The sequence below is a fragment of the Paenibacillus sp. P4_E11 genome (assembly GCF_056401635.1).
The window spans coordinates 1-56579 of record NZ_JBFUIX010000010.1 but is presented as its reverse complement, the minus strand read 5'-3'; the positions used below and the strand labels follow the sequence as shown (position 1 = coordinate 56579).

At 50.9% G+C, this 56579-nt stretch carries 58 protein-coding genes, 2 tRNA genes, 1 pseudogene and 1 riboswitch; of the genes and pseudogenes, 24 read left to right on the top strand and 37 right to left on the bottom strand.

All coding sequences use genetic code 11. The annotated features are described in order from the left end of the window. The first annotated feature begins 53 nt into the window (after positions 1-53). The 6 genes from AC1DWB_RS06625 to AC1DWB_RS06600 all read left to right on the top strand — a co-directional run bounded on the left by AC1DWB_RS06625 (position 54) and on the right by AC1DWB_RS06600 (position 6135). Positions 54-1655, top strand: coding sequence for an ABC transporter substrate-binding protein (locus AC1DWB_RS06625; protein WP_477540248.1), 1602 nt, complete (start codon positions 54-56; stop codon positions 1653-1655). Positions 1656-1759: 104 nt separating this feature from the next. After that, a complete protein-coding gene (locus tag AC1DWB_RS06620; RefSeq protein ID WP_477540247.1) occupies positions 1760-2710 on the top strand; it encodes an ABC transporter permease in 951 nt (316 codons plus the stop codon). A 5-nt stretch (positions 2711-2715) separates the two neighbouring features. Beyond that, the gene (locus tag AC1DWB_RS06615) at positions 2716-3561 is read left to right on the top strand and encodes an ABC transporter permease (RefSeq protein WP_477540246.1); all 846 of its coding nucleotides are present in this window, start codon (positions 2716-2718) and stop codon (positions 3559-3561) included. 18 nt (positions 3562-3579) lie between these two features. Further along, entirely contained in the window at positions 3580-4581 is a 1002-nt protein-coding gene (locus AC1DWB_RS06610; RefSeq protein ID WP_477540245.1) for an ABC transporter ATP-binding protein, read from the top strand. Then, a complete protein-coding gene (locus AC1DWB_RS06605) occupies positions 4574-5590 on the top strand; it encodes an ABC transporter ATP-binding protein (protein WP_477540290.1) in 1017 nt (338 codons plus the stop codon). The genes AC1DWB_RS06610 and AC1DWB_RS06605 overlap by 8 nt, the downstream gene beginning before the upstream one ends. A gap of 62 nt (positions 5591-5652) precedes the next feature. Beyond that, the gene (locus AC1DWB_RS06600; protein ID WP_477540244.1) at positions 5653-6135 is read left to right on the top strand and encodes a hypothetical protein; all 483 of its coding nucleotides are present in this window, start codon (positions 5653-5655) and stop codon (positions 6133-6135) included. A 183-nt stretch (positions 6136-6318) separates the two neighbouring features. On the opposite strand, the gene AC1DWB_RS06595 is transcribed toward AC1DWB_RS06600, so the two are convergent. After that, positions 6319-6957, bottom strand: a complete 639-nt coding sequence (locus tag AC1DWB_RS06595; RefSeq protein ID WP_477540243.1) for an O-methyltransferase — start codon at positions 6955-6957, stop codon at positions 6319-6321. Between the two features lie 148 nt (positions 6958-7105). On the opposite strand from AC1DWB_RS06595, the gene AC1DWB_RS06590 reads away from it, so the two are divergent. Both AC1DWB_RS06590 and AC1DWB_RS06585 read left to right on the top strand, forming a co-directional pair. Beyond that, a complete protein-coding gene (locus AC1DWB_RS06590) occupies positions 7106-8266 on the top strand; it encodes a THUMP domain-containing class I SAM-dependent RNA methyltransferase (RefSeq protein WP_477540242.1) in 1161 nt (386 codons plus the stop codon). Positions 8267-8286: 20 nt separating this feature from the next. After that, positions 8287-8856 (top strand): NUDIX hydrolase, encoded by a 570-nt coding sequence (locus AC1DWB_RS06585; protein WP_477540241.1) that lies wholly within the window; start codon positions 8287-8289, stop codon positions 8854-8856. 386 nt (positions 8857-9242) lie between these two features. Here AC1DWB_RS06585 and AC1DWB_RS06580 read toward each other — a convergent pair whose 3' ends face one another. From AC1DWB_RS06580 to pdhA, 5 genes are all read right to left on the bottom strand, one after another. Continuing rightward, entirely contained in the window at positions 9243-10154 is a 912-nt protein-coding gene (locus tag AC1DWB_RS06580) for an exopolyphosphatase (RefSeq protein ID WP_477540240.1), read from the bottom strand. A gap of 155 nt (positions 10155-10309) precedes the next feature. Continuing rightward, complete coding sequence (gene lpdA, locus AC1DWB_RS06575; RefSeq protein WP_477540239.1) at positions 10310-11722, bottom strand: dihydrolipoyl dehydrogenase; 1413 nt, start codon at positions 11720-11722, stop codon at positions 10310-10312. A 3-nt stretch (positions 11723-11725) separates the two neighbouring features. Then, the gene (locus tag AC1DWB_RS06570; RefSeq protein WP_477540238.1) at positions 11726-13096 is read right to left on the bottom strand and encodes a dihydrolipoamide acetyltransferase family protein; all 1371 of its coding nucleotides are present in this window, start codon (positions 13094-13096) and stop codon (positions 11726-11728) included. Between the two features lie 98 nt (positions 13097-13194). Further along, positions 13195-14178 carry an alpha-ketoacid dehydrogenase subunit beta gene (locus AC1DWB_RS06565; protein ID WP_477540237.1) on the bottom strand — a complete coding sequence of 328 codons (984 nt, stop codon included), beginning with the start codon at positions 14176-14178 and terminating at the stop codon, positions 13195-13197. Positions 14179-14181: 3 nt separating this feature from the next. Continuing rightward, positions 14182-15270: a pyruvate dehydrogenase (acetyl-transferring) E1 component subunit alpha gene (gene pdhA / locus AC1DWB_RS06560; protein ID WP_477540236.1), complete on the bottom strand. Its 1089-nt coding sequence runs from the start codon at positions 15268-15270 to the stop codon at positions 14182-14184. Between the two features lie 323 nt (positions 15271-15593). On the opposite strand from pdhA, the gene AC1DWB_RS06555 reads away from it, so the two are divergent. Then, entirely contained in the window at positions 15594-16322 is a 729-nt protein-coding gene (locus AC1DWB_RS06555; RefSeq protein ID WP_477540235.1) for an alpha/beta hydrolase, read from the top strand. 265 nt (positions 16323-16587) lie between these two features. On the opposite strand, the gene AC1DWB_RS06550 is transcribed toward AC1DWB_RS06555, so the two are convergent. From AC1DWB_RS06550 to AC1DWB_RS06530, 5 genes are all read right to left on the bottom strand, one after another. Next, positions 16588-17571: a lipoate--protein ligase family protein gene (locus tag AC1DWB_RS06550; RefSeq protein ID WP_477540234.1), complete on the bottom strand. Its 984-nt coding sequence runs from the start codon at positions 17569-17571 to the stop codon at positions 16588-16590. 146 nt (positions 17572-17717) lie between these two features. Then, positions 17718-19073 (bottom strand): molybdopterin-dependent oxidoreductase, encoded by a 1356-nt coding sequence (locus AC1DWB_RS06545; RefSeq protein ID WP_477540233.1) that lies wholly within the window; start codon positions 19071-19073, stop codon positions 17718-17720. A gap of 282 nt (positions 19074-19355) precedes the next feature. Further along, positions 19356-19646 (bottom strand): hypothetical protein, encoded by a 291-nt coding sequence (locus tag AC1DWB_RS06540; RefSeq protein WP_477540232.1) that lies wholly within the window; start codon positions 19644-19646, stop codon positions 19356-19358. 75 nt (positions 19647-19721) lie between these two features. Then, positions 19722-19806, bottom strand: a riboswitch (cyclic di-GMP riboswitch). Positions 19807-19981: 175 nt separating this feature from the next. Beyond that, positions 19982-20101: a YjcZ family sporulation protein gene (locus tag AC1DWB_RS06535; RefSeq protein ID WP_477540231.1), complete on the bottom strand. Its 120-nt coding sequence runs from the start codon at positions 20099-20101 to the stop codon at positions 19982-19984. A gap of 164 nt (positions 20102-20265) precedes the next feature. After that, entirely contained in the window at positions 20266-21435 is a 1170-nt protein-coding gene (locus tag AC1DWB_RS06530) for a glycine-rich domain-containing protein (RefSeq protein WP_477540230.1), read from the bottom strand. A 133-nt stretch (positions 21436-21568) separates the two neighbouring features. Between AC1DWB_RS06530 and AC1DWB_RS06525 the strand changes: the two genes are divergently transcribed. Continuing rightward, on the top strand, positions 21569-21820 hold the full coding sequence (locus AC1DWB_RS06525) for a hypothetical protein (RefSeq protein ID WP_477540229.1): 252 nt from the start codon (positions 21569-21571) through the stop codon (positions 21818-21820). A 91-nt stretch (positions 21821-21911) separates the two neighbouring features. Here AC1DWB_RS06525 and AC1DWB_RS06520 read toward each other — a convergent pair whose 3' ends face one another. Both AC1DWB_RS06520 and AC1DWB_RS06515 read right to left on the bottom strand, forming a co-directional pair. Then, on the bottom strand, positions 21912-22136 hold the full coding sequence (locus AC1DWB_RS06520; protein ID WP_477540228.1) for a YuzB family protein: 225 nt from the start codon (positions 22134-22136) through the stop codon (positions 21912-21914). Positions 22137-22171: 35 nt separating this feature from the next. Continuing rightward, positions 22172-22471 (bottom strand): iron-sulfur cluster assembly accessory protein, encoded by a 300-nt coding sequence (locus tag AC1DWB_RS06515; RefSeq protein WP_477540227.1) that lies wholly within the window; start codon positions 22469-22471, stop codon positions 22172-22174. Positions 22472-22621: 150 nt separating this feature from the next. Between AC1DWB_RS06515 and ytvI the strand changes: the two genes are divergently transcribed. Beyond that, on the top strand, positions 22622-23704 hold the full coding sequence (gene ytvI / locus AC1DWB_RS06510; protein WP_477540226.1) for a sporulation integral membrane protein YtvI: 1083 nt from the start codon (positions 22622-22624) through the stop codon (positions 23702-23704). A gap of 3 nt (positions 23705-23707) precedes the next feature. On the opposite strand, the gene AC1DWB_RS06505 is transcribed toward ytvI, so the two are convergent. From AC1DWB_RS06505 to racE, 4 genes are all read right to left on the bottom strand, one after another. Continuing rightward, positions 23708-23950 (bottom strand): hypothetical protein, encoded by a 243-nt coding sequence (locus AC1DWB_RS06505; RefSeq protein ID WP_477540225.1) that lies wholly within the window; start codon positions 23948-23950, stop codon positions 23708-23710. 119 nt (positions 23951-24069) lie between these two features. Further along, positions 24070-24294 (bottom strand): hypothetical protein, encoded by a 225-nt coding sequence (locus tag AC1DWB_RS06500; RefSeq protein ID WP_477540224.1) that lies wholly within the window; start codon positions 24292-24294, stop codon positions 24070-24072. Between the two features lie 50 nt (positions 24295-24344). Next, on the bottom strand, positions 24345-25469 hold the full coding sequence (locus tag AC1DWB_RS06495; RefSeq protein WP_477540223.1) for a M14 family metallopeptidase: 1125 nt from the start codon (positions 25467-25469) through the stop codon (positions 24345-24347). 137 nt (positions 25470-25606) lie between these two features. Continuing rightward, positions 25607-26413, bottom strand: a complete 807-nt coding sequence (gene racE / locus AC1DWB_RS06490) for a glutamate racemase (RefSeq protein WP_477540222.1) — start codon at positions 26411-26413, stop codon at positions 25607-25609. A gap of 269 nt (positions 26414-26682) precedes the next feature. Here racE and AC1DWB_RS06485 point away from each other — a divergent pair, with 269 nt between their 5' ends. After that, positions 26683-27855: a serine hydrolase domain-containing protein gene (locus AC1DWB_RS06485; protein ID WP_477540221.1), complete on the top strand. Its 1173-nt coding sequence runs from the start codon at positions 26683-26685 to the stop codon at positions 27853-27855. A 54-nt stretch (positions 27856-27909) separates the two neighbouring features. Here the strand turns inward: AC1DWB_RS06485 and AC1DWB_RS06480 are convergent, their stop codons facing one another. After that, positions 27910-28884: a polysaccharide deacetylase family protein gene (locus tag AC1DWB_RS06480; protein ID WP_477540220.1), complete on the bottom strand. Its 975-nt coding sequence runs from the start codon at positions 28882-28884 to the stop codon at positions 27910-27912. A 94-nt stretch (positions 28885-28978) separates the two neighbouring features. After that, positions 28979-29416 carry a disulfide oxidoreductase gene (locus AC1DWB_RS06475; RefSeq protein ID WP_477540219.1) on the bottom strand — a complete coding sequence of 146 codons (438 nt, stop codon included), beginning with the start codon at positions 29414-29416 and terminating at the stop codon, positions 28979-28981. 106 nt (positions 29417-29522) lie between these two features. Between AC1DWB_RS06475 and AC1DWB_RS06470 the strand changes: the two genes are divergently transcribed. The 3 genes from AC1DWB_RS06470 (at position 29523) to AC1DWB_RS06460 (ending at position 33283) form a co-directional block, all read left to right on the top strand. Continuing rightward, the gene (locus tag AC1DWB_RS06470; RefSeq protein ID WP_477540218.1) at positions 29523-30107 is read left to right on the top strand and encodes a GNAT family N-acetyltransferase; all 585 of its coding nucleotides are present in this window, start codon (positions 29523-29525) and stop codon (positions 30105-30107) included. A 158-nt stretch (positions 30108-30265) separates the two neighbouring features. Continuing rightward, positions 30266-32071 (top strand): EAL domain-containing protein, encoded by a 1806-nt coding sequence (locus tag AC1DWB_RS06465; RefSeq protein ID WP_477540217.1) that lies wholly within the window; start codon positions 30266-30268, stop codon positions 32069-32071. A 93-nt stretch (positions 32072-32164) separates the two neighbouring features. Then, on the top strand, positions 32165-33283 hold the full coding sequence (locus AC1DWB_RS06460) for a phosphodiester glycosidase family protein (RefSeq protein ID WP_477540216.1): 1119 nt from the start codon (positions 32165-32167) through the stop codon (positions 33281-33283). Positions 33284-33435: 152 nt separating this feature from the next. Here the strand turns inward: AC1DWB_RS06460 and AC1DWB_RS06455 are convergent, their stop codons facing one another. The 5 genes from AC1DWB_RS06455 to AC1DWB_RS06435 form a co-directional block, all read right to left on the bottom strand. Next, the gene (locus AC1DWB_RS06455; protein ID WP_477540215.1) at positions 33436-33819 is read right to left on the bottom strand and encodes a YtxH domain-containing protein; all 384 of its coding nucleotides are present in this window, start codon (positions 33817-33819) and stop codon (positions 33436-33438) included. Next, positions 33806-34291, bottom strand: coding sequence for a DUF948 domain-containing protein (locus tag AC1DWB_RS06450; RefSeq protein ID WP_477540214.1), 486 nt, complete (start codon positions 34289-34291; stop codon positions 33806-33808). Before AC1DWB_RS06450 ends, AC1DWB_RS06455 begins: the two co-directional genes overlap by 14 nt. Before the next feature lie 193 nt (positions 34292-34484). Next, positions 34485-35528, bottom strand: a complete 1044-nt coding sequence (gene mnmH, locus AC1DWB_RS06445; RefSeq protein ID WP_477540289.1) for a tRNA 2-selenouridine(34) synthase MnmH — start codon at positions 35526-35528, stop codon at positions 34485-34487. Positions 35529-35625: 97 nt separating this feature from the next. Then, entirely contained in the window at positions 35626-36741 is a 1116-nt protein-coding gene (gene selD / locus AC1DWB_RS06440; RefSeq protein ID WP_477540288.1) for a selenide, water dikinase SelD, read from the bottom strand. After that, on the bottom strand, positions 36734-37603 hold the full coding sequence (locus AC1DWB_RS06435; protein ID WP_477540213.1) for a helix-turn-helix domain-containing protein: 870 nt from the start codon (positions 37601-37603) through the stop codon (positions 36734-36736). The genes selD and AC1DWB_RS06435 overlap by 8 nt, the downstream gene beginning before the upstream one ends. A gap of 170 nt (positions 37604-37773) precedes the next feature. Between AC1DWB_RS06435 and AC1DWB_RS06430 the strand changes: the two genes are divergently transcribed. Then, entirely contained in the window at positions 37774-38418 is a 645-nt protein-coding gene (locus AC1DWB_RS06430) for a bifunctional 4-hydroxy-2-oxoglutarate aldolase/2-dehydro-3-deoxy-phosphogluconate aldolase (RefSeq protein WP_477540212.1), read from the top strand. 88 nt (positions 38419-38506) lie between these two features. Here AC1DWB_RS06430 and AC1DWB_RS06425 read toward each other — a convergent pair whose 3' ends face one another. The 6 genes from AC1DWB_RS06425 to mobA form a co-directional block, all read right to left on the bottom strand. After that, positions 38507-39139, bottom strand: coding sequence for a helix-turn-helix transcriptional regulator (locus tag AC1DWB_RS06425; protein ID WP_477540211.1), 633 nt, complete (start codon positions 39137-39139; stop codon positions 38507-38509). A 46-nt stretch (positions 39140-39185) separates the two neighbouring features. Continuing rightward, on the bottom strand, positions 39186-39647 hold the full coding sequence (locus AC1DWB_RS06420) for a DUF86 domain-containing protein (protein WP_477540210.1): 462 nt from the start codon (positions 39645-39647) through the stop codon (positions 39186-39188). A gap of 12 nt (positions 39648-39659) precedes the next feature. Beyond that, complete coding sequence (locus tag AC1DWB_RS06415) at positions 39660-39809, bottom strand: hypothetical protein (protein ID WP_477540209.1); 150 nt, start codon at positions 39807-39809, stop codon at positions 39660-39662. Between the two features lie 231 nt (positions 39810-40040). Further along, positions 40041-40355 carry a hypothetical protein gene (locus tag AC1DWB_RS06410; protein WP_477540208.1) on the bottom strand — a complete coding sequence of 105 codons (315 nt, stop codon included), beginning with the start codon at positions 40353-40355 and terminating at the stop codon, positions 40041-40043. A 195-nt stretch (positions 40356-40550) separates the two neighbouring features. Beyond that, the gene (locus tag AC1DWB_RS06405) at positions 40551-40781 is read right to left on the bottom strand and encodes a hypothetical protein (protein ID WP_477540207.1); all 231 of its coding nucleotides are present in this window, start codon (positions 40779-40781) and stop codon (positions 40551-40553) included. A 169-nt stretch (positions 40782-40950) separates the two neighbouring features. Continuing rightward, entirely contained in the window at positions 40951-41559 is a 609-nt protein-coding gene (gene mobA / locus AC1DWB_RS06400) for a molybdenum cofactor guanylyltransferase (RefSeq protein WP_477540206.1), read from the bottom strand. Between the two features lie 192 nt (positions 41560-41751). Here mobA and ilvD point away from each other — a divergent pair, with 192 nt between their 5' ends. Next, the gene (gene ilvD / locus AC1DWB_RS06395) at positions 41752-43437 is read left to right on the top strand and encodes a dihydroxy-acid dehydratase (RefSeq protein WP_477540205.1); all 1686 of its coding nucleotides are present in this window, start codon (positions 41752-41754) and stop codon (positions 43435-43437) included. Between the two features lie 489 nt (positions 43438-43926). Beyond that, positions 43927-43999: transfer RNA gene (locus AC1DWB_RS06390), tRNA-Ala, on the top strand. A gap of 167 nt (positions 44000-44166) precedes the next feature. On the opposite strand, the gene AC1DWB_RS06385 is transcribed toward AC1DWB_RS06390, so the two are convergent. Both AC1DWB_RS06385 and AC1DWB_RS06380 read right to left on the bottom strand, forming a co-directional pair. After that, complete coding sequence (locus AC1DWB_RS06385; RefSeq protein ID WP_477540204.1) at positions 44167-44319, bottom strand: hypothetical protein; 153 nt, start codon at positions 44317-44319, stop codon at positions 44167-44169. Between the two features lie 455 nt (positions 44320-44774). Continuing rightward, complete coding sequence (locus AC1DWB_RS06380) at positions 44775-45353, bottom strand: TetR/AcrR family transcriptional regulator (RefSeq protein WP_477540203.1); 579 nt, start codon at positions 45351-45353, stop codon at positions 44775-44777. A 161-nt stretch (positions 45354-45514) separates the two neighbouring features. Between AC1DWB_RS06380 and AC1DWB_RS06375 the strand changes: the two genes are divergently transcribed. Beyond that, positions 45515-46747 carry an MFS transporter gene (locus tag AC1DWB_RS06375; protein WP_477540202.1) on the top strand — a complete coding sequence of 411 codons (1233 nt, stop codon included), beginning with the start codon at positions 45515-45517 and terminating at the stop codon, positions 46745-46747. Between the two features lie 77 nt (positions 46748-46824). Here AC1DWB_RS06375 and AC1DWB_RS06370 read toward each other — a convergent pair whose 3' ends face one another. Continuing rightward, positions 46825-46965: a hypothetical protein gene (locus AC1DWB_RS06370; protein ID WP_477540201.1), complete on the bottom strand. Its 141-nt coding sequence runs from the start codon at positions 46963-46965 to the stop codon at positions 46825-46827. A 263-nt stretch (positions 46966-47228) separates the two neighbouring features. On the opposite strand from AC1DWB_RS06370, the gene AC1DWB_RS06365 reads away from it, so the two are divergent. Next, a complete protein-coding gene (locus AC1DWB_RS06365; protein WP_477540200.1) occupies positions 47229-47825 on the top strand; it encodes a TetR/AcrR family transcriptional regulator in 597 nt (198 codons plus the stop codon). Between the two features lie 118 nt (positions 47826-47943). Here the strand turns inward: AC1DWB_RS06365 and AC1DWB_RS06360 are convergent, their stop codons facing one another. Genes AC1DWB_RS06360 through AC1DWB_RS06350 form a run of 3 tightly spaced genes read right to left on the bottom strand, consistent with a single transcriptional unit; the run spans position 47944 to position 49549 of the window. Beyond that, positions 47944-48489 carry a phage tail protein gene (locus tag AC1DWB_RS06360; protein ID WP_477540199.1) on the bottom strand — a complete coding sequence of 182 codons (546 nt, stop codon included), beginning with the start codon at positions 48487-48489 and terminating at the stop codon, positions 47944-47946. Positions 48490-48505: 16 nt separating this feature from the next. Further along, positions 48506-49000 (bottom strand): phage tail protein, encoded by a 495-nt coding sequence (locus AC1DWB_RS06355; RefSeq protein ID WP_477540198.1) that lies wholly within the window; start codon positions 48998-49000, stop codon positions 48506-48508. Between the two features lie 48 nt (positions 49001-49048). After that, positions 49049-49549, bottom strand: coding sequence for a phage tail protein (locus tag AC1DWB_RS06350; protein ID WP_477540197.1), 501 nt, complete (start codon positions 49547-49549; stop codon positions 49049-49051). 194 nt (positions 49550-49743) lie between these two features. Between AC1DWB_RS06350 and AC1DWB_RS06345 the strand changes: the two genes are divergently transcribed. From AC1DWB_RS06345 to AC1DWB_RS06330, 4 genes are all read left to right on the top strand, one after another. Next, positions 49744-54306 carry an S-layer homology domain-containing protein gene (locus AC1DWB_RS06345; RefSeq protein WP_477540196.1) on the top strand — a complete coding sequence of 1521 codons (4563 nt, stop codon included), beginning with the start codon at positions 49744-49746 and terminating at the stop codon, positions 54304-54306. Between the two features lie 41 nt (positions 54307-54347). Continuing rightward, positions 54348-54418: transfer RNA gene (locus AC1DWB_RS06340), tRNA-Ala, on the top strand. A gap of 186 nt (positions 54419-54604) precedes the next feature. After that, positions 54605-54802: a hypothetical protein gene (locus tag AC1DWB_RS06335; protein WP_477540195.1), complete on the top strand. Its 198-nt coding sequence runs from the start codon at positions 54605-54607 to the stop codon at positions 54800-54802. A 48-nt stretch (positions 54803-54850) separates the two neighbouring features. Next, positions 54851-56137, top strand: a complete 1287-nt coding sequence (locus AC1DWB_RS06330) for an IS4 family transposase (protein ID WP_477540287.1) — start codon at positions 54851-54853, stop codon at positions 56135-56137. Positions 56138-56380: 243 nt separating this feature from the next. Here AC1DWB_RS06330 and AC1DWB_RS06325 read toward each other — a convergent pair. Then, positions 56381-56579: pseudogene (locus tag AC1DWB_RS06325) on the bottom strand (IS5/IS1182 family transposase); the annotation flags it as partial.

Here is a 56579-nt window from a genome sequence, read left to right as displayed (position 1 = left end):
ATGGAAGTCAATGAAACAATATTCCATCTCAGAATACGGAGGAATGCACCACCATGAGTAAAAACAAAATTTTCTGGACCGCCACGGTACTCTCCCTGCTACTATTCGTTCTGGCAGCATGCGGCAAGACCGATACGACTCCTCCTCCAGCGGGCACGCCATCGTCCTCACCAGCGGCTGGCACCCCTAAGAGCGGCGGCAGCCTTATAATCGGCGTAGCCGACGATCCAAAAGCGCTGAACCCGATGTATGCCAGCGACCGTGTGACTTTAACAATAAATCAGTCACTCTATGCCCCACTGTTCTCTATCAACGATGGCAAGAAGACGTTCGTGCTCGCAGAGAGCCTGACTCCTTCGGCCGATTTCCTGAAATACACATTGAAACTTAAAAACAACCTGACGTGGCATGATGGTCAAAAGCTGACGGCCGACGATATCGTGTTCACGATCAATAACATTCTCGACGAGAAGCAGCACAGCTTCTTGCGTAGCCTCTTCGTTCTGGATGGCAAGCCGATCACGGTGAAGAAAGTAGACGACACCACCGTCGAATTCACCCTGCCGCAAGTGACCGCGGCGTTCGAAGGCGCGCTCGTGCAAGTGTTCCCGATTCCGAAGCACATCTACGAGGGGGAAGCCGACTTCGAGAAGAGCACGAAGAACAACAAGCCGATCGGCTCCGGTCCTTTCAAATTCAAAGAATACAAAGCTAGCGAATATGTGACGCTCGACCGGTTCGATGGTTTCTTCGCAGGAAAGTCCTACTTGGATTCTGTCACCTACCACATCGCCAAGGATACGAACGCAGCCAACCTGGCGCTTCAGAACGGCGAGATGCAAATGAAGTTCATCGACCCGCAGGACTTCAAGAAGTTTAACGACACCGGCAAGTTCAACATGATCTCGTTCAACGAAGGCCGTCTCGCCTACATGGCTTACAACATGAATATTGACGTGATGAAGAAGAAGGAAGTGCGCCAAGCGATCTCTTACGCGATCAATCGCGACGAGCTCATTACCGCTTCATACACATCGCTGGATTTTGCAGAACCCGCTTCTTCCGTGCTGACTCCGGATACGCTGTACCATACGAAGGACGTCAACTCGTACAAATTCGATGCGAACAAAGCAAAGGAATTGCTCAAAGCCGCTGGTGTGGACAAGCTGAAGCTCCGACTCGCCTATGTGAACTCGAACAAGGCCCAAACGAGCCAGGCTCTGTACATTCAGCAAAAACTTAAAGACATCGGCGTAGAAGTCGAGCTGATGGCGCTGGACCCGGCGGCTTACAGCCAGAAGGCGACCAACATGAAGAACACCGATTTCGAGCTATCGCTCGGAGGTTACATTATGGGCTATGAGCCCGATGCTTACAAATCGCTGTTCATGAGCACAGAAGCTTACAACTATTCGCATTATAGTAACAAAGACTTCGACGCCCTTTGGTCCAAAGCTGCGATCGAGACCGATACAGCGAAGCGTGGCGACCTGTATAAGAAGATTCAGCAGCAAATCGCGGATGAAAGCCTGTTCTACCCGATCGCGTACACGAAGTCGATCATTGCGATTGACAAGAAATATGAAGGCTTGAAAGAAGCGGTCACGAAGCCAGTCGTCATGTTCGAAAACCTGAACAAGCTGTATGTGAAGTAACTCGTTTTTTGCTTGTAGTCACGGCCATGCGAAAATAAGCTGATTGCGCATCAGCTTATTTTCGCTTCTTGAATCGTTTTCGCTACTCTGCTGGAGGGACGCTGATGAAATCGTTAATTGTTCGAAGACTGCTACAGGCTATCCCGATGCTATTCTTCATTTCCGTCTTAGCGTTCGCGCTAATAAAGCTGGCGCCGGGCGACCCGGTTCAGACGTTCGTCACTCCGAACATGAGTCCGGAGGATGTCGAACGGATTCGCCATAACCTCGGCCTCGACAAGCCGACTTATGTGCAATATTTCCTGTGGCTGGGCAATGCGCTCCAGGGAAATCTCGGCTATTCGCTGATCAACCACCGGCCTGTGTTGGATCAAGTGCTGGATCGGCTTCCGGCAACAGCCGGACTCACGGGAGCGGCGCTCCTCGTCTCCCTCGCACTCGCTATCCCGCTCGGGCTACTCTCGGGCGCTAATCCGAACCGCTGGCTGGACAAGCTGTTGAACTTCATATCTTATATCGGTATCTCGATCCCGAGCTTCTGGTTCGCCATGCTGCTCATCTACGTATTCGCCATCCACCTCCATCTGCTGCCCAGCATGGGCATGCGAACGATCGGGGTAAGCTCGGCCTGGGATATTATTAAGCATGGGATCTTGCCCTGTCTCGTGCTCAGCTTCTCGAACTTCGCCGTCTTCATGCGGTATATTCGCTCTAATACGATCGGTCAACTGCAGGAGGACTATGTGCAGCTGCAATATGCGTACGGCTCGTCCAAGCGGGAAGTGTTATTCCGGCATGTACTGAAAAACGTGCTGCTGCCCGTCATTACGATACTGGGGCTGTCGCTGCCGGAACTGGTGGCAGGGGCGATTATTACGGAGACGGTCTTCTCGTGGCCTGGAATGGGCTCATTCGGGGTGTCCGCTATGTTCGGCTTCGATTACCCGATCATTATGGTTATCACTTTGTTCACCTCGATCATGCTCGTGGCCGGCAACTTGATCGCGGACCTGCTCTACACGGTTGCCGATCCTCGAATTAAGGCAGGGAGGTGACGACGATGAATAGACGAATATGGGACAATCTGCTTCGCGAGCTGTTCGCTCGCAAGGTCGGTCTGGTCGCGCTCGTGCTGCTGGCACTATTCGCGATCACTTCGATCCTCGCCTTCTTAAGCCCTTACGACCCGAATCAGATCGTCGTCCAGGACCGGCTCCATGCGCCAAGTGCCAGCCACTGGTTCGGCACGGACGATTACGGACGGGATTATTTCACCCGAGCGTTGTACGGGGGACGCATCTCGCTCTCCGTCGCTTTCCTGGCCATGCTGATCGCCACGGTCGTCGGAACGGCCATCGGCACGATTAGCGGCTATGCTGGCGGTCGGATTGATGCGCTGCTCATGCGCTTCGTCGATATTTTCATGTCCGTGCCATCGTTCCTGATCATGCTGATCATCAGCGTATATTTCAAGCCCGGCATCCAGAACATCATCCTCATCATTGGGCTGCTTACATGGATGAACATCGCCCGGCTGGTCCGAGCGGAGACGCTGTCGATCAAGGAGCGCGAGTATGTGCTGTACGCCCGCGTGTCGGGGCAAAGCTCGTTCAAGACGGTAACGATGCACATTCTTCCGAACATGATCTCAACCATTATCGTAGCGGCTACGATTAATATTGCGACTGCGATCCTGATGGAATCGTCGCTCAGCTTCCTCGGGCTCGGCATTCAGCAGCCTAACTCGTCGTGGGGCAGCATGCTGAACAACGCCCAAGGCTACATCGGGGAAGCGCCTTATCTGGCGCTATTCCCAGGTATATTCATCCTGCTCACCGTGCTCTGCTTCAACGTGCTGGGCGACTTGCTCCGTATCGCGTTCGAGCCGAGGGTGAACCAGAGGTAGAAAGGAGTGCAGGCTTGCATGGCCAAACAGCTGCTCAATGTTCAAAATTTGAAAACTTCGTTCTTCACCCGTTCCGGAGAAGTGCAGTCTGTGCGAGGCGTCAGCTTCCAGATTGCGAAGGGCGAGGTGGTAGGCATCGTGGGCGAGTCCGGCAGCGGAAAAAGCATTACCGCCAAGTCCATCCTCTCCCTTATTCCATCGCCTGGCCGCGTGATAGACGGCACTGTTAACTTCGACGGCGAGGACTTGCTGGACCAGTCGGAGAAGGAGCTGCGCCGCATCCGCGGCAACCGGATCGCGATGATCTTCCAGGACCCGATGACGTCACTTAACCCGGTGCGCACGATCGGCGGTCAACTGACCGAGGTGCTCGTGCGCCATCGGAAGCTCACCCAACGGCAAGCGGAGGCGCGTGCGGCGGAGCTACTTCGACTCGTCGGCATCTCTTCGCCCGAGGAGCGTATGAAGCAGTATCCTCATGAGTTCAGCGGCGGGATGCGGCAGCGCGTCATCATCGCAATGGCTCTGTCGTGCGAGCCTGAGCTGCTCATCGCGGATGAGCCGACGACCGCGCTCGACGTGACGATCCAGGCGCAGATTCTGGAGCTAATGAAGGAGCTGCAGCAAAAGACGGAGACGGCGATTATGCTCATCACCCACGACCTCGGGGTCGTGGCCCAGATCTGCAGTCGGGTGATCGTCATGTACGGCGGGCTGGTCATGGAAGAAGCGCCGGTTGACGACATCTTCTACAACTCCCAGCATCCGTATACCCAAGGGCTGCTGCGTTCCCTGCCGCGTCTGCAGAATGGCCGGCGAGAGCGACTCGTGCCGATCGAGGGGACGCCTCCCGATCTGCTGCATCCGCCGGCGGGCTGCCCGTTCGCCGGGCGCTGTCCACACACGATGGATATCTGTGCGGAGCGCCCGCCCTACTATGAAGTCGGCCCGGGTCACCGGTCGATGTGTTGGCTGCTCGATTCCAGCGTGAAGGAGAAAGCGAGGGATGCGGATGCATAAGCCGTTCGAGACACTACATGATTCACCTGCACCTGCACCGCTCGTCAGCGTCAGGAACCTGAAGAAGTATTTCCCGGCGAAGAAGAGCTTTTTCGGCCGGACATTGCAAGTCGTCAAGGCGGTCGACGACGTGAGCTTCGATATTCGTCGCGGCGAGACGTTCGGCCTCGTCGGGGAGTCCGGCTGCGGCAAGTCAACAACTGGGCGCAGCGTCATCCGGCTGTACGATATTACAGGCGGCGAAGTACTCTATGACGGGCAGGACATGACCTACATGCCCGAGAAGGAGTTGAAGCCATACCGCCGCCGGATGCAGGCCATCTTCCAGGACCCATACTCCTCACTCAACCCGGGGCTGACTGTGATGGAGCTGATCGGCGAGCCGATTGATATTCATAAGGTTTATCCGGCACGGGAGCGCAGAGATGCCGTCTACGAGCTGCTCGAGAAGGTAGGCCTCAAGCGAGAGCACGCTGATCGATACCCCCATGAATTCAGCGGCGGGCAACGGCAGCGGATCAGCATTGCACGTTCGTTGTCAGTGAAGCCGGAGTTCGTCATGTGCGATGAGCCGATCTCGGCACTTGATGTGTCTGTGCAAGCGCAAGTGGTCAACATGCTGGAGGACTTGCAGGCCGAGCTCGGTTTGACCTACTTGTTCATCGCCCATGACTTGTCTATGGTGCGCCATATCTCCGACCGGATCGGCGTCATGTATCTTGGCAGCCTTACGGAGGTCGCGGAGAGCGACGAGCTGTACGAGCATCCGGCACATCCCTACACCCAGGCATTGCTAGCTGCAATCCCCGTGCCAGATCCGCGTGCGATCCGGCGCGAGCGCATCGTGATAAGCGGCGATGTGCCCAGCCCGCTCCACCCACCGACCGGCTGCAAGTACCGGACACGCTGTCCACATGCGATGACCCGTTGCGCTGAGGAGTCACCACGGATGATGGAGATTGCGCCTGGTCATCTGGTCGCATGCCACCTGTACGACAAGGACGAGTAGCGGCCGCTCAAAATCGTGAGCGACGCATCATGTCTCCATGACAAGGAGAAAGGAGATCAGTCATGCCAAACTCAGAATCATCATCACGAAACGATAACCCAAAAGTGAAAGTTTCGCAGAACACCGCTATCCTCATAGAAGCTGCGCGAGCATCCGGCCTGTCTGACGACGAGCTGCTTCGACTTGTGATTAACGGCGAGCTCGAACCGTTCCAGCACATCGCTGAAGGCGAGCTTGAATTCAGCAATCTGATCGGTTACGCGGCTGAGAATCCGGTTGGTCTGGAACAAGCTGTCCGACAAGGCTACCAGATTACGTTCAACACTATCAATGGCATGAAGTATTACATCGGCATCGTCTTCGGCAAGTTCCGCGAACAGGATTATCCGAATTTGCCCGATCGCATCGAAGGACTGACCTTGACGCAAGGAGAAGCCGTCAAGCTAAGAAGTTCCCTTTCTCCCTACTGGATCATCTCGGAGATCGGACGCAACGAACATGACGGCACAGTTAGTCTTAGCATTCATCTTCCCCAGGAAGGCTAGTGAGTGAGGCCTTTGAGCCAATAGTAAGATTGTGAATATGCATGAAAGGGACAAGGGCATCAACATGCTCTTGTCCCTCCTATTAATCCGATGTCTTGAAATGTGCGATGGATCCTCCCTATCAATCAAATGATCACCTTCTGTCGCACACCATCTAGCCTATATCGCAACATTACCGCCGTCTCACTTCACTCTGGCAATACACAACCCGTCATACGCCGGCAACAGTGTGCTCTCCAGCCTCGGATCTGAAGCAATCGCCTCATTGAACTGCCGCATCACCTGCACAGAATTCGATGTGACGCTCGGGTCCATGACACGACCATGCATCAGTGCATTGTCGCCAACGATGATCGCACCGGGATTCGCCAATCGGATTGCCCGCTCCAAGTAATTCACATAGTTGCCTTTGTCCGCATCGATGAAATACAGATCAAAGCGCGCTCCCTCCTGCTCCAGCACATCCAAGCTGTCTAGCGCCTCCCCAATCCGATACTCCACTTTGTCGCCAAGCCCGGCTTCCGTCACATGCTGACGCGCCACAGCCGCGAATTCCTCCTTCAGCTCCAACGACACCAGCTTGCCTAGCTCACCGAGCCCTCTGGCCAAACAAATCCCGCTATACCCGCCAAGCGCTCCGATCTCCAGCACCCGCTTCGCTCCGTTCATTCTAACGAGAAGCGTCAGCAATCGGCCATAACCAGGCGCTATGGAAATTTCCGGCATTCCCTTCGCACGAATACCTTCGACTACCCGCTGCAAATCCGCATCCCCTGCATACAAGCTTTCCGCATATTGTTCCGCTGTCAACGCTTCACTCATCGTCTCAACACCTCTTCCTCTATATTCAATCTCTGTCAATCTCAATCCTAGACACGACTTCATTTGTAACGTCATGCTGTTTCGCCTATACTTAATTGTATGATTTCCCTGAGTGGATGGCAAACCGAAAACGGAGTGAACGAACAAGATGGAACGATTGCAGTTAGTAGCTACGTGCCCGATGGGGCTTGAAGCGGTAGTGGCCCGTGAAGTACGGGATCTGGGTTATACAGATGTAAGTGTAGAGAATGGGAAAATAGCGTTTCGTGCGGACGCCTTGGGCATATGCCGAGCCAACTTGTGGCTGCGGACCGCGGACCGTATTGTCATTAAGCTGGGCGAGTTCCGAGCAACAACATTCGACGACTTATTCGAGGGTACGAAGGCTCTCCCTTGGCCGGACTGGATACCTGAGCATGCGGAATTCCCTGTGAACGGCCGCTCGCACAAGTCGCAGCTATCCAGCGTCCCCGCCTGTCAAGGCATAGTGAAGAAAGCAGTTGTAGAAAAAATGAAGCAACGTTACCAGACGGAGTGGTTTCCCGAGAACGGGCCGCGCTACGTCATCGAAGTGTCGCTTCTGAACGATATCGCTACGCTGACGCTGGATACGACGGGTTGGAGCTTGCATAAGCGCGGCTACCGCAAGAACGCCACCGAAGCACCGCTGAAGGAAACGATGGCCGCAGCTATGGTGCTACTCAGCCGGTGGCGGCCCGGCCGTCCCCTGCACGACCCGTTCTGCGGGTCGGGGACGATTCCGATCGAGGCCGCGATGATCGGCTGGAACTTGGCGCCGGGCCTCCGGCGCACATTCGACGCCGAGTCGTGGGACGCGCTGCCTCAGGCATTGTGGCAGCAAGCGCGTGAAGAGGCGTACGATCTCGTTCGTGACGACGAGCCGCTAGAGATCGTCGGCTCCGATATCGACCGCGAGGCGATCGAGGTCGCACTGACCAACGCCAAGGGCGCCGGCTTGGCCAAGGAGATCTCGTTCTACGAGACGCCAGTTGCCAAGTGGAAGCCAGATGGTGATTATGGCGTTGTGATTACGAATCCGCCTTACGGGGAACGGATCGGCTCTGCTGACGAAGTGGAGCAGGTGATCCGTCAGCTCGGCTCAATCTACAAACGGCTCGACACCTGGTCGGCTTTCGTCCTAAGCCCGAGCAAGCAGTTCGAGCATTACTTCGGCCGCCCGGCAGACAAGAAGCGCAAGCTGTTCAACGGCCGCATCGAATGCGCCCTGTTGCAATACATGGGACCGCTGCCACCGCGACGCAAGGACGAACCTGCCACAACCGAATAATCAGGATGGAGCGATCGCATATGTCTGATACGGTGAAGACTGCGGGAATATACCTGCGATATAACGGGGCGTACGCCTTTGCGTTCGGTCCGAACTCGGTTAGTGGCCAACTGGCTATCGTTCGCATCGGTGGTCATCTTGAGCGCGATGAGACGGCCGTTCAATGCGCGAGAAGAGAAGCTATGGAAGAGACGGATCTGAATGTGAAGCTGCACGATTCACCTGTCACGTTCCGTTGGGATCCGAATGGCGGCGACCCTGTCGTCATCCATAAGGAGGATCACCTCCACGAGATCAAACCGATACTCAAGATGGGCGGCAATGTGATGTTCTGGGCCGAGACGAACGAAGCGCCACAGATTGCAGCGGAAACGAAAGGGATTATATTGCTAACTGTGGAGGAAGTTGTGAAGCTCTGCACCACCCCTCAAGGCGTCACATATGCAGAGTTCAAGGCCGCTGGAGGCATCAGCTGGACACGTGAACCATACACGGAGCACCTCCGGTTAGAGCCGTTTGGCCAGCTGCGCTTCCTGGCTCATTTGCTCCAGAAGGATCCCGATATCCTTGCAGAGGTTTACGCAGGATGATTTTTATCATAAAAAAGCTCCTATCGGAGCAACTCGGTGAAGCGGGTTCGTCTTTAGCGGTAACTTTTTATGCCGAATCAGGATGTAACCTCTCGAAGTTTATACTTTCTGATTCTGTAAGAAAAAAGGAGCTTGGAGACGTTCTCCAGGCTCCTTCTATATTAAGTTAGCATGATCATTTAAAGTCGTCTTCGTGGGCGGGAAAACCATTTAATCCACAACTTACCTTCATCATCGCGAAAAATTTTGACCCCAATCAGCTTTAACGGTGTCCATATTTCCTGAAAAAAATAGTTCGGCATTGTTTCCCGCCCCTTTAGTGTGTTCCAACTTATTATCAATCTTGCTCTCCTAATGTAATGGGTCCACTTGTAAGTACCGCTTCTCTATGCCTTCTTCATCTTCGTCACCAATTCGCCCAGCACCTTGTCCGCATCATCAAACGGCACTTGGCACGTACCGGCCGCCTTATGACCGCCTCCACCATACTGAAGCATTAGGGCGCCGACATCTGTAGTAGAGCTACGGGTAATGATGCTATGTCCACAGGCGAATACGCAATTAATCTTACCCTTGCCTTCTACGATCCAGATCGAGATATTTTGCTCCGGAAACAGCGCGTATATCATAAATCGGTTGCCAGGATATATCGTCTCGACCCCTCGCAGATCCGTAATGATTACATTCCCTTCTGTACGCGAATACTGACGCAGCATGTCCTGATAAGGTCCATTCAGCTCATGGTAACGCACGACCCGCTCCTGCACGTCCGGCAAATTCAAGATTTCCTCGGAGCTCTTACTACCAATATAGTCGACCAGTTGCTCCATCAATTGATAGTTGCTTATCCGGTAGTCGTGAAACCGACCCAGGCCTGTACGCGAATCCATCAGGAAGGAGAGCAAGTCCCATCCTTGCGGATTCAATATATTGTCTGCACTGAATTGGGCGGAATCAGCCTTGTCCACCCCTGCCATGATGTCGTCGATATCACCAAAGCGTTCTTGTCCCCCGTAATAGTCGTACACGACTCTTGCCGCACTCGGAGCAATCCGGTTCTCTCCCTCAAAAGCTTCTGGTTCGCCAACTCGCTGAATCTCGCTCGAATGATGATCGAACCATAACCCGCATCCTGGAACATAAGGAACATTAGCCAATATATCATTAGATGTAACTTGCACTAAACCGTCCTGAACGTCCTTGGGGTGTACGAATTTCATTTCCTCCACCATACCAAGCTTCTTGAACAGCATCGCACAAACCAATCCATCAAAATCTGAACGTGTAATTAATCTCATCGGGAAATCTGCCTCCGCTTCATTTGGTTCTAAAGCACTATATATTCTCGATCACCCCTTCTTATTCCTGCATATTCCATAAAAAACATAAAAAAAAGAAGCATTTTCCGCTTGTATTCCCGGAAAATGCTTCTTCTTACTTAGATTCCATATCTTTATTTCACAATGGAATGGATCGGATGTCCTAAAGCGACTTCAGCCGCTTCCATCGCAATTTCCCCAAGTGTAGGATGGGCATGGATGGTGAGGGCGATATCTTCGATCGTCGCTCCCATCTCGATTCCTAGCCCCATCTCAGCAATGAGGTTCGACGCTTCGGGTCCCACGATTTGAGCTCCAAGCAGCAGCCCGGAGTCTTTGTCGCCAACCAGCTTGACGAAGCCATCACCCGCATTCATCGTTAGCGCCCGGCCGTTAACCGCATAGTTGAACTTGCCCGTCACCACATTGCGGCCCTCTGCCTTCGCTTCCGTCTCGCTCAAGCCGACGCTTGCGATCTCCGGATCCGAGAAGACAACAGCTGGAATCGCTTTGTAATCGATAACGCTTGGTTCACCTGCAATGACCTCAGCAGCTACTTTACCTTCATAAGAAGCCTTATGCGCAAGTGCAGGGCCAGCTACGATGTCGCCGATCGCGTATATGTTCGCCACGCTAGTCTTGCATTGCGCGTCGATCTCGATCAAGCCACGCTCGCTCACCTTGACGCCAATCGATTCCAGCCCAATATCTGCTGTATTCGGACGACGCCCCACTGTGACAAGTACATAATCGGCGGTCAACTCTTTCTCTTCACCCTTAGCTGTATAAGAAACCGTAACTTCTGTATCGGTTGTCTTGGATTCCTTGGCCAACGCCTCGGTCACGACCTCTACGCCAACCTTCTTCAGGTTGCGGCCCACGAAGCGGGACAGTTCCTTCTCGAAGCCAGGAAGGATCGAATCTGAACCTTCCAGTACAGTAACCTTCGTGCCTAACTTAGCGAACGTCTGCCCCAGCTCTATGCCGATGTAGCCACCGCCAATGACGATCAGGCTCTTCGGAATTTCTGGAAGGCTGAGCGCTTCTGTTGAAGACAGGATTCGCTTGCCGTACTTGAATGCCTTCAATTCAATCGGTGTAGAGCCAGTAGCGATGATACAGTGATTGAATTTGTATTGGGATGCATCGTTCTCGGTTGCGACACTTACGACATGGTCACTGACGAAGAATGCATCGCCTTGTATGACCTGTACCTTGTTACCTTTCAAAAGCTGGGCGACACCGCCTGTCAGCTTCTTCACGACACTGTTCTTCCATTCCTGCACCTTCGTGAAATCAATCTTTACGCCCTCGGCCGTAATTCCGATCTCGGAGGCGTGCGTCATATTCTCATATTGATGCGCCGCATTGATCAACGCTTTGGAAGGAATACAACCGCGATTCGAGCACACTCCACCTACTTCGGCGCGTTCTACAACGACGACCGATTTGCCAAGCTGAGCGGCCCGAATAGCAGCCACGTAACCACCTGGTCCAGAACCGATCACGAGCACGTCCACATCTGTAGTAAATGTTCCTACAACCATTAGTTACACCTCCATTACAAGCAACTGCGGATCTTCCAGCAGCGACTTGATATAGTTCATTGCGTTCTGCGCTGTAGCTCCATCGATCAGACGGTGGTCGAAGCTGAGTGACAAGGCCATAACTTTACCAATGACGATTTGTCCATTCTTGACCACAGGCTTCTCAGAAATCCGTCCTGTACCTAGTATAGCCACTTCCGGATAGTTAATGACCGGCGTGAAGAACATACCTCCTGCCGATCCGATATTCGTAATCGAGATCGTACTGCCCTTCAGCTCGTGCATGGCTAGCTTGCCGTCACGACCGCGAGTCGCCAGATCCTTGATCTCGTTGGCGATGGACCAGACGTTCTTGCGATCCGCGTCAGCGACTACAGGCACGATCAAGCCGTTATCGGTATCGGTTGCGATCCCGATGTTGTAATATTTCTTATAGATGATCTCGCTCTTCTCGTCATCAATAGAAGCGTTAAGCGATGGGAATTGTCGAACAGCTGCTACCAACGCCTTGACGATGAACGGCAAGTAAGTGAGCTTAACGCCCTTCTTCTCGGCTAATGGCTTCGCCTTCTCACGCAGCTCGACCAATCCCGTGACGTCGACTTCGTCCATGATCGTCACATGCGGAGCTGTATATACTGACTTGACCATCGCGTTCGCAATCGCTTTGCGAATGCCCTTCAGCGGTACGCGCTCCTCGACACGGTCGCCCGCAACCACGGTCACGCCTGCGCTCGGCACTGCTGCCGCTTGCGTCTCAGCTGCTGCTGGTGCAGCCGCTTCAGCCGCCTGGCCGCCGCCCGCCACGAAGGCTTGCACATCGTCCCGCGTGACCTGGCCGTTCCGGCCGGTTCCGTGCACTTGGCCGATGGCTACGCCTTGCTCGCGGGCGAACTTGCGCACGCTTGGCGTTGCCAGCACGTCGCCGCTCGGCGCTGGTGCCGTTGCGGCCGCGCTTGCACTAGGCGCTGCAGCGTTGCTTGCGCCTGCAGCGGTGTCCAGCTTCACGCTGGCCACCGCATCGGCAACGCCAACCGGCGTTGCCGATTGTGGCGCCGCTGGTGTTGGTTGCGGCGCTGGTGCAGCATGCGCCGTGTCGCCATGTCCGGCGTGTACGTCCGGAGGCAGCTCGCCCTCAACGTCGATCGTAGCTAAGATGTCGCCAACGACCGATACCGTACCTTCGCTTACCTTGATCTCAACGATCTTTCCGGTAACAGGAGACGGAACTTCAACAGTCGCTTTATCATTCTGTACATCCATAATCGTCTGGTCTTCTTGTATCGTGTCGCCCGGCTTGATGTGCCATTTGACGATTTCCCCTTCGTGCAAGCCTTCGCCCAGCTCTGGGAGTCTGAAATTATAGATCGCCACGTCCATTACCTCCACTATAAGAATCCCACTAGGCGTGTCGCACCAATGGATTGTACCTATCCGCCTGCGGGAATCTTGAGATTTGTTCAAGTAATAAGTTAATTAAAGTCCAGAACTTGATTCAAGCCGGCAATAATGCGAGCTGGGTTCGGCAACCAATCTTCCTCGATTTGTGGGAAGCCCATAACCGTATCTGGAGCCGTAATCCGCAGTACAGGAGCTTCCAGATGAAGAATCGCTTTCTCATTAATCTGGGCGATTACTTCTGCAGCTACACCAGCTGACTTCTGCGCTTCCTGTACGACAATAGCACGGTTTGTCTTCTTGATCGACTCTACCAATGTATCAATGTCAAGCGGGCTTAATGTACGCAGGTCAATGACTTCCACTTTCGCACCACGAGACTTCTCAATCTCTTCCGCTGCCTTGAGGGAAGTGTGCACCATTGCGCCATAAGTAATAATGGTTGCGTCCGTACCTTCGCGCACAACATTCGCTTTTCCGATCGGAATCGTGTATTCTCCTTCAGGAACTTCGCCGCGGAATGCACGGTACAACTTGAGGTGTTCCATGAAGAATACAGGATCGTTATCACGGATAGCTGAGATCAACAAACCTTTGGCATCGTAAGGGTTGGACGGACATACCACCTTAATCCCCGGAGTTTGAATCATTAAGCCTTCCAGGCTGTCGCAGTGAAGCTCAGGTGCCTTAACACCGCCACCGAATGGAGTACGGAACGTGATCGGGCTGTTGTACTTGCCGCCAGAACGGAAACGCATCCGTGCCGATTGTGCCACGATGGAGTCCATCATTTCGAACATGAACCCAATGAATTGAATTTCCGCAATTGGACGGAAGCCCATAACGCCAAGACCGATGGCCAACCCGCCAATACCGGACTCTGCGAGCGGCGTATCGAATACGCGTTCTTCGCCGAACTGCTTCTGCAAGCCTTCCGTAGCCCGGAACACCCCGCCGACGTTCCCTACGTCTTCTCCGAAAATCAATACGTTCGGATCACGCTCCAGCTCTACTCTCATCGCGTCCGTAATCGCTTGAATCATCGTCATCTGTGCCATGGCTTACTTTCCCCCCATTGCGGCGATATAGGCCGCCTTCTGCTCTTCCAACTGCTGTGTTGGTGTTTCGAACATGCTGTCAATCAAGCCAGGTATGGTCATCTTCTCCGTGGACTCTGCCTTCTTGATCTGTTCAGCAACGGTTTCTTTCGCTTCTTCCATGACTTTGTTCTCGTCTTCTTCTGTCCAAAGTCCCTTGCTTTCCATATATTTACGGAAACGGCCGATTGGATCTTTCTCCACCCATTCCGCTTCTTCTTCTTTCGTACGGTATTTAGTCGGATCATCTCCGGACATCGAGTGCGGGGAGAATCGGTAAGTAATAGCTTCAATTAGAGTAGGACCTTCGCCATTGCGTCCACGTTCAGCTGCTTCACTGACTGCTTTGTACACCGCGAGCACGTCCATGCCATCCACTTGTACGCTGCGAATTCCGGCGGCAAGACCTTTCTGTGCGATCGTCTTGGCTGCGGATTGCTTCTCGCGTGGAGTGGAGATCGCATAACCATTGTTCTGTACGACAAAAATAACCGGGAGGTTGAATGCACCTGCGAAGTTCATGCCTTCGTAGAAGTCCCCTTGCGATGAGCCGCCGTCTCCGGTATACGTAATCGCTACATTTTTCAACCCGCGCTTCTTGAAGCCCATTGCAATACCGGCAGCTTGAACGATCTGTGCACCGATAATGATTTGCGGCATAAGCACATTCACGTCATCCGGCACTTGCCCGCCATGCTGGTGGCCGCGGGAATACAGGAACGCCTGATACATAGGCAACCCGTGCCATACGATCTGCGGCATATCCCGGTAACCTGGACATACGAAATCTTCCTTCACTAATGCGAACTCGCTGCCGATCATCGCAGCTTCTTGCCCGGATACTGGTGCATAAAAGCCCAGTCGTCCTTGACGGTTCAAGCTTACGGCACGCTGATCCCATACACGGGTAAACACCATGCGGCGCATTAGCTCACGCAATTGTTCGTCGCTTAGTTGGGGAACGGCTTCTTGATCGATTACGGTTCCGTCAGCGGAAAGTATCGTCAACGGTTGAATGTCTTCCATCCTGACTTCGGATAAGGATTTGCTCATGGCGATCACCTCGAACTAGAATTGTTTGCTGCCTGAATTGAAAACTGTTATAGTATATTACATAACCTGTTCCACTAAACTGTGTAATACTGTACCTATGGAACGTGTATTTCTCGATAATATCAAGTATAACAGGGCATACTCATTATATAGTACAGTTTTCAAAAAAGCTAGTGACAACTTTCCCTGCTTGCTTCTTGATTGTTCCTTGATTCCATCCGTTTTCCTGATTTACTTCGGTTATTTTGTGCCAAAATCAACGAAATAACTCCAGGTTACTATTAATTCAGTCCCTAGGCTGGACTTCAGAAGGAGACTTCGCTATGGATCAATCCATTTATTATAAACGCACGATCGTTAAGGAACACATACCCTCTCTGCATCTTCATCAAACACGGGTTGTTCGAATTGCGCTCCCCCCGGGATATAACGAGCTGTTGACTTACCCCGTAATATACTGCCAAGACGGTGAAGATTTTATTAATTTTGGACGGATCGTGACTCAATTGACACGACTTGTGTTAGATGAGGGGTTGGAGCCTGCCATCATCGTCGCAGTAGACGTGGATAAGGCGGTGCGGACTGAAGAATATGCGCCTGAGGGTACGCGGTTCGAAGCCTATTGCCGATTCTTCGTGGAAGAGCTCGTCCCGTTCGTTGAAGACAAGTATCCCGCTCGACCTAACACGCAATCTCGTGTGCTGGCGGGAGACTCGCTCGGCGGGACGGTATCGCTGCACTTGGCGTTGGATTATCCGGCCCTGTTCTCCCGGGTACTTACGTTGTCCGGGGCGTTTCTTCCCAGCACGCAAGATCGGTTGCGCTTGGAAAGCGACTTGTCTTCGCTTGAACTGTACATGCTGATCGGATTGCAGGAGGAAAGTGTGGAGACGAACAGCGGGGTATTCGACTTCTTGGCCGCGAACCGAATCTCGAGACAGCTGTTGGAGGAGCGACATACACGATTGACGTATTTGGAGAAGGATGGCAAGCACATCTGGGGATTTTGGCAGACTGAGCTGCCGGAAGCTCTACATCATTTCTTGGGTTAATTGGGGTAGAGATAGACGGATTTTCCGTCTATCTCCGCGCTTTCCGCCTTGGCTTGGGCGAGTTAGACGCATTTTCCGTCTATCTCATCGTTTTCCGCCTTGGCTTGGGCGAGATGGACGGATTTTCCGTCTATCTCGTGGTTTTCCGCCTTGGCTTGGGTAGAGTTAGACGGGTTTTCCGTCTATCTCATCGTTTTCCGCCTTGGCTGGTGCGAGTTAGACGGGTTTTCCGTCTAACTCACACCAGTCACTGAGGGCAAACCCATCAACTGTCATACCTCAACTTCAAATCCGCCGCCTTCTGCTGAAGCTCGTCCATCGATGGTAGCTGCGGATGTCGAGTCGTCAAGCCCCCCCACTGCTGCAGCGTTTGCTGCAGAGCTAAGGCGAATGTGCGAATCGTGATCCCTTTACCGCTGGCAAGGTTGGCTAGGCTACCCATCGTTCCGGACTGAATTCTCGGGTAAGCCAACCCTGTGTCTGTACCGCCGTCTTCCCCAACCTGATCATACTCATTAGCTCCTGTTACTTCTTGCTTTGCTCCTGTACTAGCTCCTGTTGCTCTTGCCTCCGCTCCCGCATTTCCAGCAGCTCCTGCTCCGTCCTCGTCGATACCTTGAGGATTCTCCTCGCCGGTCGCCATCTCATAGAACATACGCACCATTTGCGCACGACGCTCCGCATGGCCCTCCACAACAACGAAAGCTTGCACGACATAAGCGTGTTGCTGTCTGCGTTGCGAGATGCCGCAGAACTTCCGCCCATCGATAGACAGATCGAAGTCGCCCGGACAATACGAACCTGCTACTTCACCCGCTTCGATATCTACACCGAACCGTTGAAGCGTTTCAGTAATAAGCTGGCGCATCCGCTCGAAGCCAGCCCGAAAGTTCGGCTTGCCCACCGCATTCGGTAAGATAAGCGAGACGTTCAGTACACCAGGATCCAGCGGAACCGCCGCCCCACCAGAGTTGCGAACCCCAACTTGATAGCCTTGAGCGCTAAGCCAGCGAATGCCCAGCTCCGCCATAGGCAGGCGACGGTCGCGCAAGCCCAGCACCAATGCCTTCTCATGACGCCAGACGTGGGCAACAGGAGCTGCGCCTTCACCGACCTTGCGGCACATGAGCTCGTCATAGGCGAACGGGATTAATATGTCACCGACAAGCGTCCTTGCGCTAGTGTCGTGGATATACAAACTATGTTCCTTGTTGTGTTGTTCGGTTTCATCTTCACTTCTGGATGCCATATGTAGTCGTACTCCTTTCTTAACTCCTCCATATTACGTGATTTCTATACAAAAAGAAATCAACTTGAATGAACGCAAAAAAACCTCGATACCCAATAGCTGTAAGGAATACAGCATCCGGTTCGAGATTTTCTAAATAAGGCGGTTTAGATGTTGCCCTGTTTGGGCTTCAAACCGGGGACCCATGCGTCAGTATCATACCCTCGCACTTCCCAGTAGCCAATATGTTCTTTGTCGATCAATTCAATGCTTTGCAACCACTTGACCGACTTATACGCATACATCTTCGGAACAATCAGTCTGACTGGCCCACCGAGATCTTGGGGAATTGGTTTACCATCCAACAATACTGCAACCATTACATCACTCAGTGCAGCCTGAGCCATCGTCAGCGTATCCGTGTACACGCCGTCGCCGGAATAAAATTTGACGAACTTCGCTCTTGACTGAACACCTGCCATCTCCAGCAGCTTAGCTAGCGGAATGCCTTCCCACGTGTTCTTATACACCGACCACCCGGTTACACAGTGAAAGTCGCTTACTTGTACACTGCGATTCAAATCGATGAACTGCTTCCAATCCCAGGATTGTGGTCGATCCACCAAGCCGGATATCGTGAACTTCCAATCATCCGAGGAGAACGCCGGAATCGGCGTTACACTATAGATGCGATATTCGCCTTGACTCCCTCCGCCAAGCGGCACCACGGAGTCAGGAAGAGGCTGCGGAGCCGGGAGCATCCGGTTGCCGTCTTGATTCGGATCGTACTTCGCCAGGTCGATCCCTCCACTACCTCCGCCGAATAGCCATCTGGCGAATTTGGGCCCGATAAGCAGCACCAGCAACCCCACGAAGCTCCAGCGAATGAACGTGCGGCGAGTATACATGACGTCGCGCAGCTTATCCGTGAGTGAGCGGGGAGAAGGTGACCATGTCTTGGCGCTGCCGCTGACATCCGATTCAGAGCTGGCCGAGATGGGCTGACGCGGAGTCTCCCGACGTGCGGCTCCATCTTGTCGATCACGCTGTAGCACTGCACCAGGACGCTTCATCTTCAACCATCTGCTGCGCGTCACGGAGTGGTATATGGCATACGGCACGCCAACCCAAGTGAACAAATCATGTACAACGAGCATCGTGTTCGTCCAAGTCGTTGGAAAATGGCGGAACTGCCACAGAACTATGCCAGATATAATCCACCCCGCGAGCAGCACTAGTACAACACCAAGGTTCCACTGCTGCTCAGGCTTGCCGCGCAGTTGTCGAATGTGCCGGATCATACGCGGCATGTACATGAGGATGATCAGAGCCGACAATACACCAAGCCAGATATGCGCTTGCTTCGTCCACACCCGTACGGCCCCTAGCTCGCCCCTGATTGAAGGAATGAACAGGATGATCCCGGTCACGGCGAGCAGCAGCACTAACCAGGCATTCCATGTGTGCAGCACCGATAGCTTCTTGCCATACGACTTCTTCCTCCACCAGTCCCATAACCTCATTAGACTCCGCTCCTTATCATCAATCGCCTGGTATTCGCCGTCCAACCTTGATATGTGCCGAGTTCAATTATTAATTCCATTGTATAGCAAATAAGAACGTGACGAAAGGCCGTCAAGCGGCAAAATAACCCCACAAAAGTGGAAAGTGACGTGAGGCCTTTGAAGCAAACTCCTATTACTTTGCGGGGGGCCCTAGATTTTACAGCACAAAAAAAGCACTACGCGTGTCCGTCGGCACAGACAAGAGTGGCGCTCTATGTAAGTGGCATTCCCTTCTGAGTCTTAAGCGAATCGACGTGCTGTCTTATTTTGCAGCAAGTGGAACAACGATAGGATCGATTCGTGATGCATGGAGCAGCGAAATGAAATCTTCACTTCCCCTTTCCAATAAAACGTGAACAGACTGTTTTTTTGCCCGATGACAAGTTCCACATCCCAGCAATTATCATTCAGCTTGTACTTGTCCCGGTTAAAAAATAACTTAGGTCCTTCAGACGTGTGATACATACCAAAAAAATCGCCGCCTACCTTGAAATAAAACCCTTGTTCGGCCACACTTGTCTCGCCGTACACAATCCATCATCTCCTTTATCCCTAATTCGTATCGCTAAGCCGTTCGAGGTATGAATAAAAAAACTCCAACCCTCTTTCGGTAGCTGGCTGGCTTGACCCGAAGGCTGTAGCCCCTGTAGCTTTGCGCCGCTGGCTTTCGCCAGGTTTGCCATTATCGAGAATGTTCGAAGTTTGTCGTAATTTCTATAGTTGCTTACCAAGCATAATCTATTGTGCGTCCTTGTACATCGTTCTTTATTCCTATTTTACTACTCAATATGTCACTATTCGTCTTCCATACAGGGAAAAAACCGGGCAGGGACCCGGTTTCCTCGGTGATCGTCCTTCAAGCCGTATTAAATAAAGCAAGAACGAAGGATAATTACCAACAGAATGAATAATACCAATACAATACCAACGCTTGAAAAAGGACTAACTACTCCACAACTTGCACCAACGCCTCCAACGAATCCCATATTCAGTCTCCTCTCTGCCTTACAATATCTGTGGCTGCACCACACTAACTACTGTATGAAGGTAGGGAGGGGAAGGATTGGATATATGCCTGTTTTCCCAAAACAATAAATGGTATTCACCATTCCATGACTTGTATATGTCCATGATAGTTGGTATGGCGTCGTCAGTCTGAGGAAGATCCTGACCCTTCGCTTCCGCCACCGTCTCCTCCGCCACCATCGTTGCTATCGTTGCCACCACTGCTCCCGCCGTCCGACCCGTAGCCGAACCATTCCCCGCTGCTATCTGAACCAGGATCGGATTCATTACCGCTGGCATCATGGCTTTGTTGATCACTAGAGTCGTTATCTATTTCAATGTTGCCTACTATATCGCTGTACGCCCCATCACCAGCCATTGTATCGGTAGATGATTCTGCCGCCCGCTTCTGTTCGTTCAGCATCTCGTTCATCTGCTTCGCGTAATCGGTCGGCTGGAGTACGGAGAACAAGAGCATCGCACCTGCAATCGAAGAGAAGTCCRTACCTCCGAATCCTTCGGTTCTCCCGCTGCTTCCTAATGATTGATTCTGCAGATTAGATTGTTTGTTAAGGTATGCTTGCTGGATTTGGCGTTTTGCTTCCCGGATCAACCAGTCGACGGTTAGCTCGACTTCGCGATGCATATCCACTGATCTTCCATTGAACAATGATTGTTTCAAGGCATCCGGTTGTAGCCGTTCCAACTCTTCAATATGATCTATGCCGAGCGGTCCCTGGAAAAACCCTTGCCATATACGCGAACTATAAGTCATCGGCACGAACAGCTGTGCATACACCCAGTCGAACCATGCTTTCTCCTCCGGCATTGGTGACGCTTTCAAATACGGAGCATGATGCACGGCGAAACCAATGAACTTATCGCAGAACTGCTGGTATTCTCGAGTGAACAAGAGCATTTCATGCCAGATATCATCCACCCGACTGCTGAACATAGGTACGTTCTTCAGCACCGCTACAATAAGGAAGTATCGCTTCAACTCCACCAAATGCCAGTCATATTCCGAAGATGTAATGCGCGAATGACGTTGCAGCACCCTGTATTTGATCCGTTCGGCGTATTCGCCTTCGGCAAATGCTTGTTCCAGACGATCTACGGCCGGCTGCAGTGGTACACCATAACGCAATCCAACTGAAGCAGGCGGCGAGCCATTGAACACCAGATTGTCCGAAACTTCTCCACGCTTAGCCCCTTTCCGGTTAGAACCACGATCGGATGAAAGTCGGGCGCTGCTGGTGAAGGTGAATACTGCTAGCACTCCAATGGCGATAACAATCAATACTGTAAAAGACATGTCGGACGTCACCTGCCTACCGGGTTGTTTTCCCTTTTTTTCCAGTATAACAGATTCGCCTCCATACGACACAAAAAAATGAATAGCCCTGCATCTATGGTATGATAGAGTAAACTTGACCTTGAGGTGGAAGATGACTCCGAATCGTAGATTATTGAAACTTCTGGCCCTTATTGAACTAGGCTTGGCGATCCTATTCGCGGCCGCTTGCCTGTATGTGTACCTGGTTCAACCCGATTCGCTGCAACTGCAATTCATGCTTGTCATAATCGGCTTAGCGGGAATTGTGAACGGCTTGATTCTATTCCGCAAAGTGAAGCAATCCAGGAAACCTACACGAAGAAGTCCGCAGCGAGGAACGGCTGGAAAACCCAAGAAACGCTGAACTACCCATACCTGGAAGCAGCACGAAGAGCATCCGCCCGATAGTCGGGCAGGATGCTCTTCATACGACAGGCGAGGCTCGCCTGCAAGCGTTAGGCTTTCAAATACTTCGATGCTTTCTCAATAACTTCATCTTCCGTAGGCGCGGTTATATAGCGCCCATTCACGAAGATGAACGCCGCACGAGAGCAGGGGCCGCAATAAGACTTGCAAGCTACCTTGATCTCGCTATCCGGAGCTAGTTTCTGCAGCTTGGATAGAGCAGTCTTCACTTTCATATGCTTGCATTTGTCACAAATTCGAATATCGTTGGCCATCGCCTGGGCGTTCCTTTCCCTGTTCCGGCAACAAACTAATTGCCGCCATTACCACTGCTAGGGTTGGTAATGAAGAACCCTTCATTCGGTACGTACAGATAGTCAATTTTCACACCGTCCAGAACTTCTTCGTTCCGATCCAGCAGCACTTCAATCMCTTTATCGGTCATTACGATTTCGTCATTGTCGTCCTGATCATCCAAGCCCAATTCATATTGGACAAGACCGGCATGCGTGAACTCCACTTTTACTCTGACTTTCAAGCCCTTGTTCTCTTCCAAAGCCAATTCTTTTAAAAGCACTTTGGCCGCGCTGCGCGTAATTTTGCAGTTCATGTCGATATTCCACTCCTTGTCCCTTAAGTCATCAAAATCATATCATGTTTTGGACGCATCGTCTAATCCTCCCGCACAATTGCCCTTAAACCTTATACCATGTAAAATAGTGGGAGAGCCCTCAAGGGTTAATTAAAACGAGGTGAACGCATGCTTTCCTTCTACAAAAAATATTACAAAACAGTATTCGACATCGGTCTCATGGTTTTGACCGTGTACTTGTTCATGCTGGCCTTCAGCTACTTGTACCGGATTGCCACACCTATCTTCCTGGCATTCCTTATCTTCGCGATCATTGAACCCCTGGCCAAGTTCCTGAACCGACGTGGGTTGAAGAAATCGATCGCAACTGCGATCTCCACTCTATTGTTCATCGTTATCATCCTGGGCGTCTTTATCGGGCTTGGTGCTGTATTCACAGCGCAAATCTACTCGTTGTCGCAGAAGATCCCCGACTATGCTCGCATTCTGCAAGAACAGATCGTGAATAATTCAGCGTATTTGCAATCGAAGCTGGAAGCACTCCCACCAGAGTTCGTCGATAAAACCAAGCAATACGCAGAAACGATAACAACGAAGGGCGCATTGCTCGCCAAAGATTTTCTGTTCTGGATCTTCACGAAGTTGACGACCTTCTCGTCGTTTATCGTGAACTTCTCGATCGGGATCATTCTGGCCTACTTCCTGAGTATCGAGATTGATACTTGGAAAAGACTCGCCACGGCTAAGACACCCCGTACGTTCAAGAACGCTTTCTTCTTCTTGAAGGAAAACGTCTTGAAGGGCATCGTCACCTACTTGAAAGCTCAGTTGAAGCTGATCTCGCTCACATTCCTGATCATCTTTTTGTCGCTACTGCTCCTTGGGGTGAAGAACGTATTGTCCATATCACTTCTTGCGGCTTTCTTTGATGTTCTGCCACTGCTCGGTGTATCAACCGTATTTATCCCATGGATCATCTATTTGTTCATCGTTGGCAAGACGACACTCGCCATATGGCTATCCGTCGTGTTGGGCGTCGTGATTCTTGTCCGACAAATCATGGAGCCTAAGATTACTGGTGATTCCTTGGGCGTATCCGCATTCACGATGCTGGCGTTCATGATCGTCTCCCTCTCCTTGTTCGGGGTGGCTGGACTAATCTTATCGCCGATCCTGATTATTCTCTTGAAAGCACTAATGGACCAAGGCTATCTGAAGAGATGGATTCGACTACCTTCGGAAGAGTATTGAGTGTTATAGCTCATACTTGTTCTCCATCCTCGTGGAAAACCAGTTCATCAACAACATCGTCACGGCCATATCGTCAATCGGTATGAAGGGCAGCACATCTGGCATAATCCAGTATACAATTGCTGGAACAAGCAGCAGCAGCTTCTCGCCCACTGGAACTTTGCTTGAAGCAAGCAAACGGAATGTTCTTCGGAAAACATGCGACCAATACCGCAGCGACAACAGTTTCTTCATAGTCCACCTCATCTGTCTGACATAAGCCCGCTTTTCTTGAACGCATGGTTGCGTAGAAAGCGGGCTTTGATATTATTCGATCTAGCTTTCCCAGTTAGCATAGACAGTGACCGAGGAAATATGTGAAAAAACTAAGATCGACGGTTTCGACGCCCACTCAGGTAGACCAAGACGATGAACAAGGCGAGAATAATACCCCCGCCTACGAACACGGCAATCATAAGTGTCCGGGCAGCACTGGGCATGCCGTCACTAGCGCTGGCGTATGAGGTTGAGGGAATCCCGAAGTAGAACAGAGTTAATGCGGTAAGGGTGAACAAGACGGATCTGCATTTTCGTACAAACGAGCTAAGCATGTTGTCCTCCTGAGACTAGAATGATGATAGATTGGACGGCCCCAACCTGCCTAGGATCGGCAAAGCTCACTAGCCGCGAGCATCGCTTCGAGCAGTTGTGGCTCCATTCGCGAATAGATCGTACCGAATTGATCCATGGGGAGCGGATTCACGCCTTGTCCCAATTCAATTGTGAAGCCAGGGCGGCGGAACTGGAGAATGAACCAATCCTTATAGCCCGCATCACTTCCCGATAGTTTGACAGGTTTGTATCCGCCTGCCTGTGCCAGCCGTTCGGCAATCCATCTGGAGCAGCCAGGCTCGAACCCCCTGTAATTCCAGTATATCTCTTCCCCTTGTGTGTGCAAAGCGATCGCGATTTGAAAATTCCGTGACCGTGTGAAGAGTGCCATTGCCTGCGCTTCAGGCTCAGTCAGCGGGGCCGTTCCCGTATAATCGCGCGGGCCCGGACTCGGCGCTAGAGGTAAGCGTCGATCCCGCTCTTCTTCCCAGAAAGCCGGGAATTGATCATTCAAGTCAACACCCCGGATATTCGCCTTCCACCCTTCGAAGTTGAAATTACCTTTATTCCATTGCAGTAAACTAACTCCATACGGGTGCCCCGTCCAGATTCCGCCATGGACAAGCTCTACCCCATCTGGATTGACCATAGGCACGATCCACAACGAAACCTGTTCGTACAGCTGTCGAATCTGCCTTCCATGCAAGTCCCACAGCCCGGCTCCGCGCTGCACAGCATCTGCAAACCGCTCTATATATCTCATTAACAACGGTGTGGTGATCCATTCATTCGCGTGAAACGCTCCGTTGAAATGAATCTCGCAGGGCCCCATGCCGATGCGAATAACTGGAATCGCACGGCCCAACACGCTTCTGCCGATCCATTCCACTTGTACGAACGGATAATGTAACATAAGCAGTTGAATGTCGCGTATGAGCTCCGTGTAACCGTATGGGCCTGATCCTGTCAGCAGGCCGTCTTTCTTCGCACGGTCGGGCAATCGTCTCTCGGCCGGTTCGAACGGCACGAAGACGACTTGACCCGGCACCAAATAGACAGACGGACCAGGATGCATATTGCCATTCATGTCCGCCATTTCTTCTACAGACACTCCTATCCGTTCGGCTAGACGAAACCATGTGTCTCCAGGTTGAATGACATAAGGCACGGCCATATGGACTGCCTCCTTGCTTAATCGTGATACCCGATCTTATGCGACAGGACAAACAGTCATACAAAAAAAGAAACCAGTGGAGTTCTGATTTCTCTTGGAAATATGATCTTACAAGAAAAGTACAGCAAAATCCGGCTCTATAGCTGGGTCACTTGCCAGACGACCGGAGAACCGACAATATGATGACCGAGCCATTGCTGCGCGATGTGCTGGAACGTTGCAGGATCACCGCTGCAGAAAAACTGATGCAATGGAATTTCCTCCGCAGTCGCAAGCTGACCACGATGATAGAGAATGGCGCTAGTCTCCCGGGCAGTTTCTTCCGCCGAATTGATCAGCGTCACGCCTGGTCCCATCACTTCCGAGATCGCCTCGGACAGGAAGGGATAGTGGGTGCAGCCGAGTATGAGACAGTCCATAGAGCTGCCGCGCAGCGGAGTCAGCGAATCCTGGACGGCATCCCACGCTTCCGCACTGTGAAACATACCTCTCTCCACAATAGGAACGAGCTGCGGACAAGCGAGACTTTCGATTTCAAGTGTAGGAGAGATCATCTGAAGCGCTTGTTGATACGCGCCACTCTTGATCGTATTCTCTGTTCCAATGACGCCGACCTTACCACTTCGCGTCGTCTTGATCGCAGCCCGTGCTCCGGGATGAATGACGCCCAGCACCGGAATTGTAACAGCTGAGCGAATAGCCTGTACGGCAAGTGCAGTAGCCGTATTGCAAGCAATCACAACCATCTTGGGATTGAACTGAATCAAGTATTGGACGATTTGACGGGTGAATAGGATTACTTCTTCTGCCCTGCGGGGTCCATACGGCGCTCTCGCCRTATCACCGAAATAAATCACTTTCTCCTGTGGAAGYTGGCGCATCACTTCCCTCACGACGGTCAAGCCTCCCACGCCGGAGTCAAGTATAGCTATGGCTTGCTGCACGAAGTTTCGCTTCCTTCTGTGATAAAAGTAAGGTCTACGTTTACAATATGACTCCAGCTTGCCAAACGTTCACACACTCCGCGCTTGACGTTATATGTATTGCTTGATCAAAAACGGCCGTCCAACGGTCGTTTTTTCTTTAAGCGTATTTTCAGCGAACTTTCAGCCAGCATTCAGTTAACTTTCATTTGGAATTCATGTTACGGGAGTAACATTTCTTTGACCTACTAAATTATAGAGAGAATTTTTTTCGGGAGGACACATAAGGAGTGAACAAATCAAAGAATGCAACTAATGAACGTAACCCGTCCCTTAGGATCCCAAGAGGAATTAACGTAGTATCGAACTACTCCTCATCTTCACGCTCAAGAGCTACATACTGGCCAACTGAGGGCTGGAAGACGACAACGCCGGAGGCGCAAGGGATCGATTCAGCAACCATTGCCGATACATTCCAAGCGTTCCAGAATCGCAATGTGCACAGCATCGTTATCGTCCGCAATGGTTATCTGATCGCGGAAGCCTACAACGAGAACACACAGGCGAACGAACCTCAGGACATGCGCTCCGTAGCCAAAGGCATCACATCTGCTCTTGCGGGAATCGCCTTGTCCGATCTCAAGCTGAGAAGCATGGATCAAAAGCTTGCTGAGTTTTTCCCCGAACTGGCTCATGATCCGTTGAGAGCCGATATTAAAATCAGGCATTTGCTGAGTATGTCCTCAGGCTTGGAATGGACCAATGTGAACGAACAATCTTCTACCGAAATGATGTACTCGGGAGACTGGGTTCGTACCATACTCCAACATCCCGGTCTGTACAAGCCCGGTACGAAATTTAACTACAGCAACGGTGATGCGCATCTGGTATCTGCCGTGCTACAGCGTACTACTGGACAATCGATGTTCGATTACGCCGCATCCCGCTTATTCGGGCCGCTAGGCATTGTCAATACCAGTTGGAATCATGATCCGCAAGGCATTACCATTGGAGCCTGGGCTTTGGCATTAACGGCAAGGGATATGGCTAAGATCGGGTTACTGTATATGAGGGAAGGCGAGTGGGATGGCAAATCGATCATTCCAAGATCATGGATCAGAGAGACGCTGACCAAACGACTCGTGTTTAACAAAAGCAAGCAAGCCTATGGGTATTATTGGTGGATGAAACCATTAGCACAAGGATTGTTGAGGAACAATAGAGAAAAGTACGAGTTCTTCTATGCCGCTGGTTCAGGGGGAGTAAGAATTTTTGTCGTTCCTGGCCTGCAGCTTATCGTGACCATGACCGCCAGCACACCAGATATAGATTTGCCGGAGCAAGTGTTGAACAGTGTGGTCCGGGCGATCAGATCCGAACGGCCGCTGCCTGCAAATTCGGAGGCGCAAGTGAAGCTGCATCAAGCGATCGATTCCTACAAAGAAGTGTCGGCACATTCCTAATAGAATCATAATCCTCCCAGAGCTTGCATGCCCTGGGAGGATATCTCTGTCAGCTTATTTTTTCAAATCATTGATTTGTGCGAACTCATAGCCTTCCTTCTTAATCTGCTTCAGAATACGGTCCATCGCATCGATATTTTCCTTGGAAGCCTGATGCATCAATATAATATTGCCGTCATGCAGGTTGTTGATGATGTCGTTGTACGGATCTTCTGCCCCATTCGCGCGAGGCTCCCAATCCTTCATCGCCGTCGACCAGAAGTAAGACGTATAGCCCAGATCGGTCACGAGGTTGAGCAGATGCTTGCTGAACGTTCCATAGGGGAAGCGGAACATCTTCGTGATCTCTTTACCGGTAATTCCTTTATACAGCCGTTCGAATTCAGCGAATTCCTTCTTCACATCCTCGTCAGAGAGCGTGCTGAAATCCTTGTGGGTCATCGTGTGGTTACCGATCATATGTCCCTCTTCCAACAACAACTTGACATAGTCCGGGTTGTTCTTCAGGTTGTAACCCGTCAGGAAGAAGGTAGCCTTGACATCGTTATCCTTGAGTGCCTTCAACAGCTTCTTGTAGTCCAGCAGCTCTCCGCCACAATCGATCGTCAAATATATTTTCTTGCCTTCTCCTACCCACACCGCCTTCTGGTCAGCAGTCAACGATTTCACTTCAGCAGGAAAGTTGGGTACTTCACCTTTTTTCTTCTTCATGTAATACCAATTGATCGGTTTCAAATCGGCTGAAGTCGGGTTCTTCAGTGACGCAGCTGGTGACAAATTCGGAGCGACCGGCTTCTCTGTCGGCTTTGGCTCGGGAGACTTGGTTGGCTCCGGTGTCGGGGTCGGCGTTGGCGTCGGTGTTGGTGTCGGGGTCGTTGTCGGCTTCATAGTCGGTATAGGTGTAGCGGAAGGAGTCGGGCTCGAATTGCCTGATCCCGCTCCCTCTATGGACACATTAGGCGAGGAGCAAGCCGGTATGACTATAGTAGTTAGAAGTGCTGCAGTTACAATCCATTTTGTCGATTTCAAAGGGAATCACCTCCGTACTTAGGATTCGACAAATAGGGAGAAATTCCTCCACCATTCTGCATAAAATCGTATAACAAATCCTATCTAAACCCACTTACGAAGATGACCGTACGGAGTATCTCCACACCATAAGCTGGATAACCGATATGAGAACGAACCCGCACAAGGCAAGAAACGGAATCGTGACGAATCCGAACCAATTAATGTATTCCAGATCGCAAGGAACGATTCCGCAGGAGAAGGAGCTGGACGGAATCCAATCCGTTTTTTCCATCAAATAATGATAGGTTGATATACAAGCTCCGAGTAGTGTCATCGGCAAGACGTACATATAGATGGACAATTGTTTGCGAACCGAGGCAATCCCTAACAGCAATACTTGAGGATACATCAGAATTCTTTGATACCAGCACAGCTTGCACGGCAAATACCCTTCCACCTCCGAGAAATATAAGCTACCCAGTGTGGCGACGAGGGCAATGATCCAGGATAAATGCAGCCCGTTCTCCAGAATAAACTTTCTCCACTTCACGTGAATGGCTCCCCTTTCCAACTTGTCAATATAAATCCATTAAGCTAATATGTAGATCGAACAATCCTATCCTATCCTATCATAGAAGGGAGTTGGACCCAAATCAATGTTTGATTCGTCTAATAATAGGTCCACGGCGCGTCTGCAGGGCACTGATATATACTTGCAACTGCTACAGCCATCTCACGCTGTCGCGCTTCATGATTACAAAGCGAGCAACCGCTGCTTCCATGCCCCCTTCTCTCCACTTCAAGTGGATAGCCAGTTTTCGTTAGACGCCCAACATGATGCAATTGAACTAGCAAGGAACGAGGCTGCCGCTGATCAGGCGTATCGGTTCGGTATATTCCATCAGACCTCCGATCAGTTGATTGGACAGATTAACTTGACCGGCATTATCCGGGGCGTGTTTCACAACGCACTGCTCGGATATTCGATGGACGAACGATTTCAAGGATACGGCTACATGACAGAAGCTGTGAAGCTATGCATGGATGCGGCATTCCTACACCTGCAATTGCACCGTGTTCAAGCCGCCGTCATGCCACATAACAAGGGATCTGTGCGAGTGTTGCAGAAAAACAAGTTCACTGAAGAAGGGTATGCCCGCAAATACTTGAAGATCAACGGCGTATGGGAGGATCATCTGTTGTTCGCACTCATCAGCGATGATTGGCAAGCTCCTTTATAGCAGCGTTGAGTCCTATTGGGTATTAATTAGCATGAGCACCCTGCTCCGTTTTGTATCAATTCTATCGGGTCTGATCGTTTTACCGTACAATGGTAGCAAGTACGCCTAGTAAATATGTCTGGGAACCGACCTACCCTTGCAAACGGAGCTGATTGCTGATGCAACTAATACCTATAATTGGACAAGGCAAGGAAGGTACCGAAATTCAAAATATTCGCTCCACCGATATTGTCAAGATTGAACGGATTAACCAGCATGAATTTCGAGTTCATACCCAAGACAGCATGTTTGTGCAGAACTTCTCGTTGGAAACGCTGGAAGAATGGCTGTATGAAGAAGGGTTCCGGTTGCTTGACCGCAACAATCTCGTCAATATTCATCATATTTCCCAATATGACCTTGATAAGGGAAAAGTATGGCTCGGTCATCCCCAGAACGCCCAGACCAAAACCGCTACTGTTGCCCGTTCCCAATACAAGCATTTGCAAGCTCTGCTTCATCTATTAAAGTCTAACCCGGAGCTTCAGCTTGATGAAGACATGACAGGCACCTATACCGATTCGTCAACGGGCAACGATCTCTCGACTTTCCAACGCTCCTACAACACCTTCCTGATCGTCGCTGAACGTATGCGAACAGAAGCCAAAATACAGAAGATGGCTTATCACGATGCGCTGACGGGCTTGCCGAACCGACTCTTGCTGCGAGAACGAATGGAAGTAGCTATCCAACAGGCTCAGCATGCTAATCATCAATCGGCCGTGCTCTTCCTTGACCTGGATCGAATTAAAGTAGTCAACGATACACTCGGCCATCATGTCGGCGATCAATTGCTGATCCATTGGTCTTCCCAATTGGATACGCTTGTCGCCCAGGAAGGCACAGTAGCACGGTTCAGCGGTGATGAATTCATCGTCCTGCTGCCAAACGTAACGAGCCTGGAATTCGTCCATCAGATGGTCGAACGCATTATGAAGCTGTTCCAAACTCCGTTTGTGTATTCGCATCATGAGCTGTACAATACAGCGAGTATTGGTATTGCCCTGTACCCCCGCGACGGCACAGACGCAGATACATTGCTGAAATTCGCGGATTCCGCGATGTACAGGGCCAAAGGACGCGGCGGTAATACGTTCAGCTTCTACAGTCCCAAACATAACGAACGGTCGCTTGATCGGTTGAATCTGGAATCCGATCTCCGCAAGGCGGTGGAACGGTGTGAGATCGTCCTGCATTATCAGCCCATCATCGATTTGGCTTCGGGCCGCATGACCGGCATGGAATCCCTCATCCGATGGATGCATCCGAAGCGCGGCCTGATCTCACCAATGGAATTCATTCCATTGGCTGAAGAGACCGGGCTCATCGTTCCGATCGGCACATGGGTGCTGGAAGAAGCTTGTCGACAGAACAAGGAATGGCAATTGCAGGGGCTCCCTCCGGTAGTTGTCTCCGTCAACATATCGGTTAAGCAGTTTCAACAACCTGATTTCGTCCAGACGGTTCGTCATGCATTAACCAACGTCAACCTGAGCCCCAACATGCTATGCTTGGAGATTACAGAGAATGTAGCCATGACCCATGTCACCCATGTCATCGGCACGATCAATGAATTGCGGGAGCTTGGTGTCGCCATCTCGATCGATGACTTCGGCACTGGCTATTCTTCCCTTAGTTACTTGAAGCGGTTCCGCGTCCATACGTTGAAGATTGATAAATCGTTCATCCACGAAGTGAATACAGATGAAGAAAGTGCAGCAATCGTCACTGCCCTTATCGCCATGTCCAAACGCTTGAACATTCGTACGTTGGCAGAAGGCGTCGAAACGGCAGAACAGTTGGCTTTTCTACAGGAGCACGGCTGTCTTGAAATACAGGGATATTTCTTCAGCAAACCACTGCCAGCCGAGCAGTTTCAGCAGTTGCTTCAAGAAGATCGTATTTTTTGGGAAGCGACGATTTGAAACTTTTCTATTCCGAATCCGTCTATAACATTGCGGCAATAATGTACAATCGAACACACGAAGGCATACGTTGGAATGAAAGGAACGTCATCGATGGATACCAAGGTTGAGAAGGGGAACGCTACCGGACTGCAGCGATCGCGCAAAACGAAGCTCAAGCGGAAACGTAGCTGGGGTCGACGTATCGGAATTTTCTTTCTTTCGATTTTTTTTCTAGGATTATTGTTTAACGGCTGGTTCTTTCTCACATCATCAGGCACACAATTCCGCTACATGATGGCCGATACGCTGATTACAACCCAGCACCGCCATTGGGCCAAGTATTTGATAGGCAATAAAGGTCTGGAGAATCAAGTCGCGAAATATACGAAGCAGTTCGAACAGATGGCGGATGTACCGAGTACAATCCCCGTTCATGTCCCGACCGTAGTTGAGCTTGTGAAGCAGGAGAAGAAGCTGATCGAGATCGAACCGATCAAGGGCGCCAAATTCAGCGGATACCTGGTATCGATCTCCGATCCCAAGAAGATTCGTCTCGCTGTTCCAGAACGAGTCGGCAAAGGCGAGAAAGTGTCCAGTATGGTCAAGCGGACCGGCGCAGTGCTTGGCATCAACGCTGGTGGCTTCGTCGATCCGAACTGGGAAGGAAACGGCTTCCAGCCGACCGGACTCGTCATAGCGAATGGCAAAGTGTATTACAATGACGGCGACAACGACACTCCGACCCAGATTGTTGGGATCGATAAAGACGGGCGCATGGTGGCCGGCCGATACAAGCCTAAGGAACTGCTTGCCATGGGTGTGAAGGAAGCGGTAACGTTCTCGCCCAAGTTTATTGTCGACGGCAAAGGTCTGATCAAGAATCAGGCCGACGGCTGGGGCATCGCTCCACGTACTTGCATGGCCCAGAAGGAAGATGGGACAATCATGTTCGCCATCATCGACGGTCGGCAGACTCATAGCATCGGGGCGACACTGTTCGATATTCAGCAAATCTTCCTGGAGCATGGTGCTATCATCGCTGCCAACCTAGACGGCGGATCTTCGACTGTGCTTGTCCACGACAACCAGATAATTAACAAGCCGGCCAGCCCTTATGGCGAGCGCTACCTGCCCACTGCCTTCCTCGTCTTCGAGCATCCCGAGACGGTGCAGATCAAGAACGTATGGGAAGGTCTCGATATTAGTAAGATTGATCCTTCCAAGTGGTAGAGGGAACCGTTCTGGAAGACAAGGAAAAACGCCTATCGGCGTCCTTTGACGCCGTGCGTTTACCGAGACGATGAACAATCAGCGAAGATATACTTTCTGAATCGATTACAAAAACGCTCTAAGGCGCAGCCCTAGAGCGTTTTTGTTTACTTTTACAGCGGTTTGTTGGACTTTGGAAGCAATACTTCGGCATCGGCTGGCATGATTTCTTCGCTGGTTGCGGCGACTTCATGGCGCGCTTCTTTCCAGGCACGTACCTCGTCGCTCATGCTTCCTGCTGCTTCCTTGGCCTTTTGCACCCAATCCCCCGTATGCAGCGATACTTGCTTGGCGAGTTCTTGAGTTTTGCTGCCTAGGCTGCTTGCGAAGTGCTGTGTCTTCTCGCTCACGTTCGATACTTGCTCCGACAAATCAGCTCTGAGTTCCTTACCCGACTTCGGGGCAAGCAGGAGGGCGGTTACCGCCCCTAGAACACTGCCGATTACGGCTCCTATTATGAAATCCTTGCCTCTACCATTCTTATTAGGATCCGACATTGGGATCATCCCTTTCCATCGTAGGTTTGGGTTGGTTCGTCTTCTGCTGTTTGCGTTGCTGCCACTTTTGCCATACCTGAAAGCCCCATGCCGCCCATTCGATTGCTTCGGCAATTCTTGGTTGACCGCCTTGGACCGTCTGACCCGCTTGCTTCACCGATTGGGATACCGTTGCAGATACTTGCTTGACAGAGCTTGTCACCTGCTGAACGGATTCTCCCACCTGGCCAATAGACTGGAACAAGGAATCCAACGCCCGCATCTTGCCGTGAACGTCTTCTGTAACCAGCTGTGCAGCCTGCATAGTCTTGACAGTTTCCGCAGACAATTCATCCAATCGGAGTTCGATCCGCTCCATCGACTGATTCATCTGCTTCATGGAAGTGCGGGCGGTTTGCAAGGCGGCGATTAGAAACCAGACGAGTGCTATAAATGCTGCTGCTATACATGCAATACTAATTTGCCAAATCATACGCTTCCCTCACCTCGGCGGTTTCGATATGCAATTGGTTCAACTTGTGTGCTTCTTGCTTTCTAGACGAATGCCCATTTCTTACTTCTATTATAAGTCGGTAGCGCCCATTTTGACACAACATTAGGCAAAAAAAATGAGCTGGACTGTCAATTCCAGTCCAGCTCCTGCTGTGAAACGCTTACGTATGAAACTAGCTTCCTACTGGAAAGCGTTCACGAATGTGCACGAGCACAGCATCTAATGCTTCATCCATCGTGTCCGCGCGGCAAACTACTCTCTCCTGCTCATACTGGTCAGCTGAATGTTCGTAGCGAGGATCGTAATAGTAGGCGAGTAGCAGAGCTACAGCTTCTGCGAACCGCCCATCTTGCAGATGACCTTCAATCTCCGCTGCGACCGGCGTATGAATGCGTTTCTTGATCAGGGTGAATGCATCCAGACAATCCTGCTTGTGCGACTGCGGGTCATACTCCTCAATAATGTGCTCCACCCTGCGGAACATTGGAACGTCCAGAAACAGGTGAGACCCTTTCGACTTAGCGGCCATGAGAAATGCCGGAATGAACACTTTGCCGATCCGTTTGCTCTCCGCTTCCATAAGGACGTAAGGCTGATCGTTCAGTTCCTGCAGCCGAAGAGCGAGGAGCGCTTCGAATGTTTTTTGGTTGTTAGGACGTAGTCCTACCTGGCCGAAGACAGACCCGCGATGGGCGGCCATGCTCTCCAGGTCTAGCACTGGGTATCCTGCCTGCTCGAGACGTTGAAGCAAGCTAGTCTTGCCTGAGCCGGTGTAACCGTTGATGACGACAGCGTGCGGCTTGAATTCGAATTGCTCCAACGTCGCCACAACCCACTTGCGGAACTCCCGATACCCACCCTGCAGACGAAGTGCTCGTATATCCATCAGCGACAACAACGTCGCCGTCGTCTTGCTGCGCATGCCCCCGCGCCAGCAGAATACGGCCTTACGGCCAGGAATCGCGGCGAATTGCTTGATGAATTGCGGCAGCTTGGCGGACACGACTTCAAGCCCTCTGTCCTTGGCCGCCTGAATGCTGACTTGCTTATACAGGGTACCAATCTCCGCTCGTTCTTCGTCGTCGAAGAGCGGGATATTCAGACTGCCAGGAATGGTGGAGTCCGCATACTCAGACGGAGATCGAACATCAATCAATGTGAGTTCTCCGGCCCTATGCTGTTGCACTAATTGATCTATGCTTATATCGTGAACCATTTGCTTCACAAATCCTTTCAGGTTGACTGCGGCGAAGCAGGCGGCGGCTGGCGACATGCAACGTGCGAAGCACCATGCGCCTTGCTACGAGCCGGGCCTACTCGGCGTCGAGCACGCGGATGTGGCCGGCGTGCTCGCCGACGGCTTCGCCGATCGCGGCGGCCTCGACGCCGGCTGCAAGCAACGCGGCGAGCAGCGCCGCCGCCTGCCCGGGCGCGACTGCGATGAGCAAGCCCCCCGAAGTGACCGCGTCACACAGCATCCATTGACCAATCTGGTCCATGGATGCGTCGAACGTGACGCTGCCCTCAAGGTGGGCGAAGTTGCTCTTCGTGCCGCCCGGCACGAAACCCGCCTCCGCGAGCTCACGCACGCGGGGCAAGAACGGCACGCGCTTCGCGTAGATGCGCAAGCCGACGCCGCTGCCCTTGGCCATCTCGGATGCGTGTCCGAGCAGGCCGAAGCCGGTCACGTCGGTGCAGCCGTGCACATCGAAGGGCTCCATCGTCTCCGCCGCCGTCTTGTTCAGCGTCGTCATGACGCTTGTGACGCGGGAGACTTCAGCCTCGCTCAGCTGATCTTTCTTGATCGACGTCGTCAGAATACCGACGCCGATCGGCTTGGTCAAGATCAGCTGATCGCCCGGCTGCGCTCCGGCATTCGTGCGTACCCGGTCCGGATGAACCGTTCCGGTCACGGCGAGCCCGAACTTCGGCTCCTTATCGTCGATCGAATGTCCGCCTACGAGCGTGGCGCCTGCTTCTCTCACCTTGTCGCCCGCCCCACGCAAAATGTCGGCCAGCACAGACTTGTCCAGCGTATGAATCGGGAACGCTACGATGTTCAGCACCGTGAGCGGTTTCCCGCCCATCGCGTATACATCGCTTAGCGCATTAGCAGCCGCTACTTGCCCGAATGAATACGGGTCATCGACGATGGGCGTGAAGAAATCGACCGTCTGGACGAGTGCCAGCTCATCGGTTAGCTTGTACACACCAGCATCGTCGCTTGTATCTAGGCCCACGAGCAGATTCGCATTCGGCACGCCGGGAGGAAGCGATCGCAGCACTTGCGACAAGTCCGCCGGTCCTATCTTACAACCACACCCGCCCTTGGTCGAATAGGAAGTCAGCTTGATCCGTTCGCTCGATGTCGCCTGACCTTCTTGTCCGTTCTGCTTAACTTGTTCGCTCTGTTCGCTATTATTACTCATCATCCAGTTCCTCGTCCCTTTCGGTATCTATCTGTATTGTTTCTGCGTCATGACCTTTATAAACCTTGCGGTACTGATTCGGAGACATATTCACAACACCCTTGAACGTCCGATAAAACGTTGACAAATTCTCATACCCCACCTCGAAGCAGACGGACACGATGTCCTTATCGGTTTCCTGCAGCAACTTCTGGGCCACCTGCATGCGTACATCGGTTAAGTATTGTGTCGGTGTTAGCTGATATTGATCCTTGAATATTTGATTGACATGCCGGGCGCTTATTCCCAGCTTGGACCCTAGATCTCCGGCCTGCAGAGGCTCATAATAGTTGCTGTCTATATAAGAACGGATTCGTTCGGCGCGCAATTGGTTCGAGTCGCTGACAGGCACCGGATTCTTTGACCTGGCCAGCAGCAGCAACATTTCTAGCAAGTAGATGCGCATCGCCCAGTTGCCTAGCGGAGTTACGCGGGACTGCTCGAACAACATTTTACGCAGCAGCTGTCGCAATTCACTCGCGATGAATCCGTTTAATTGCATATAGGCGGACTGGGGAAAAGAATGATCCAGCAGCTCGATTCTACCTGATGCATCAAGCACACTGCTATCGAAAGCCAATACGAGCAAGGTCAGTCTTGTATCAGATACGATGGAATGATTGGACTGCGGCGTCAACACCACGGCATTATCCGTCGTGAATTCATAAGTCGCCCGGTCAACCGTAATCTTCCCCTGCCCCTCCAGTGCGAACAGCATCTGATGGACGGAGTGGTGATGGGGATCGATCTGATTGCCTTCCTGGTGCTTGCTTTCATACAAATACACACCGCTCGCAGGCAGCGCTATAGGTCGGAGCTTCATCCTCAGGCCTCCATCTCGTGACAATCGCAGGGTTCCCATTCATTGTAGTCCTTGAGCTCCGCGCATTCAAGCGGTACGGCCTTTTTCGCAGATAAATACAGCCATTCTCCGTCTTCTGCAAACTTATGGTATAATAACGGACAACCTATTGTGACGGGAGATGCTTATTCGTGAACAAGGAACAAGGATTGAAGCAGATCGAGCTTACTCGGATAATTGCGATTATTCGCGGTGTTCAGAAGCAGCACATTCATCAGGTGGCGGAAGCCTTGTTAACAGGCGGCATAACGGTCATGGAGGTGACGTTGAATACAGCTGGAGCCCCAGATATGATCCGCGAGCTGCAGCAGCAAATTGGAGACCGCATGTTCATCGGAGCAGGAACTGTGCTGGATCTGGATGATGCGAAGACCGCCCTGCAAGCCGGTGCTTCCTTCATCGTTACGCCCAACACAGACGAAGACGTGATTCGCTATTGTGCAGACGCAGGCGTTCCGATCTATCCGGGAGCCATGACGCCAAGCGAGATTGTTCGGGCATGGAAAGCTGGTGCGACTGCAGTCAAAATATTCCCAAGCGCCAGCCTGGGCATCGGTTATCTGAAAGAACTTCAAGGGCCGTTAAGCCACATTCCTATGATTGCAGTAGGTGGGGTAAGCGCGGATAACATTCAGGAGTTCATACGAATCGGGTGCCACGGAGTAGGCATTGGAGGATCAGTTATCAATCTGCAGCAGATCGAAGCTGGCAATTTCGAGTGGCTGACAGACAAGGCACGAGCCTTGACAGAACAAACCATTCAACTGCGCAACTAACCAGCATTAGCGAGACGAGCATCCCTGTTCCAAACCGGTAACGGTCGGAGCTGGGATGTTTTCTTCTACTTGATGCTTCATTCCGGTGTTACTGGATGGATTGGATAACGTACACGCACTTTCCGCCGCCCTTGGCTAGACATTCGGTTCGTTCCACGTCTGCTCCGAGCAGCCTCTCGAACAATTGCAGCTCGCAACGGCAAGCCTGATTGAATTGACGGGCAACCTGCGCGATCGGACAATTGTACTCTTCCAGTTTGTATGCACCCGTCGACGTCTCTTCCCATTCGACCATATACCCGTTCGCATTTTGAATTTCCGCCAGCGCCGCTACTTTGGCATCCAGAGGCTTCCCTTCCATCGACTTGGCATATTTGTTCAGCAGTTTATCGCGCCGTTTCTCGAAGAGACGATCAATCCGCTCCTCCCCCTCGTCTTCCGACAGCTCGGTTAGTAAGTCGAGCGCGAGGAGATGATAGTTCTTGGGAAATAGATCGTCAGCGGATTCCGTAAGTCGATAAACATGCATAGGACGACCCATCGGTTGACGGACGAGTGTAGACTCGATCAGACCATCGCGTTCCAACGTATGGAGATGGCGTCTGACTGCCATTTCCGTAATGCCGAGACGTCTCGCCATCTCTCCGACATGCAGCGGCGCGTCTGTCTTCAGCATCGTCATGATCGTCTTCCGTGTGGAGGATTCCTGCTCCATGTTCATCTGCCTCCTACTCTGTAGTCTGTTATACTGGCCGTCTATTGTTCAATTAAGTGGATTGCCCGAGTTCCTTAGCCATGAATGCTCGTATACAAGATTCGAATGCCGGGAGTAGAACGGGCAATTGCTCGATCAACGAATGAAGTCCCGAACCTTCCACGGTCATATAGTCCTGAACAAGCTGCTTCCGCAGGCGGACCAGTTCCATTAGTGGCGTGACGACCTCTTCCGGGAATACATCCTCTACTCGCAATATCTCGATAATATCTTCATAACTGCTCGCATCTCTCAGCAGAAATCCGTCAATGAGTAAGCTTCCCACATCGGTAACCAGCTCAATTGCCAAGTGCAGCACCCGCTCCTGCGCTAGTCTCGCCAACAACGGCAATGGCCGTCCAGAAGCGCTGCCATCAGACCTTGCCGCTTGCTGTGCCAACTCCCCGCACGCCTCAATTAGAGTGGGAATAACCGCAATCCTAAGCTCGATCTGTTCCACATTCACGTAGTACATTCGCGTCGATTCCTACTTTCTTGTCCGTTTCTTATTCTTCCTCTTCGCCCAAAACATCAGTATGATAAAGGCTATGATCACTACTAGCACGAAGTACATGGCTTCGCCAACATCCTTCATGTCGACCTTGGCCGCCAAAGGCATCAAGCTGGTCCAACTCACTATGTTCACCTTCTGTCCTTACTCGATTCATTGTTCTACTGTCCAGTTTATCCCCCTGCGGGTTCATCGTCAAGAAACAGCAGCCGCATGGCAAGGATAAACACCTAACGGCGTCCTTGACGCCGTGCGTTTGCTGAGACGATGAACAATCAGCGAAGTTAATCATTCTGAATCAGCAAAAAAACCCCACAAGGTGATGTGGGGCGTTCGAAGCTTATTCCTATTTGTACATTAATCGTTCAGAACATGCATACTCTCAATATGCTGCTTCGTTGGCGCTGTGCCGAGTTCGTGGATGAATCGGTAAATCTTAATCAGTCCAGCATCGTACTCATCAACCTGAACATCGTCTAGATGCTCGTTGCCCATATAACTGAACATGGAGCTTACAGAATGACTGTCGTCTTGCGACCATTCATCCATCATATCCTGCAGCCGCGCCACTTCATTATCCGTTGCTACAATCTCGAACTCGAATGCGGCGGCTTCCGGATCTTCCAGAACATCCCCTGCCTGTACCGATACATAATACGTCTTTTTGTCCATTTGCTTCTCCTGCTGCATGTTGGCCTATCCATCTTTTTCCCCAAATGACCCACGAATATACGCACATGCATGTTTGTCCGATATTCGTGTATCGTGTATAGTGAAGGTGAACTTAATTTGATGAAGGCAGGGATTTCAACATGGTAGGCATATGGGTGCTTCTGGGCATTATGACCATAGTTATTATCGGTATTTTCATCTACGCTCTGAATAAAGGGTATTCTCGAAAGTGGGACGAATGAACGGAGGTACAGTTACTTCCATAGTAATGAGACGTTTCTTCTTGTCTTGTGTTGCTACGCTCGCCTCTTTGATGATTTCCAATTGATTGAAGCAGCGACTGAGCGTGGCCAGCTTTTCTTCGGCATCGATTTTGGATAGTGCAGGACCGAGCTTTTTTCCTTTATAGCCAATAAAATACGGCATTGATAATACCCTCCCGGAGTGGAGATTGGATATGGCCCCTTGGCCTCTTGCCTAACGTCCTAGACGTGTAAAGTACTTAATATGTTACAAAAAGTATTCGTTCGTCGTTCTCCGTTTGCGTCTGTAGCCATCTGAGAATTTTATCGATATTTGTCTGCCCCTTACTCCTCTACTCCAATGCCTGTATTCTCCGCCATTCCTCCGGAGTGTTCACGTTCGTTACGAAGTCCAGTGCAATACCAGCTTGCTGGAAAGCATCTTCCTCCATTCGTTCCCATCGGATATGCTCGAACAATCCCATCACACGTAGTTGCTGCTCCCTCAATAACATTGCAATCGTACGTTCCACTCTACTCCTATATAGACCATGTAGCGGATGTATCTTACCACCGATTACCGGTAGGACTGCATCGAGATCGTCTTGTTGCAGGAGCTGCTGCATCATTAGCATTGCCGCCAGATCGGATACATAGGGCATATCACAACCTACGATCCACATGTTACTCCCCTGTGCGCTGTCGCAAGCCGCCTCCATGCCGCCTAGCGGCCCTGCAAGTGCAGTCCTATCCGGTATGATGCGCACATCAGCCGGTATGTGCATACGGTACAACTGAGGATCATTCGCTACGACGATGATCTCGTTGCAGACAGGACTCATACGTCGGACGAGTCTCGCCACCATCGGTTCTCCTGCTATCGTGATCAATCCTTTTGGCTCCCCGCCCATTCTGCGATTTTGCCCACCTGCCAATATGACGCCTGTTAATGTAGATGTCATGGTTACTTTGCTCCTTCTCCGCTACTTGTTTATCTCTTTCCCTCATTATACCGATTTTGAAAACCGCTGCTTAATGAATGTTCAATTGGCGGATCGATTAGCTAGTGAGTTGGATGAGATGTTCACTTGTCAGATAGGTGGAATTTCGTTAGTATAAAAGGTATATTACAACGCTTTGGGAGGAACAGAGAGATGTCTAAGTCCAAGATGAGATCCGATATGATCAAAAAAGGCTTTGATCGTGCACCGCACCGTAGCTTGCTTCGTGCCGCAGGGGTCAAAGAGGAAGATTTCGGCAAGCCGTTTATCGCCGTCTGCAATTCATACATTGATATTGTCCCAGGTCACGTGCATTTGCAAGAGTTCGGTAAGCTCGTGAAGGAAGCCATCCGTGAAGCGGGCGGCGTGCCGTTCGAGTTCAATACGATTGGTGTCGATGACGGGATCGCCATGGGCCATATCGGGATGCGTTATTCGCTGCCTAGCCGCGAGATTATCGCCGATTCTGTAGAAACGATGGTTGCGGCTCACTGGTTCGACGGCATGGTGTGCATTCCGAACTGTGATAAGATCACACCTGGAATGATGATGGGCGCGTTACGCGTCAACATTCCTACCGTATTCGTCAGCGGCGGCCCTATGAAAGCTGGTAAAGACAGCACGGGTAAATCAATCTCCCTCTCCTCCGTATTCGAAGGTGTAGGCGCCTATCAAGCAGGTAAATTGGACGATAAAGGACTGCTCGAACTAGAGCAATACGGTTGTCCAACTTGCGGATCTTGTTCCGGTATGTTCACGGCCAACTCCATGAACTGTCTGGCTGAAGGTCTTGGTCTCGCCCTTCCTGGGAATGGTACGATTCTCGCCATCGCGCCTGAACGTCGCGATTTCGTGAAGAAATCGGCTGCTCAATTGATGGAATTGATCAAGCAAGACATCAAACCTCGCGATATCGTCACGATCGAAGCGATTGATAATGCATTTGCTCTCGATATGGCGATGGGCGGTTCGACGAACACCGTCCTTCACACACTGGCCCTGGCTCATGAAGCCGGCTTCGAATATCCGGTAGAACGTATTAATGAAGTAGCAGCTCGCGTGCCTCATCTTGCGAAGATCGCACCTGCTTCGGATTACCATATTGAAGATGTTCACAACGCTGGCGGCGTTTCCGCCATCATTAACGAGCTGTTCAAGAAACCAGGTGCCCTGAATGGGGATTGCATCACAGCGACAGGCAAGACACTGCGCGAGAATGTAGCCGGCTGCGACATATTGAACACCGATGTTATCCGTACGATTGACAATCCGCATAGTGAACAAGGCGGCCTGGCCGTACTATTCGGCAACCTGGCGCCTCAAGGCTCGATTATAAAAGTCGGCGCGGTCGACAAGTCCGTTGGCGGTCGTCACGTTGGTCCAGCGATCTGCTTTGAATCGCAGGAAGAAGCCTTATCCGGTATTGCCAATGGCAAGGTTAAGGAAGGCCACGTCGTGGTCATCCGATACGAGGGGCCTAAGGGTGGCCCTGGGATGCCAGAAATGCTCGCCCCAACATCGCAGATCGTCGGCATGGGCTTGGGTGCCAAGGTCGGGCTGATCACCGATGGCCGCTTCTCCGGCGCGTCGCGTGGTATCAGCATTGGCCACATCTCGCCGGAAGCCGCTGAGGGCGGTCCTATCGCCTTCGTCGAAGATGGCGACATCATTGATCTTGATCTGGTCGGCCGTAAGATCGAGCTGCAGATCAGCGATGAAGAGATGGAACGCCGTCGTGCGAACTGGAAAGGCTTCGAGCCTAAGGTGAAGACGGGCTACCTTGCCCGCTATTCCAAGCTCGTTACCTCGGCCAGCACGGGCGGAGTTATGAAGGTTTAATTCACGGTTTTGTAAAGGGAGTTTGGCGTAGTTCGCCAAGCTCCCTTTGTTTTGGTTTTTGGTCTTTGGTCTTTGGTTTTTGGTTTTGGTTTTTGGTTTTGATCTTCGGTTTTTCTCTTCGGGTTTGCTCTTCGGCCCTCCCTCCTATTGGAGAAGCGCACCATCTTCTCCAGTTTGTAATAATTAGATGGAATTCCTCCCGTTAATTTGGCCTGAATATTGAAATAATCAGCTTTAACTGGAAAAGCTCCATCTAATATCAGACATAAACCTGCTTTCGTCTGATATTGTCAAAATTACAGGGAGGTTTTCCTGTTATTCGACCGAGTTTGCCTATATTGTTCATTTTAACGGGAGGTTTTCCAGTTAATGCCTTACTCCATCTTCTTCGGGGCCATCATTACTCCGATTATTCCGAATCGCGCGACTTTGGACGAGCTTCTTGCATTCTTGCGATGCTCCATTGTATAATGTAAAAAGTCACTTCGAGGGGCCTTAGCTCAGCTGGGAGAGCGCATCGCTGGCAGCGATGAGGTCAGGGGTTCGATCCCCCTAGGCTCCATATCAAAACACCGTAACCTATAGGTTACGGTGTTTTTTTGGGAGCGTTTGGGGGAGCGAACTCCTGCAAGGGGGTCGTCCCGCGCGGACGGAACAAAGTGGAGGAGCACGGCGTCTGAATCTACCGCTAAGAACTGCTTCGTCGAGTTAGCTTCGTTAGCCATATAATCAAGATTCATACATCCCCCTGTGCACGGAGCGAACCCCTGCAAGGGGTACGTCCCGCGCGCAGGAAGCGAAGCGGACGAGCACGGCGTCTGAATCCACCGCTAAGAACTGCTTCGTCGAGTTAGCTTCGTTAGCCATATAATCAAGATTCATACATCCCCCTAGGCTCCATACAAAACACCGTAACCAACTTGGTTACGGTGTTTTTTTGAGCCATTAAGGGGAGCGACACCTGCAAGGGGTACGTCCCGCACGCAGGAAGCGAAGCGGACGAGCACGGCGTCTGAATCCACCGCTAAGAACTGCTTCGTCGAGTTAGCTTCGTTAGCCATTAAATCAAGATTCATACATCCCCCTAGGCTCCATAATAAGAAAGCCACCTTCGGGTGGCTTTTTCTTATTATGTCAGATTGGGGATTGAACCCCTGGGGTACGTCCCGCGCGGACGGAACAAAACGGACGAGCATGGCGGCTGAATCTACCGATGCGATCTGCTTCGTCGAATTGGCTTCGTCTCATCGTACGATAAGAAATCTTAAAACAATAGGGGTATTCAAAAGCTGCAAAAATCGCTTTTGGATAGCCCCGTTGTTTCGTTTTTCGTAGATTCAATCTGATTTAATTCCTGTAAAAGCATATTCCACTAAATTTTCAACATAAACATCATCCAAATCTTCACCTATTACTAGTAATCTATAGAAAATCGGCCCGTAGATGAGGTCAATGCTTAATTCGATATCGAGATTTTCCTTCAATTCCCCTCGCTGAATCCCCCGTTCCATAAGCTGCCTGGCCTCAAGCCGACGGGGATCGAAGTATCTGGTCCGGTATGCCTCCGCCAGTCCTGAGTCAAATTGCCCTTCACCAATCAGCTCCTTAATAATTTCGCCTTCCCGACTAGTCAAAAACCGTGCTAAATTAGTGGCATGAATGAGTATATCATTGAATACTGAACCTGTGTCGGGTAACGGCAGTCTTGCCGAGGCAGCAGACAGGAAGCCGTCCATAACAACGGCTGCTTTGTTGGGCCACCATTTATAAATAGTGGTTTTACTAACCCCGGCACGCTCAGCAATTTTTTCTACAGTGACCGCTCCAAAGCCATTTTCCAACAACAAATCATAGGAAGCAGAAAGGATAGACTTCTGAGTTTCAACATTACGTGGACGCCCTCTTTTGGCATTCACTCGAATCCTCCCCTTTACATAAAAAACTATACGTTCATTATACTAAATAATCGACGAAAATAAAAAGCCAAAATAGCTATTTACAAAACCATACGTTCAGTATATTATATAGTCAATTACTGAACTAAAAGTTCATTATTTAAAAACGAGGAGGATTACTAATGAAACCGAAACAAGCCGCCCAAGTTAAACCCATTTCAAGTTGGATTATGCTTCTGTTAGCGTCCGCATGCGGACTTATCGTTGCCAATCTTTATTATGCTCAACCCCTGGTAGGACCGATCAGTGCCGCTACGGGTCTTTCCTCCGCAGCAGCAGGATTAATTGTCACATTAACTCAAATCGGTTATGTTGCAGGGCTGTTGTTTATCGTACCGCTCAGTGACATTATTGAAAATCGGCGCCTCGCAGTCGTATCTCTAATTGTTGTGGTAGGTGCATTGCTTGCGGCAACATTCGCCCCCAATGCAACGCTGTTCCTGACTGCGTCCCTCTTTATTGGACTGGGATCCGTGGTAGCCCAAATACTGGTTCCCTACGCTACCTATTTGTCGTCTGAAGAGCAGCGCGGCCGCGTGGTTGGAAACGTGATGAGCGGACTCTTGCTCGGAATTATGTTTGCCCGGCCGGTGGCGAGCTTTATAACCAGCCTTTGGGGATGGCAAGCCGTATTTGCTTTGTCGGCGACTGTTACCACTCTATTGACGGTTCTGTTGTCGCGTATTCTCCCTGAGCGCAAGCCTTCGCCTACGTTAAACTACAGTAAATTAATTGTCTCATTAGTCGCCCTTATAAAACAAACGCCTGTATTGCGCCGCCGGGCCCTTTATCAAGCCTGTTTATTTGGGGCCTTCAGCCTCTTTTGGACTGTTGTTCCTTTACGGTTGGCGGATGATTTCGGAATGTCCCAGCAAGGCATCGCATTGTTTGCTTTAGCAGGTGTGGGAGGCGCAATAGCAGCCCCGATTACTGGAAGACTAGCGGATAAAGGCTGGACCGGATTTTTGACTGGACTGGCAATGATTATTGCATCCTTGTCTTTTTTGCTGGCATATCTTTTTCAAGGCAATTCAACAACGGCTCTCGCACTGCTCGTTCTGGCCGCTATTATTCTGGATATGTCTGTATCGGGAAATCTTGTGCTTGGACAACGTGCGATTTATTCATTGGGGAGTGAAGCAAGAGGCCGTTTGAACGGGCTTTTCATGTCCATATTCTTCATTGGTGGAGCAATTGGCTCATCTTTGGGCGTTTGGTCTTATGCCAATGGCGGCTGGAGTTTCACATCTCTAATTGGAGTTATAGTGCCGCTTTTAGCTTTCCTTTACTTTCTTACTGAAAAAAGAACCTCAGCAAAGGACATTGAAACCCTTGCAGATGGTTCGGGGCAGTGAAACTAACCAAAGTGGGAGAGCGCATCGCTGGCAGCGATGAGGTCAGGGGTACGTCCCGCGCGCAGGAAGCGAAGCGTTCACTTTGGGGTCCCCGCAAAGTACTCGGAGTATACTTCGAAGCTTACCGTCACTTTGTGGGGTTGGAAAACGGCGTCTGAATCTACCGCTGCGATCAGCTTCGTCGAGTTGGCTTCGTCAGCCATATAATCAAGATTCATACATCCCCCTAGGCTCCATAAAAAGAAATGCCACCTTCGGATAGCTATTTCTTTTATGGACGCCCTGGAGCGTAGGGGCTTTATTGACGAGAAAGAACGCTATGGGATTCCTTGAAATGATTCGGAGTGTTTTTTTGTTTGTCAAATCAACATCGTAAGATTTAACGATTATTGCTATAATAGAGCCTAAGCCTCTCATCGAAGAGGCTATTTCTTCTAGCATGCGAATACTACCTACGGATTCATGGCAAGGAGTGGTAAATTTGAAGAAAAATAAATTCCAACTAAAACGAGAAGCAACCTATCAACTCCTGATCGAAGCAGGCATGACTTGTTTTGCGGAAAAGGGATACGCCGCTACGACACTTGGGGATATCGTGGCGCGTACCGGACATACGAAGGGCGCGTTTTACGGTCATTTCGAGAGCAAGGAGCAACTGTTTCTACATATTCTGGATTACCAGATGCAGATCACGAACGGCTGGACGAACATTCCCAAAGAATTTAGCCCGGCCAACATGACGTTGGAAGAAGTGCTCATAATTACGTTAACACGGCTTGGACAGATGTTGAAGGGGATCCATAACTGGATTGTGGTGCTGGTTGACTTCTACCAACAAACGAAACATCTACCGGAAATACAGGCCAAGCTAAAGCAGAAGTACCGGGAATGGGTAGCCGGGATTGAAGCTTTAATCTTGACCTTACAGGAGCAAGGATGGATCTCGAGAGAAAAAGATACTAGTCAGATCGCCATGCAAGTGATTGCCTTCAACGAAGGGTATACCATTTTTTCGGTTCTGTTTGGAGGCACTAATACGGATGCGCTTATTAGAGGATTGTCCAAGCTGATGTCATAGTGTCCCGTAYGAATTTTCAACAATACCGTCTCCCCTAGAAGCAATAGAGAGCTATCCCAAGTCATCGCAATCGACTAAGGGACAGCTCTCTTTTTGTGTTCAAGCCCAAATCATATGTTTAGTCTGCGTTTGGAAACTCGCCTTCCACCGAAATGATGAAATTTAAAGCAAGAAACGCCTGCATATTGTTGTGAGGCTGGTTGTCGCCTGTAGCCTGGAGGGCCTTCGGGTTCATCGATACATTGGAAGTTTGGGAATAAAAGGGGGCCGAAATAGGAGGACGACCCGCTTCCGGACCCTGTGCCCATATGTTTCCAGAACCAGCCGTTGTCGAACCTGGTTTAGCATAACCATTTGCCTGATGGGTATGGTTCGGTATCTGCTCTACCGACAACCCCACCGTAGGTTCCCCGCCCTTATCATTGATGCTGCGCGGAGTTAACCCAGGCCCGTGCCCTTGGTGGATAGGCACTCGGCCGCTAAGATTAGGGAGGGCGAATGTTTGGGGAAACGAGCCTCCGTATTGATTCCCTATGACAGTGTATAACTTATTGTACTTGGACATCGGCACCTCCTGACCGTTGCAGAACAACCATCCGTCCGGAGCGTAATTTCCTGCGAAGATTCGAATTTCTCCTATGTAAGCGTCATATGTGTCGGACATGATACAATTCCTCCCTCTAAGGTCGAGATGGGTATATCCCCACTAAAGCAATACAGTAATTAAGGACTAAATAGGGCTGCATATTGTTGTGAGGTTGACTTTCGCCGCTATTGGCTATAGCTGCGGGGTTCATACGCAGATCGGCTGTCTTGCTAAACATAGAGGGTGCGTTCGCCCAGAAGTTGTTCGTAATCGTGCCTGTGAAGGCAGTTGACGAAGACCCCCTAACGGTATGCGTATGACTGGCCATTTCGGGAATCGTCAGGGCATGAGCGTTTTCACCGCCTGCTCTCCCTAGGTGAAAGGCATCGTTAGGGTGGACGGGTACTCTTTCACGCAAATCGGGCAAAGCAAAAGTCATGGTGCCATCCCCGCCGTAAGTTGTACCTAATAAGGAAAAAAGATCTTGATTCTGATTTACAGCCAGACGCTGCCCGTTGCATAAAGCCCAGCCTTTGGGAGCGAATTTCATCGGAAATAACCGGATTTCTCCTAACATGGGTTCTGACATTCTGATTCCTCCTCAATGTCGAATGGGAATTTTTTTGTAAACGGACTATTATTCTGAGGGGAACACACCCCATGTTGAGATCATAAAAGAGATCGTGGTGAAAGGCATCATATTGTTGTGGGGCAGGTTGCCTCCGCTGCCTGCTACGGCTGACTCATTCATAGGCGAGGGCGGTGTTGTAATAGAGGTATATGTAGTTGTTGTCGACTGAGCCCAAAATTGATTTTCCGGGTTCCCCGTTTCTCCCTTGGCCGTTTGAACATGAGCGTAATGGGTATGAGCGGGCAATTCATTTGTCGTTAAGCCTACCTCCTCGAGCCCTGCCGATTGGCCCAGTGCAAAGCTGCCGCTTTGATGGACAGGTGCTCTTCCCCGAAGATCAGGCAAGCCAAAAGTGCTGATCCCGTCCCCGCCATAGGTTGTTCCGAGCAAGGTATACAGCGCCTCGTTCCCTGAAATCTGCAGAAATTGACCGTCGCATAATGCCCAGCCTCGGGGAGCGCGACTGCCTGCGAACATTCGAATCTCGCCTAGATAACTCTCAACCATAAATTTCCTCCTCACATGGGATAAATAAGTCTCATTAAAATATATGTTGAATATTGGGAATCCGTCAACAATTAAATACTATCCGGAATGTAAATACTTTTCAAATGTAAAATTTCAGTATAAACTAACAGGGAATGAAGATAAGTTTTTCGTAATTTTGCTAGATTTCGAATGGGTTAAAGGAGGAAAATTTTGTGCAAAAAGAAATACAAACATTCCAGCGACTGCCCTTGATTTTTATTGTGGTTCTATTTGTTGCGGTTATTTTTATGCACGCAACCAAGGTACATGCAACTGCTATCGGTCTAACTAACGGAACCTATGACTTCGGCAGTACGGTAGGGCCCGATAATAGCGGAGGCTCAGGACTTGCAACCTTTTCCGACAAGTTCGTTGTTAGCAATGGTTTTAGTGTGGCTGGAACACAGCTATGGTCCGCGAATCAGATAGATGAAAATGCATCCGGCACTCTTGTGATCAAAGCCGAAGGAACGACGACCGGATCTTTTACATTCAAGGATCTAGGAATAAGCTCTTATGATCCCGTTGGTGATGCCTCCGATCTTAGTTTGCTATCCGTAAATTTGAAAGATTCGAACGACAACGATATTACGACTCTGACAAATTCGGGGATCGTGGACCTTAATCAAACCACTTACCAACTAAGCCATTTATTAAATGGCGGTGCTCCGTATACGTATAACAATGTAGCTAAGATTACGATTTCATGGGATTTCGTAAGCAATCCTGCGCCATCTAACTTGAATTTCGATAATATCACCATTTCGAATGTCAGTGCTCCGACGCGTACGATTAGTGCATTGTCGAATCAGACGCTGAACGCGCTGACAGCGGGTTACGCATCGGGGACGCAGGGAACGAAAACGGTAACGGTGACCCGTACGGGAACTGGCGACCTGGCGAGCTTGGCGACCGCGTTAAGCGGAACAAATGCCAGCAGCTTTACGATCACGCAGCCAGCGGCGACAACGCTGAATAGCGGGATCCACTCCACGACCTTCACGGTGAAAGCGAAGGACGGCCTCCCTGCCGGAACGTATACGGCTACCGTATCGGTATCGGCCACCAGCATGACGCCGGCGACCTTTACGGTGACACAGGTTGTGAATCCCCCGCCGACTTACACCATCGGAGCGTTGTCCAATCAGACGCTGAACGCGCTGACGACGGGTTATGCATCGGGGACGCAAGAAACGAAAACGGTGACGGTGACGCGCACGGGAACAGGCAACTTGGCGAGCCTGGCGACCGCGCTCAGCGGGACGAACGCGAGCAGCTTTACGGTCACGCAGCCTGCAGCGACAACGCTTAACAGTGGGACGCCGTCCACAACCTTCACGGTGAAAGCGAAGGACGGCCTCCCTGCCGGAACGTATTCGGCAACGGTTACGGTGTCGGCCACCAGTCTGACGCCGGTGACCTTTACGGTGACGCAGGTAGTCAATACGCCGACATACACCATCAGTGCGCTATCGAACCAGACACTGAACACCCTGACGGAAGGTTACGCATCGGGGACGCAGGATACGAAGACGATGACGGTGACGCGCACGGGAACAGGCAACTTGGCGAGCTTGGCGACCGCGCTCAGCGGGACGAACGCGAGCAGCTTTACGGTCACGCAGCCTGCAGCGACAACGCTGGGCAGCGGGACGCCGTCCACGACCTTCACGGTGAAAGCGAAGGACGGGCTCCCTGCAGGAACGTATATGGCAACCGTAACGGTGTCGGCCACGAACATGACATCGGCGACCTTTACGGTGACGCAGGTTGTTAATATCCCGCCGACGTACACTATTGGTGCGCTGTCGAACCAGACACTGAACGCGCTGACCGAAGGTTACGCATCGGGGACGCAGGAGACTGGCACGATGACCGTGATACGCACGGGAACTGGCGACTTAGTGAGCTTGGCGACCGCGCTTAGCGGGACGGACGCGAGCAGCTTTACGATCACGCAGCCAGCGGCGACAACGCTGGGCAGCGGGACGCCGTCCACGTCCTTTACGGTGAAAGCGAACGACGGTCTCGCCGCAGGAACGTATTCGGCAACCGTAACGGTATCGGCCACCAGCATGACGCCCGTGACCTTTACGTTGACGCAAGTTGTGGATCCCGCTCCGCTGACGTACACCATCGACACGCTGTCGGACTTGACCCTGAACGCGTTGACGGAAGGTTACGCATCGGCTGCGCAGGAGACTCGAACGGTGACCGTGACACGCACGGGAACTGGCGACTTGGCGAGTCTGGCAACAGCGTTGAGCGGGACGAACGCGAGCAGCTTTACAATTACGCAACCAGCGGCGACAACGCTCAATAGCGGGACGCCGTCCACGACCTTTACGGTGAAAGCGAACGACGGTCTCGTCGCAGGAACCTACACGGCTACCGTAACGGTGTCGGCCACGAACATGACGCCGGTGACCTTTACGGTGACGCAAGTTGTCGACGCACCGCCGCCGACGTACACCATCGGCGCACTGTCGAACTTGACGCTGAACGCGTTGACGGAAGGTTACGCATCGGCTGCGCAGGAGACTCGAACGGTGACCGTGACACGCACGGGAACTGGCGACTTGGCGAGCTTGACGACCACGCTCAGCGGGACGGATGCCAGCCGCTTTACGATCACGCAGTCAGCGGTGACAACGCTCAACAGCGGGACACCATCCACGACCTTTACGGTGAAAGCAATCGACGTTCTCGCCGCAGGAACATATACGGCAACGGTAACGGTGTCGGCCACGAACATGACGCCGGTGATCTTCACGGTGACGCAGGTCGTTGACCCCGCGCCGCCGACGTACACCATCGGCGCACTGTCGAACTTGACGCTGAACGTACTGACGGAAGGTTACGCTTCGGGGACGCAGGAAACGAAGACGGTAACCGTGAATCGTACGGGAACAGGTGACTTGGCGAGCTTGACGACCGCGCTCAGCGGAACGGACGCCAGCCGCTTTACGATCACGCAGCTAGCGGTGACAACGCTCAATAGCGGGACACCGTCCACGACCTTTACGGCGAAATCGAAGGACGGTCTCCCTGCCGGAACTTATACGGCAACCATTACGGTGTCGGCTACAATCATGACGCCGGTGACCTTTACGGTGACGCAGGTCGTTGACGCCGCACCGCCGACGTACACCATCGCTGCGTTATCAAACTTGACGCTGAACGCGCTAACGGAAGGTTACGCATCGGGGACGCAGGAGACTCGAACGGTGACGGTGACGCGCACGGGAACAGGCGACTTGGCGAGCTTGACGACAGCATTGAGCGGGACGGGCGCCAGCAGCTTTACGATTACGCAGCCAGCGACGACAACGCTCAATAACGGAACACCGTCCACGACCTTTACGGTGAAAGCGAAGGACGGTCTCCCTGCCGGAACGTATACGGCAACGGTAACGGTATCGGGCACGAACATGATACCGGTAACCTTTGTAATGACGCAGCTTGTTAGCAGCCGAATAAGTGGCGACAACGACGATAGCGGCGGCGGTTCAACATCTCCGGTTGCGCCTAGCCTGACCAATCCGGTCATCGGCCAAAACAGCCATACGCTTAACCCTGATAGTATTGACACGACGATGCCCTCCGTCACGCTTGAATTTGCACCCATGGACGGCGTGTCCTTCGTCAGCATCCCGGCGAGTAGTTTAACTAGCTTGGAAGACAAAAACGCCGAGTTTATCATTGAGATCAAAGCCCCTTACGGCAGCTACCAGGTGCCCGTCCATTTGGCGTCGCTCATTCCTGGCCTAGCGGACATCCTTGCAGCAAATAACCTCAAGGCCGAGGATATCAGCTTCAAGATCATGCTGACCGACAAGTCGAAGAACAAGGATAACCAAGCTGCGTTTGCGAGCGGCTTGCCGAACGGCAAACTCTTGGGCGCGATTGTGGACTTTCACATGGACATCGTGGTCACCAAGACAGGGCAAACCATCGGAATGGCTGACATGTTCAGCAAGGCGCTTATAAGAATAATTCCTATGCCGAAGAACATGACGGGCATGCCGGAGCCATGGGGAGCATTCCGGTATAACGAAGCGACCCAGAAGTTTGAATTTGTCGCCGCGACAAAGGAACAGATTGATGGCGAGTGGATTGTGAGGATTCGTTCTTATTCCAACAGCGTGTACGTCGTAGCACAAAATACGGCGAGCTTCAACGATGTACAGAAGCATTGGAGCCAATCGTTTGTAGAGCTAGCCGCAGCAAAAGGRCTTGTTGACGGCGTTGGCGACAGTCAGTACGCCCCTGACCAAGCCGTAACAAGAGCTGAGTTCACCACCATGTTGGTTCGGGCGCTAGGACGCGGTACATCTTCCGTCAGCTCAGCTCCCTATGTCGATGTAATGTCCGACGCGTGGTATTTCGACGAGGTAGCCAAAGCGCAGGAGCTTGGACTCTTGACTTTTGTAAGCGGCAATAGCTTCAAGCCTGATCAGCCGCTGACTCGCGAGGAAATGGCGAGCATGCTGGCGGCAGTCTTGGCTCTCGAGAAGCTGCCGATCACAAAGGAGCTTGTCAGCTTGGATAACTACAAGGATATTGGAAGCGTGGACCCGGCTTATTTGGAGGACGTTCGCCTGATGGTCAAGCTTAAAATTATGACTGGCAACCGTACAGATGCATTCAGTCCGAAGAGTGAAACGACGCGCGCACAGGCGGCAGTCGTGTTCATTAGGACACTGCAAGCGCTTGGATGGACGGATATAAATTAGGAATTAATAATCGAATCCTCAGGCGGAATTTTTAGGGGTGTGAAGCCGAATCACGTGGTAGATCGCATCGCTGGCAGCGATGAGGTCAGGGGTTCGATCCCCCTAGGCTCCATACTTGAAAACCCTTATAAATCACAATGTCATTAACTTAAGATAATAGTTCAATATATCGTATAATAGAGGCAAAGAGCTCACAATCTTTGTCTTTTTTTGTTTTCTATGTAGTGAGAAGTTTACTTCATTATATATTGTTAATACTATATTTATAGCATATAATGTAGTGAGAGGAGTTACATGAATGTTTATCAAAATACTGACTAAAACATATAGCGGAAAAGAGCATTACTATGCAAGCCTTGTCGAGAACAAAAGAGTAAACGGCAAAGTAATCCAGACAGTGAAGGCTAATCTTGGCTCTGTAACTGAAGAACAGATTCCCTATCTTAAGGCTGCCTATGCTCAAAAGAAGCCGAGACTGGTTTATGATGATGATTGAAATGGGGTGATTGTAGTGAGAAATTCTGAATCTCGTATCTCGGGGGACATGATCTACTCAAGAACCATTACCTTTGTTAACCTGTGTAGATCATTGAAAGAAACTCACTTCACCCGCATTCGGAAAATGTCACTGGATAACTTGATGCTCAGCGTATTATTCAGGAAAGGCAGAACACTTCACATGGAATTGCGAAGTTTCAAAATACTACTGGCATTAAAAGATACCATATCCAAAGTCGGCTACTTAAAACAACGATTAAAGTTGAATCCTATTGCATTTCTGGCACTTGCAAGACATCATGCTGAAAACTTTTATAAGGACACCCACATGGTAAAAAAGAAAAATGGTTTTTTAATCTTCGCAGCAGATGGATCTGCCCTAAATATTCCGACTACCGAAGAAAATTTGACTACATACGGGAATGCTTCAAAAAGAAATGTGAAGCCACAGGCTCAGTTGAGCATCTCTTGTTTGTATGACACGATCAACAAAATGATCGTTGATTGTAGCATTAACCGTTGGAAATTTAGTGAACGTGAGCAGGCACTACTACATATAGACAATAGGCTTGAAGTAATTGGCACCCTTCCTTGTGTGTTCATTTTTGACCGCGGTTACCCGTCTGCAGAATTCTTTATCGATCTGATGGAACGGAAGCAAAAATTCCTGGTTAGACTGTCAGCTTCTACCTTCAAGCAAGAACAAAAACAGATGAAAAGTAATGATTGTATCGTAGAGGTAGTTTTTGATAAGACACGAATCAATCCGCATAAAGGCACCCCCACTGAGGATAAATTGGTGAAAGCAGGTAGTATATTCCTTAGGTTTGTACGTATCTTGCTGGAAAGTGGTGAATTTGAGTACCTGGCAACCAACCTCACCCCAGAAGAGTTTTCGACAAAAGAAATCGGTGAGCTTTACAGCTTGCGATGGGGAATCGAAACTGTCTATGATGACCTCAAAAATAAACTTAGTATCGAGAATTTTACTGGCACAAAGGCCATCTTGTTGGAACAGGATATTTATGCCACCATTTATCTCAGCAACATCATGAATGACATCATGATCGAAGCACAAATGGAACTGGAACAAGAAGAACATTGCGGCAAACATGTTATGGCCATAAATAAAAATATTGCTATAGGCGTTATGAAAGAGGACCTTATCCATTTCATTATTGAAAAAAATGATCAGATTCGAAAAGCACTTATGGTTGCTATTGTCAGCGAGATAAAACGCAATCTACTTCCCATTCGCAAAGGCCGGCACTATCCAAGAACAAAAGGGTTACTTGCAGGGAACTATTCCAACACAAGAAAGAAGAGTTATTAGCCACTCAACGTGATGAAGCCTCTAAAAGTTAAACGGATTTACTATGTCCAAAAATCATTTCACGTGACTAATACTTCCTAACCACAGAATATTTCTACAAATTATTGTCAAACAGCGATTGCTCCCTTAGAAAAGATAGATAAAGGGGGCAATCGCTGTTTGATTAAACTGTTAAGTTAATGACATTGTTATTTATAAGGGTTTATGCGCGTCCTTGGTATAATTGCTCGGGAATGCAGGATGCAGCTTCTTGCAAATATTAGCGGTCAGGTATCCCGCATCCAGTGCAACAGCTTCTATCGAATCTTCAAATCCAAATTTTTTAATTTGGTGGTCCAACCGTTCGAGATACGGGGTTGAGTCATGGACATTTCCCGCTGTAATGTGGACGTCAGTTATGATATTAAATTTATGATCCACGGTACGATGGTCAAGATAGAAG

What these genes read in the sequence shown, in the direction of transcription:
- AC1DWB_RS06625 (WP_477540248.1), top strand. Translation starts at nt 54, where the DNA reads ATGAGTAAAAACAAAATTTTCTGGACCGCCACGGTACTCTCCCTGCTA.
- AC1DWB_RS06620 (WP_477540247.1), top strand. Translation starts at nt 1,760, where the DNA reads ATGAAATCGTTAATTGTTCGAAGACTGCTACAGGCTATCCCGATGCTA.
- AC1DWB_RS06615 (WP_477540246.1), top strand. Translation starts at nt 2,716, where the DNA reads ATGAATAGACGAATATGGGACAATCTGCTTCGCGAGCTGTTCGCTCGC.
- AC1DWB_RS06610 (WP_477540245.1), top strand. Translation starts at nt 3,580, where the DNA reads ATGGCCAAACAGCTGCTCAATGTTCAAAATTTGAAAACTTCGTTCTTC.
- AC1DWB_RS06605 (WP_477540290.1), top strand. Translation starts at nt 4,574, where the DNA reads ATGCATAAGCCGTTCGAGACACTACATGATTCACCTGCACCTGCACCG.
- AC1DWB_RS06600 (WP_477540244.1), top strand. Translation starts at nt 5,653, where the DNA reads ATGCCAAACTCAGAATCATCATCACGAAACGATAACCCAAAAGTGAAA.
- AC1DWB_RS06595 (WP_477540243.1), bottom strand. Translation starts at nt 6,957, where the DNA reads ATGAGTGAAGCGTTGACAGCGGAACAATATGCGGAAAGCTTGTATGCA.
- AC1DWB_RS06590 (WP_477540242.1), top strand. Translation starts at nt 7,106, where the DNA reads ATGGAACGATTGCAGTTAGTAGCTACGTGCCCGATGGGGCTTGAAGCG.
- AC1DWB_RS06585 (WP_477540241.1), top strand. Translation starts at nt 8,287, where the DNA reads ATGTCTGATACGGTGAAGACTGCGGGAATATACCTGCGATATAACGGG.
- AC1DWB_RS06580 (WP_477540240.1), bottom strand. Translation starts at nt 10,154, where the DNA reads ATGAGATTAATTACACGTTCAGATTTTGATGGATTGGTTTGTGCGATG.
- lpdA (WP_477540239.1), bottom strand. Translation starts at nt 11,722, where the DNA reads ATGGTTGTAGGAACATTTACTACAGATGTGGACGTGCTCGTGATCGGT.
- AC1DWB_RS06565 (WP_477540237.1), bottom strand. Translation starts at nt 14,178, where the DNA reads ATGGCACAGATGACGATGATTCAAGCGATTACGGACGCGATGAGAGTA.
- pdhA (WP_477540236.1), bottom strand. Translation starts at nt 15,270, where the DNA reads ATGAGCAAATCCTTATCCGAAGTCAGGATGGAAGACATTCAACCGTTG.
- AC1DWB_RS06555 (WP_477540235.1), top strand. Translation starts at nt 15,594, where the DNA reads ATGGATCAATCCATTTATTATAAACGCACGATCGTTAAGGAACACATA.
- AC1DWB_RS06550 (WP_477540234.1), bottom strand. Translation starts at nt 17,571, where the DNA reads ATGGCATCCAGAAGTGAAGATGAAACCGAACAACACAACAAGGAACAT.
- AC1DWB_RS06545 (WP_477540233.1), bottom strand. Translation starts at nt 19,073, where the DNA reads ATGAGGTTATGGGACTGGTGGAGGAAGAAGTCGTATGGCAAGAAGCTA.
- AC1DWB_RS06535 (WP_477540231.1), bottom strand. Translation starts at nt 20,101, where the DNA reads ATGGGATTCGTTGGAGGCGTTGGTGCAAGTTGTGGAGTAGTTAGTCCT.
- AC1DWB_RS06525 (WP_477540229.1), top strand. Translation starts at nt 21,569, where the DNA reads ATGACTCCGAATCGTAGATTATTGAAACTTCTGGCCCTTATTGAACTA.
- AC1DWB_RS06520 (WP_477540228.1), bottom strand. Translation starts at nt 22,136, where the DNA reads ATGGCCAACGATATTCGAATTTGTGACAAATGCAAGCATATGAAAGTG.
- ytvI (WP_477540226.1), top strand. Translation starts at nt 22,622, where the DNA reads ATGCTTTCCTTCTACAAAAAATATTACAAAACAGTATTCGACATCGGT.
- AC1DWB_RS06505 (WP_477540225.1), bottom strand. Translation starts at nt 23,950, where the DNA reads ATGAGGTGGACTATGAAGAAACTGTTGTCGCTGCGGTATTGGTCGCAT.
- AC1DWB_RS06500 (WP_477540224.1), bottom strand. Translation starts at nt 24,294, where the DNA reads ATGCTTAGCTCGTTTGTACGAAAATGCAGATCCGTCTTGTTCACCCTT.
- AC1DWB_RS06495 (WP_477540223.1), bottom strand. Translation starts at nt 25,469, where the DNA reads ATGGCCGTGCCTTATGTCATTCAACCTGGAGACACATGGTTTCGTCTA.
- AC1DWB_RS06470 (WP_477540218.1), top strand. Translation starts at nt 29,523, where the DNA reads ATGTTTGATTCGTCTAATAATAGGTCCACGGCGCGTCTGCAGGGCACT.
- AC1DWB_RS06465 (WP_477540217.1), top strand. Translation starts at nt 30,266, where the DNA reads ATGCAACTAATACCTATAATTGGACAAGGCAAGGAAGGTACCGAAATT.
- AC1DWB_RS06460 (WP_477540216.1), top strand. Translation starts at nt 32,165, where the DNA reads ATGGATACCAAGGTTGAGAAGGGGAACGCTACCGGACTGCAGCGATCG.
- AC1DWB_RS06455 (WP_477540215.1), bottom strand. Translation starts at nt 33,819, where the DNA reads ATGTCGGATCCTAATAAGAATGGTAGAGGCAAGGATTTCATAATAGGA.
- AC1DWB_RS06450 (WP_477540214.1), bottom strand. Translation starts at nt 34,291, where the DNA reads ATGATTTGGCAAATTAGTATTGCATGTATAGCAGCAGCATTTATAGCA.
- mnmH (WP_477540289.1), bottom strand. Translation starts at nt 35,528, where the DNA reads ATGGTTCACGATATAAGCATAGATCAATTAGTGCAACAGCATAGGGCC.
- selD (WP_477540288.1), bottom strand. Translation starts at nt 36,741, where the DNA reads ATGAGTAATAATAGCGAACAGAGCGAACAAGTTAAGCAGAACGGACAA.
- AC1DWB_RS06435 (WP_477540213.1), bottom strand. Translation starts at nt 37,603, where the DNA reads ATGAAGCTCCGACCTATAGCGCTGCCTGCGAGCGGTGTGTATTTGTAT.
- AC1DWB_RS06425 (WP_477540211.1), bottom strand. Translation starts at nt 39,139, where the DNA reads ATGAACATGGAGCAGGAATCCTCCACACGGAAGACGATCATGACGATG.
- AC1DWB_RS06420 (WP_477540210.1), bottom strand. Translation starts at nt 39,647, where the DNA reads ATGTACTACGTGAATGTGGAACAGATCGAGCTTAGGATTGCGGTTATT.
- AC1DWB_RS06410 (WP_477540208.1), bottom strand. Translation starts at nt 40,355, where the DNA reads ATGGACAAAAAGACGTATTATGTATCGGTACAGGCAGGGGATGTTCTG.
- AC1DWB_RS06405 (WP_477540207.1), bottom strand. Translation starts at nt 40,781, where the DNA reads ATGCCGTATTTTATTGGCTATAAAGGAAAAAAGCTCGGTCCTGCACTA.
- mobA (WP_477540206.1), bottom strand. Translation starts at nt 41,559, where the DNA reads ATGACATCTACATTAACAGGCGTCATATTGGCAGGTGGGCAAAATCGC.
- ilvD (WP_477540205.1), top strand. Translation starts at nt 41,752, where the DNA reads ATGTCTAAGTCCAAGATGAGATCCGATATGATCAAAAAAGGCTTTGAT.
- AC1DWB_RS06385 (WP_477540204.1), bottom strand. Translation starts at nt 44,319, where the DNA reads ATGAATCTTGATTATATGGCTAACGAAGCTAACTCGACGAAGCAGTTC.
- AC1DWB_RS06375 (WP_477540202.1), top strand. Translation starts at nt 45,515, where the DNA reads ATGAAACCGAAACAAGCCGCCCAAGTTAAACCCATTTCAAGTTGGATT.
- AC1DWB_RS06370 (WP_477540201.1), bottom strand. Translation starts at nt 46,965, where the DNA reads ATGAATCTTGATTATATGGCTGACGAAGCCAACTCGACGAAGCTGATC.
- AC1DWB_RS06360 (WP_477540199.1), bottom strand. Translation starts at nt 48,489, where the DNA reads ATGTCCGACACATATGACGCTTACATAGGAGAAATTCGAATCTTCGCA.
- AC1DWB_RS06355 (WP_477540198.1), bottom strand. Translation starts at nt 49,000, where the DNA reads ATGTCAGAACCCATGTTAGGAGAAATCCGGTTATTTCCGATGAAATTC.
- AC1DWB_RS06350 (WP_477540197.1), bottom strand. Translation starts at nt 49,549, where the DNA reads ATGGTTGAGAGTTATCTAGGCGAGATTCGAATGTTCGCAGGCAGTCGC.
- AC1DWB_RS06335 (WP_477540195.1), top strand. Translation starts at nt 54,605, where the DNA reads ATGTTTATCAAAATACTGACTAAAACATATAGCGGAAAAGAGCATTAC.
- AC1DWB_RS06330 (WP_477540287.1), top strand. Translation starts at nt 54,851, where the DNA reads ATGATCTACTCAAGAACCATTACCTTTGTTAACCTGTGTAGATCATTG.